Raw genomic sequence first — 55,440 nt, forward strand, 5'->3', positions numbered from 1 at the left:
TCGGGCATTCCCCCCCAACACAAACATGCTGAGCGGCGAAAACGTGAACGCCAGACAAACGATGAGGGCTGCGATCAACGTATTGTGTGGCGACCGACGGAAGAGAAATGCGGAATCTTCGCGAAGTCGCTGCACGGGCTTCGTTTCGCTTAACTGTTGCAGCGTATCCCGGAAGTGGGGTGCCAACATGAGCATCCAGACCGGCCCGTACCACGCTACCATCCGCACTCGTAACACAACGGCCATCGTGAATACTGCGAAGACCACAACGTCGGTCGCACGCATTACTGCCCGACTGTTCCGCAGAACGACAAGAGTGATCACCCAAGACGCCCCCACTGTGATGCCTTCCAAAGAAACCATCTCCAGGGAGAACCATTCCATGATGTCTTTGAGATTCGGATTCTGCGGGAACAACAGGGTGTGCATCAGCAGATCGAAGCCATACGGATTCACGCAAGTCGCGAGAACAGCCAGTTCCGTCAAGATCACCCAACGTCGAAACGCCCGATCGCCGAGGGTCGCCCAACCGTTCCAGGTGGCGAACAAAACTTCAATGCCTCGACCGACTGCATAACAACCCAGAAGAACCAACCCCACGACAAACGAACCATGCAAGTTCGCCCAGAGCGTCATCACGAGTGGGACCGCCAGCCAGATGAACCACGGGGTTAGGCCGTCGTCTGTTTCTGCGGTATTTCGACGACGACGCGGAGCAGCGGACACGATGCACGCCATCAGAATCGCAAAACATAATCCGCCGAACATTTCCGGACGGATCACAGCATGTCGACCCCAGTTGACTCCCCATACAAGGAACGACGCCAAACACGCCCAGCCGAATCGCCCCATTTGCTGTCGAAAAGCGAGTGCGTAAACGGCGTAAGTGAGTGTCGTGACAATCGCAAAGAGAGCCGAATATCCTTCGGCACCCCCGCCTCGTCCGGCCAGCGCCAGCATGATTTGGCCACCCCATGCGGTCGCCGTTAGTTCAACGCCTTCGGCGAGCGGCACGAAGGGTTCTGCAGTTGGAAGTTCCTGGTGGTCGAGAATCCAATTGCCATACGCGACATGTCCCCACACATCGGAATAGAACAATCGCATGTAGTTGTGATACATGAAAAACATCGCACACGCGAAGACCAAACCGACTTGCCAAACCTGCAACTGCCATTTCTCCGGCAAATGCACCTGGAGCGGCGGAAGCTGATCAGTTTCGGTCTCGACGGTCTCTTTCGGTTCCGTCGGTTGATTGATGACAGCGGTCATATCCGAATTTCTGGCGAAGGTTCAAAATCGTGCTAACCAAAAAGGCAACGCGTTAGCGCCAAGTGTTTCCGCTGGGAAACGGCTGGGGTCGCACCGCTGACGAAGTCGCGGATTGATGTCGCATCGGCTCAAACTCATTGTCAGTGAGTGTGGAATCTGCGGTTGTGACGCGATCAATGAGAAAGGTCGGACGACCGCGGACTTGGTCGTGAATCCGCACGACATACTCCCCAAGAATCGCCACCCCGAAGGCGTTCAACGCACCGAAGAACGAAGCGGTCATTAGTCCGGATGTCCACCCGGCAATCGCGTCGCCACTGAAGAATTTGTGATAGAGCGCGAACCCCGTCAGACTGAAACACACAACGCACGAGACGATTGCGATCAAATAGAACAGCGAGAGCGGAGCCGTCGAAAACGAGAAAATCGCAGTTTTCGCCAGGCGAACAAGTCCCCAGAAGGATACACGTGGGTTCTCGTCGTGACGGTCCAAGCGTTCGACCGGCACACCGGTCTGTCGCAAACCGACCCAACTTCGTAGGCCGGGGAAATAGCGATCGGTCTCGCCGAGTTGCAACAACGCTTGCACCACGCGTTTGTCGATCAGCCCGAAGTTTCCGGCGTCGAGTGGGATTGGTGTTCGCGAAATGCGGTTCAATGTGCGGTAGAACGCTCGGAACAAGAACCGTTTGACGGCGTTCTCTTTGCGTTGCACTCGGACTGCGTAAACGACATCGAACCCTTCCCGCCAACGCTCGACGAAACGCATGATAGCGGCGGGATCGTCCTGGAAGTCGGAATCCATCACGATAACCGCATCACCGCTGGCGACACTCAAACCCGCCTGCAACGCGGCTTGTTGACCGAAGTTTCGCGCTAAATGCACGGCCTGCACGCCGGGAGTTTCCCTAGCGATTTGGTCGAGTAGATCTTCACTGCCGTCGGAACTGCCGTCGTTGACGTAGATGATCTCGTACTCGCCGCCAGTTCTTTCCAAATTCTCGACAAGTGCTTCGGTCAGCCGGGGCAGAATCGAGAGTTCGTTAAACACCGGCAGCACGACCGACAGTCGCGTTTGACTGGGTTCGGGACGCGAAGGAAGCGTCAGGCTGGCGTTCTCGATCGGCATGTTTCAGCACTCCGGCAATAGACAATCCACATGGCATTCCCATCCTGAGAAGCAAGCTCCGTTCCACTTTGGCACATCCCAGAAGTGTGGAATTCACCCAGTTCGAGACGCGTGGGAACTCGGCGGCGCCGCGTTTGGGCCAGATTCGTTCCTTCAGTCGCAGACCCATGGCGATCGGCAGCGTGAACGAATTCCAATGCTGACACCACGAAAGTTCGAAGCCCGCTTGCTCTGCGTGTTGCCGAAGTGTTCGCCGGGTGTATCGCCGATGGTGGCCTAATATCTCATCCCACTTCCCGAACAACATCGGATAGGCGGGCACAGTGAGAATCACCACGCCGTCCGGCTTCAGCACACGAGCGGCATGTTCCAACACCGGCACCGGTTCGGCCATGTGTTCCAGCACATCGAGCATGACGACCGCCGATGCAGACCCGTCTTCAAGCGGCCACGGGGCGTGTAAGTCGTGTGTCTGAACGTGTTCCAAGCCGCGATTCTTCGCCATTTCGACGGACGCTTCAAGCAGATCGTAGCCATGGGCTTCATACCCAAGTTCTTGAAACTCTAGCAAGTTGCGACCGGAACCGATCCCACCTTCCACGACGATTCCATCAGGAGTCGCATGTTTCTTCAGCAACTCGACAACGAGATTCCGTTTGGCGACATGCCACCAGTAGGTGTCTTCGAGGTGAGCCATTTCCTGAAGGTGGCGCTGGTCCATGGTAACTGTTTCCATGTGGAATCATTCGGGCGTCATCGGTACGAAACTCGACGCATCAAACCGGGATTACGCAGTTTTCGTTCCGAAGTTGCGGCATGCGATTCGCATTCATTAATCGGCTGTGATGTTGCTTCGAGGACGGAAAACCACATGTCGAACGTGATTGAAGAACCCCGCCCTGCAGAATCGGCAGGTTTAGCCAAGTTCGTCCTGGCCGCCATCTTGGTGGTGGCAATTCCGCTGTTTATCCGCACGCCGTTGACGACAGACGCGATCTATTACGACTTGCAAGCCCGTCATCTCGTCGAAGGCGGTAAGTTGTATGAGGACATGTTCGAACCCAACCTGCCAGGTGTGGTTTGGTTGCATGTCGCGGTGCGGTCGATCGCCGGCGATTCCTGGGAAGCCTTGCGGGTGTTCGACCTTTTGATGTTCTCGGCGGCTGTGATTATCGCGGTTGGCTGGATCGTGCCGAAAGAAACTCCGAGACCGTCGCGTTACTACCTCGCGTCCGCGTGCTACTTGTTCTACTTTTCCCAAACGACATGGTGCCATTGTCAGCGTGATGTTTGGATGCTGGTACCTGTTCTCGGTGCGTTGGCGTTACGGATGCGGCAAGTGGATCGAATCCGCACCGATGCCACTCTCGCCTCGACAATCTTCGGTTTCGGAGTGATCGAAGGTCTGGTGTGGGGGGCTGGGGTTTGGTTGAAACCTCATGTGCTGCTGATGGCAGGTTTCGTTTGGTTTCTGAGCGGGATGATCACGCGACAATGGCGTCGGATCGCGGTGGATGCCGGCGGAATGTTGTTTGGCGGGATTGCGATCGGGGGAGTCGGTGTTGCGTGGATGCTGTCGGTCGGTTGTTGGCCCGCTTTCTGGGAAACGATGACCCAATGGAACCCCGAGTACGCAGCCAACGGCCAAGCTCATAAAACATTTATCCGCTACGCGAGATTAGCCTACTTCATGTCACCGTGGATCTGGTTGCATCTGGTCGCAGTTCCCTGCGCTTGCGTGCAGATTGCCCGGTGTTGTCGCGGCAAGCAGGTTCCGAATTCCGGAGTCGCGTTGATCGCAATCTGTTATCTTGTTTGGACCCTTCAGGCATTTCTGCTGCAACACCTTTTTCATTATGTGCATGTTGCTCCAATTCTGTTGGCCGGTGTGGTGATTCTGAACTCGACCGTGAGTTGGTCGTCATCGGTGACACGGTTCGGTTTCGTCGGATTTGCCACAATCGCGATCCTGTGCTCACCGCTTCTGAAGTCCGAGCGTCTGGCCCATTGGTGGGAGTCCATTCGGTCACCGGTTTCTTGGGAAGTCGGAGATCAACTCGCGGGGACGACAACTGATCGCCAACTCGGTGATATCGAGCGAGTGGCCCAATTCCTGGAGGGTTCACAGGTTGGACGGCAGGACGTGTGGTGTTACAACTCGGAATTGGTGGCGATATACGATCGGTTAAATCTCATTCCGCCGGCTCGATATGTCTACACGCTCGAATTGTTGGTCTTCCTGCCGAGTCGACGTCAGGAAATCATGAAGACGTACCGAGAAACACCGGCTCGATATTTGGTTGCCAATGTGACAATGTCCTTGATACCAGCGAAGAAACTTGAGTTGCTCGAAAAGCGGGCACGTCAATCGGCGAGTGGAGCGCAACCTCCGGACGCCGATTTTGGGTTGCCTTACCCGTGGAATCAGCCGGTAGTGTATACGGCTGGAAACTATTATGTGTTCGATCTCGGTGCAAAACCGCAAACGCTGGTTAGCGATCGCTCACAGGGAACACTCCAACGCAAGCAACCCGATGGAAACGAGTTTCCATCGGGTTGAGAGTTTGGTCGTCAAGACCGTCTTGCGGTCTCGAGTGTCTTCAGTGGAGCCGAAGTTTTCTTCGACTTGCGTGAGACAGAACCTACTAGATTCCTGGCCCGTCTAGTGGATTGAGCGGAGCCGGTGCGGGTGGTTCGTACATCGGTGTTTGGGGGGCCGGTGTGGTCTCGATCGAGTTGCCTTGTCCGTTCACAAGGTCTTCCAAGTTCGGAAGTTTGGCATCGAAGGGACGCTTGACCGCCTGTGGGGGAACCGGATTCGTCGTCGCAAAGCTGGCGAACATTGGCTTCAAGAAGTCCGTGCTGTACGGGGCACGTACATCGCCACCCATAGCTGCTGCGAGGGCCGCGTCACGTTCGACATGCATATGGTTGTACGGACGGAAGTAGTAGTAGCCATGGAATTTCGGATAGTACGCATAGTGCGGATACAAGTCCCCTGGGCCGACACAGTATCGCATGAGGTGGTCGTTCCAACATTCGTCTAACCAGCAACAGCCGTTGTTGCAGTCGTCGCCAGCATATCCGTACTGCCAACCGTTTGACGATTGCCCATTGCAGTACTGGCAAAATCCGTTGCCGTCACAACATTCGCAGCCATAGCCGCCGGACCGACAGCCTGCCTGGCATCCGCCAGCGGACCCACATCCGACGACACAATGACAACCATTGTGAGGCCCCTGCGGTCCACAAACCGCTTGCCCGCAGGAACTTGTTACACAGCCGGAACCGGTCACTGCACATGACGTAACTGTCGAATGGCCGGGTGTGCAATGGCTCGCTTGCTGAATGGCGGGGTGAGCGACGACGTAATTGCTGGCCCCGTTGTAGGTTGCAAAGTCGATGACTTGGGGCTGAACAGATTGAGTTGATTCCGCGGGTGCGTTGTGAAAGACACCAACATCCGCTCCCAGGGAGGCTCCCACCAGGACAAGAGGCAGTAGATACATGAGCGGGATTCCTTTCCGTGCTCAAAGTGGGTCAGGGTTTGTTTCCCTTTCGGGCACTCGACCGTGTTCCGGTCTGGCATCTCCAACGCATGCGAAGAGCCGGATGGGGTTCGCACGTCTGAGAGATTAAGCACACCACGCATACTCGTAATCTGCTCTAGAAATGAACATCGGTCAGGAGTGATCAATGAATTCGATATTACGAGACGCATACCGATAACCGGTATAAACGGAACAATAGGAACCCCTCAGCCGATCGGCTCTCCCGACACATCGGCATGCGACTTGCATCGTGATGCCATGAAACTTTCCATGAACGAAACAGGTCGATGCACGATGAATCACCTTGTTAGTCGGTTGTTCCCCATATCTTCGCTCGCCAGCGTATTTGCCGTCGTCCTCGGTCTAAACGGTTGCGGGCAGCAGGCCGCTTTGTTTGACGTTGCGAACTCGGGAGATCAGTCGGCAGCGGAGTCCGGTGTTGAGTCCATCGGTTTGGATTCCGTCATCGATCAGTTGCAAACCCTTTCACCGATTGCGGTTCCGGCAGAAGTTAAAGACGGATTGCAACAAGCGAACGATGCGCTACGCCGGTTACAGAGAATCAAACGCGACAATACGAGAGCCTTAAGAGACGCGAATCGGCAGGTTCGAGTGATGAACCCGGCACGGTCGCCTAACATCGTCCTGATTGTCACTCCGCGACTCGCTGCGAACGATTTAGGAATCTACGGGCAAGACCCGTCGGTAACGCCGAATCTCGATCGTTTGGCTGAGAATGGCGTGCGGTTCACGAGTTTTCACGCGGCTAGTCCCGATCCTTTGGCATCGCGATGGTCGCTATTGACAGGGCAATCTCCCTCCCGAGTCATTGCGGAACCAGCACCACGCTACGATCTCGAAGAACCGCATTGCACAATGGCGGAGACGCTTTGGCAAGCCGGTTATGACACGGGTTTTATCGGCGTCTGGGGAGCACCACCCAACGCGCCGCTGGATACCCCATTGAATCACGGGTTCGACGAATGGATGGGCGTGCTGCCGTTCTCGGCCGGTGCCGATCCTTCCCCAGAGAACATTTGGCTCGGCGAGGAACAACCGCTTCAGCCAATTGCTCAAGACAACACCCAACCGAAATTCACCGCCGGAGATCTGTACGTCCGTGAGGCATTGCGGTTCATGCGAGCTCAACGCGGTGGGCGTCGACCATTCTTCCTGCAATATCACCTGCCGGATTACATCAACTACCCAGCGGCGTTCTTGGACCGTATCCCGATTGCCAGGGACGGGTTAGATCAAGCGGCGCGACGTTACTCGGCCGGTTTATATTTGATGGATCAAGACGTCGGAAGGCTGCTGAGTGGATTGGAACTGCTTGGTTTGACCAACCGAACGGCCGTGTTTTTCACTGCGTTCACCGGCCCGAACCCGAACAACATTGCCGCGTTGAACGGATTGGGTAGTCTCGGCCCCTATCGTTTCGGGCAGCATCAATTGGGGCAGGGAAACTTGCAGATTCCGTTACTGGCCAGGTTTCCCGGTTTCTTCCCGCCCGAGCGTTTAGCGTTGTCGCCCGGCGTGGTTTGGGACCTGCACCCGTCATTCGCCGAATTGGCCTGGGCCATTCAACGACCACGGTTTATGGCCGGAACCTCATTGATGCCAGACATTTATGGGCGGAACGCACTCGCACAACGGATTCTCTATTGGCGGTATGAAGCTGCTCAGGCGGCATGTTGGGGGAACTGGAAAGCGGTGCGTCCGGACGGTCTATCCGAAGTGTTACTCTATGATCTTCTGAAAGATCCCGGCGAGACGACCGATATTGCTCGCGAGAATCCCGGAATTGTGGATCGTCTCACCATTGGTAACTAGCCGAGTGGGTACGCAGTCAAGCGTCAAATCGGAACGGGTCGGCATGCATCTCGTAACCGGGACGCATGCCGATGTTAATGAGCAGGCCAATTGAAAAACATGTCGCGACCAGACTGGAACCGCCGTAACTGAGGAGTGGTAACGTCAGTCCAGTGATGGGCATGAGGCCGACTGTCATGCCGGCGTTGATGATAGCCTGTGTTGCGAATTGAGTGACAATTCCCACTGCGACCAGTCTTCCGAACGGTTCGCGAGTGGCGGCCGCTACGGCGAGTCCGCGGCCGATCAGGGCAAGATACAATCCGAGCGTCAACGCACATCCGCCAAACCCCCAACGTTCGCCGATCAGACAGAATACGAAATCGGTCCGGGCAGCCGGCAAATGGTACGCGAAGGGATCGGTAACAGCCATACCGCCGACCTCACTCCCGAACGGTCCACCCAATGCCAAGACTTGTTTCGATTGATGCAGATGATAACCGTCGCCCCGCGGAGCTGGCCCCCCATCGACCTGTGTAAACAACGTGACCACACGCGATTTCTGCTCGGCACTCATGCCCATCCACAGAACCGGGATAAGACACACGCCAAGTAATACCAAGGAGATTAGATGTCGTGGCCGAGCACCGGCAGCGAACAGCATGGCAAACAGCACCGGAATAAAGACCAATGCAGTGCCCAAGTCCGGTTCACGCAGAATCAGCCCCACCGGGACCACAGCGACCGCAAACGGAACCAGTAGGCCTGGCAAGTTTCGGTAATTCCGACGGTACATCAGATACCGCGACAATGCCAAAATGAATGCCAGTTTCGCCAGTTCGGACGGTTGTAAACTCACCGGCCCCAGTGGAATCCAGCGTCGTGAACCATTCCGGGCTGGCAGGAAATAGACGGCGACGAGCAACACCAGACTCAGGAAAAACAACGGCCAAACGAGGGGTTTCAGTACCCGGTACGGAATCCAAGTGGCCGCCAGTAAAGCTGGGATCGCGAGCAGCATCCAGATCGCTTGTCTCGTGAAGTATTGCCCGCCAGAGACCAACGCATCACCACGATCAATCCCGGTCAGTCCGATGAGCATCAGCGCAAGCGGACAGACAACCAGCATCCAAGGCAGGCGTCGGTATTGTTCCTGGTGCACCACGCGTGACATGACTTCACAGTCCCTAGCGAAACATCGGCTCCTCAAAGGTGTGTGTACCGGAAACGTCCCGCTGCGCGAACAGCGATTTCCAACTGCCTGCTGCAATGGAACGTAACTTGCGATTTGGTCTACAGTTCGCCACAATCGAGAAAGTTTACGAAATCACATTTGTCTCAAAAAACTTCCTGGGCCTCGCTATGAGACGACAACTCCAGCCCTTTATTTCCGCGGTATTTTTCTCGCTCGTCTTTGGCGTTCTGAGTGGATGCCCATCGTCAAAACCTACCGATGAAACCGGTGAAACCAAACCTCCTCAAGAAGATTTGGGAGGTCCGTTGCCCGGTGAGCCGAAGGTCGCGTATCGACCGTGGACTGAAATCGTCGCCGGGATCGAGTCATCTTCGGGGGCGGTGACTGCGGTCATGTTCTGGAACGAGGACAACGAATTCAACGACGATGAAATCAACGAGTTCGTACGGATGGCGAAGATCTTCCGTGACGACAAAGTGACGTTCATGACCGTCAACGTCAACTCGGGGTTCAATGACACTGAAGACCGCGAAGCTCGAATGGCGGCGGTGCGGAAGTACGTCATCCAGCACGAGGCCAACTTCCAACACTTTCTTTCTGTGGTCCCGGAATTCGAATTGTTGATGTCGACCGGATCGGTACGTTATCCGTCGATTTTTCTGTTCGACAAGACCGGCAAACTTCGACACACCGTGAGTGTGTCACTCGACAAAAAGAAGGACAACCCGCTACCGATTCGACAAGCGGTTATTCCGAAAGTGAAAAAACTTCTCGAAGAGAAGACGGCAGCCGTGACCAAAGAAACCGACACCGAGCAACCGTCATCACAGAAGTCGGATTCCGAGAAGAACCCTGCCCCGAAACCGAGTGTGGCGAAAGGCGAAGTCAAATTGCAGACGCTCGACTGGGAGAAAACGCAAGAGATCGTGGCCCAGCATCGTGGCCAGGTCGTTGTTCTCGATCTGTGGTCAAATCATTGTCTGCCGTGTATGCAGGAGTTTCCCAACCTTGTGAAACTCCAAGCGACCTATCCTGAGAAGGTCAAATGCATCTCGTTCAACATGGACTACCAGGGCAACGGCGAGCCGGAAGAAAACCGCGAGTTGGTCATGGAGTTTCTCACTTCACAAAATGCCGTGCTTACAAATGTGATGTCTGCGGTTGCGGACGAAAAACTCTATGAGAAACTCAATCTAGGATCGCTCCCGGCGATCTATGTCTACGATCAAGACGGGAAAGTTGCGAAACGATTCGACGCCAACAGTGCCGGTGAATTTACCTATGAGAAGGACGTGATTCCTTTGGTAAAAGAGCTGCTGACGGCCAAGTAGTCTCGGCGAACAGACGACTCACGAAGACGCTTCGACCGTTGTCGCGGTCATTGTTTCCCAAGCCGGGAAATCTGATACTTCGTCCGTTTGAGGAATTCGAAATCAGATCACTGAGTTGATTCAATCATTATTCTTGCTGAAGGAGTCCGCAAGCGATGTTGGAGACGCCACCCGAAGAGAATTCGGTTCCGCTCACCGAACTGACTCGGCAACAGCGGCGAGTGCTTGGCACATTGATCGAGAAAGGGTTAACCACTCCCGATTCCTACCCGTTGACTCTGAAAGCGCTGACAACTGGGTGCAATCAGAAAAGCAATCGCGATCCCGTGACCGGCTACAGCGAAGACCAAGTTGCCGATGTGCTGGAAAAGTTACGCGAAATGGGATTGGTCGGGGAGCTTCACACAGATTCGGGACGAGCCGCACGTTATCGCCATTACATCCGTCATCGCCTGACGATCACCGAACCGCAACTGGCGATTATGGGGGAACTGCTGCTACGGGGTAAACAACGTTTGGGCGAACTGCGTGCTCGCGCCAGTCGGATGGTTCCGATCGAAACGCTCGAGCAACTCCGCGAAGAGCTAGCCAGCATGATGGAGCAAAGTTGGGTCCAGAGTAGCGGCGACCTCGAGCGGCGTGGCACATTCGTCGATCACAACTTCTATCGGGCCAAGGAAGACATGGTTCTTCAGCCCACCGATGATGCCGACGAACCGGCTAGCGAAGTATCCGTTCCGTCGCCCTCACGTCAGGCATCTCCTGGGGCATCGGTGAACGCAGAAAGTGTTCAAGAGATCGCAACGCTCAAGCAAGATCTTGCGGCTCTCCGAGAAGAAAACCAGAAGTTCAAGGACGATATCCTCTCGCTTCGGAACGAACTTGGGCGGCTGAACGACGACTTTCAACGTCTGCGTCAGGAACTTGGTGGTTGATTTTTGGCAACGTCTCGCACCGACCGCTACACGTCACGAGCGTTTCCATGAAATCCGTGCGTTTCAGTCATCAAAAACTTGAGTCTTCTTTCTTCCGCTGGTAATTTGGGAGTGTTGCGGAGGATATTGCGCCGCGAAATTCGCTCGTGTTCGCAAGACAAGAAAGAACATTCACCAGGGGGATTGGCATGAAACATTTGGGATGGATCAGTTTAAGTGTATTCGCGTTGGTTGTTTGCACCACGCCAGCAACGTTCGCACAGGAAGCCGATGCTCCAGTCGCGCCGGAAGTTGATCCCGGGCCGAGTGCGCATCCCGATCTGAGCGCTTACGGATGTTGTGGCGTTTACGGGTACCAAGGCTGCGCAAGTGCCTGCGGTTACTCGATCTACGGTTACAGCGGCTACCCTGCTTATTGGACCGCTGGATATCTTTGGGCACCATACGTCGATTACTACGCCCCGGTCTTCACGTACTCGAGTTACGCACCATTCTCACCGTTGGGCTATCCGGTCTATGCATATCCGCCTGGATACGGCGGCTGGGGTTGGGCTGGCTATGCTCCATACTACCCATACGGTTACGGTTATGGGTATGCCGGCTACGGTGCCTGCGGACTGGCTCCGGTTTATCTCGGCTGGTGATTCCCGAAAGCGACTGCAATCACGAGACCACATACGAAGCCCGTCGACTTCACCCGTTGAAGTCCGCGGGCTTTTCTGCTTTCGCAGGAAGTTGAAGCGGGATGCGTTTTAACAACGACTCCAACTCGGTATGCAGTGCTCGAAATTCGGGGATCTTAAGGGAATAAGGTTCGATGTGAGTGAGTGTCTGCAGCAACAACTCCAATGCTTCCGTTCGCGTGTGCGTATCGAGCGGTGTTCTTCCGGAATCGGATTTCACAATCGATTGGCCTAAGTCCAAGCCAATTGTTCCCCGATGATAGCTCATCCGTAATGCATCTTCGTCAGTGTGCGGAACCTGTGCGAGTAGCTCGATTGCGGCCTGATAATTCTTGACGACAGGGACGGATTCCCCAAGTTCGTCAAGGGCGTTCGCCATGTCATGATGCAACCGAGCCCGGTCCCAAATATGTTGGGGCGAAACGAGCGAACCGGTGTGCTCGTGTTGTCGCCAAAGTTCGAATGCTTTCTCGAACTGATCGACTGCCGCACTGAATTGTCGTTGCTGAGACAGAACATATCCCAACGAATGATGAGTTTGGGCGGCCGCCGTCAACAGCGATGTCGATCGTGTTCGCTCGAACAACGGCAACAGCATCTTCAGGGCTGAGTCGTAAGCGACACTCGCCTTGCGAAAATCCCCGATGTCGCGATGCAAATCTCCAAGCATGAGTTCGGTGATGACATACTCTTGGGCGTAACTATCGACCTGCGGATTTTGAACGGCGAGCATAAAGAACTCGGCCGAGGCCTTCTCGAAATCATCGATCGCTTTGCCGAACTTCTGATTTTGCACATGATCATCGCCCAGTGCGCGAAAACAGAGAGCTAATCGAAAGCGGTTTTGTTGATCGGCTGGTTCTGTATCGATGACTTGCTCGAACGCCTTCGCAGCGTGTTCGTAGGCGTTGTGAATTGCTTGCCGGTCGTCTAAGACCTGTGCCAAATTGAACCATCCCTTGCCAAGATCGCAAGTGAGTTTGAATCGCTCTTCTGATGAGATTTCCAAGCCTTGTAACGCTTGCTTTCGGATATCTTGGGCCTGTTCATAATGCTCACGCGCCGTAGACAAGCCAGATTGATCTTCGGCATCTTGCTCGATGATCGCCAAATTCATGTACGCATTGGCCAACTCACGTTTTGACTCTGCCGACGCTTTCAAATCGTGGAGGCGGGTGCGGATCGCTAGCGCTTCAAGATACAATTCTCGCGCGTGTTCGACGTCAGCGTTACGAAACTGAACGCGTCCGAGAGCCGTCACAGTGGCCCCCAAGGCCTGAAGACGATCCACGTCGTTTGGGGTCTTGTCTAACAGCGTTTCTTGCAGAGTCCGCGCCGTTTGAAGGTTCACCAAGGCAGCTGCCGGCCCCTCCACAAGTTCCGTAATTAGTCCGATTCGATAATGCGTAGCGGCATATTCATCTTCGAGTTCTCCATCTGCTTGGCGATCCTTAAGGAACTCTTCGTAGTAGTCCAACGCCTGACGCAGCAACTCGTGCTGCAGCGGCTGCATTCCTGGCTGATTTAACAACGTGTTCGTGCTGACTCGGACGAAATAATCGTCGACCGCCGCCCGAGCCCGCTGGAAATGATGTTCCGCCTCACGAGCCCGTTTCGATGCTGCCACCGCGTAATACGATGAAACCGCCGTACCAGCGATCAACAGGACAAGCAATGCAACTCCCATGGCCGCGATCGTGGGGTTCCGATGACACCAACGCCATAGTCGTTGTGGGCGACTGAGCGGTCGGGCAATGACCGGCACACCGGTCAGGAACCGTTTCAAGTCGTCTGCGAACTCCAGTGCTGAGGCGTAGCGACGGGCCGGTTCCTTCGACAAACATTTCAGGCAAACAGTCTCCAAATCGATTGGCACATCCGAGTTCAATCGTCGCGGCGGAACGGGGTTGTCGTTGACAACTTGTTTCAAGGTTTGCATTAACGAAGCGGATTGAAACGGCGGCCGGCCCGTCACAAGACAGTACAGAATTGCTCCCAGCGAATAGACATCAGAGTGCGGGCCAATTTGTTCGGGTTGCCCCAACGCCTGTTCTGGAGGCATATAGCCGGGAGTGCCAATAATCTGCCCAGTCGCAGTCGTTTCCAATCCCCCAGCATCCGTTCTCTTGGCGAGCCCGAAATCCGTAATTCGCGGTTGTTCGGCTTCATCGAGCAATACGTTGGCAGGTTTCAAGTCGCGATGGATCACGCCTCGTCGATGAGCATACTCCACCGCCTCTGCAATCAGTCGACATAGCTCGGCCGCTCGCTTTGCTGGCATTGGCTGGTCGCGGACAACGCTCGACAGGCTCTCGCCATTCACCAATTTCATCGAAAAAAACGACTGGCCCGCATGTTCGCCGACTTCATAGATCGGCACAATGTTTGGGTGATCTAGGTGAGCCGCGATCTTGGCTTCCTGATGGAATCGACGCACATCGTCGGGACCCGCAAATTGACCGGCCAAGATCATCTTTAACGCGACTTCCCGGTTCAACTTCGTCTGGATCGCCCGATAAACGATCCCCATGCCACCCCGAGCGATCTCGTTCAACAGGAGATAGTCTCCAAAATGTCGTTCGAACGGCGTTTTCGGAATCCGAATCGACTTTGCCCCGGGAGCAGTCCTGTCACTGTCGAGTTTCGTCTTATCACTAACACCGAACGGTGGATCGATCGGCAAGGTCGCCTCATCGTTCGATTCCGCATCGGGAATCGCGCTGGCTTCATTGTTCGTCCACTCAGTCAGCGGCACCTGTAATTCGACCGTCGCCGCCGCATTGTCGATGGTCAAATCGGCCCGTGCGATTTCGTCCCAGAATTGCTTGGGGAAGTTCGGAAACCGACGCCGTAATTCCTCCAAATTAGATGCCAACCCGTGGGATTGCCGAGTCTGCAGATCACCCGCGACCAAGCGTTGAATCTGGTTTGTCTCGTCATGCAAGCTCGGGCGAAGTTGCAGATAATCGTCGATGTTGCGAGGCCGTTCAGCAGAAGCCCGAATCGACTGGTCAGCCAAAGCAACTTCGACATAGGCATCGTCAGAAAGATCAGGAAACCGCTCCAAGAACTCTGTTAAACTAGGAACTTCGCCCGCGACTCGGACGGACGCCAAGAATCGTGCGACCCAGTCTGCATCGGAAGGTGTCGAGTCTGCATCGGACATGATTGATCGGTCATCGTCGCGAGAAGTTCTTGAACCGCGAACGCCAAGCGGCACAACGTTGTCATGGCGAGGTCACATGCCTAGATAGTCCGGCCCCGAGTCATTGGAGCAACAAAGTGACTCAAGCCCCAAAAGATATCGCCGAACCCGCCACCATATATGGTGTCATCTTAAAGGGGGCATGACAACACCATAGCATAGGCTCTGTCAAAACTGCCGAACCCATGCTTCCAGACGTCGCCCGCAAGACTCAAATCCCAGGACTCAAAGGGCAAGAACTGCAAAAAGTTGCTGGCCGTTGACCGAATCTTCATACGGACTATAATACCGACCCACTCAATTTCGATTGCAGTGACACCTATCGGGGCGTGGCTCAGCTTGGTAGAGCGCTGCGTTCGGGACGCAGAGGTCGCTGGTTCAAATCCAGTCGCCCCGACTTGTAAACCCTTTTTAGAAAACGACTTACGGTGGCTCCTTGGTGAGCCGCTTTTTTCGTGTTTGCGGTGCGCCACTAAACGTCGCGATGAATTCCATTTCGCGCTGCCTCCTCGTTTCGCTCAAGCTGGTTCGACGCCTCCCACAATTCGGCCGTACGACTTCTTTATCAGTGCCTGAAAGCGTCACAAGTCGGTCCGCTTGGTTCATATTCACCGATCTTCACTTTGGCGTTGGTTGCGGATACCACAAAACTCTCGTGGCATTTCTTCAATAGCAACTGGTTCGATCTTGGAGGCTAATATCCGCGTCCTTTGCGTTCCTGTAGCTGCCTTCGAGTCTCAGGCCACCGCACTCAACGAACCACGTGGACAAGTAACGCGTGAGTGCCCGGCAATTGAATATTGTAAGCGATGCTGAGCCGTGCAGTGTTCTACTTCAGATAGGCTAGCTAGGCATTTGCGTTCGAACAGGAACAGCTTCGTGATCGTGGTGCGCGCTGACCCGAGAATTGCGGTTGCGCCGTTCGTCATCCCGAACGGATCGACGAAGATTCAGTCCATTGGGATGCTCAAAACCGCGAATGCTTCAGCGACATTCCATACAAATCACCATGCCGTTGACCGGCGTTATTTCGTCGCCTCGGCGATCGAGGCGTCCAACTCATTCACGACGTCTGGGTGCCTAGACGCGATATTGTTCGTTTCGCCGAGGTCGCTATTCAGATCATAGAGTTCCAACGGCTCGTTGGGGGCAAGGCGGACGCCCTTCCATTGTCCCTTGCGGACGGCCTCCTTCTTGCCATACTTCCAATAGAGGTAGTCGTGACTTTTCTGCTCGCCCTGACCGATGAGAGTTGGTGCGAATGAGACGCCATCGGTTTTGTGGGGAAGCGGGGCGTCGGCAAGTTCGCAAGCGGTGGGAACCCAATCATAGAAGGCGAGCGGTTCCGCGCAAGTCGAACCGGCTTGAATGACCCCAGGCCACCAGGCGATGGTCGGGACGCGGATCCCACCTTCGTAGAGGTCACGTTTATAGCCGCGTAGCGGACCGTTGGCGTCGAAATACTCGTGCTTGTGCCCACCCTCCGAGTGTGGGCCATTGTCGGACGTAAACACGATGAGCGTCTTCTTTTCAATGCCCAACTCCTTGAGTAGTGCGACAAGCCGGCCCACATCGCCGTCCATGCGGGTGATCATCGCGGCCTGGCCCTTTTCGACGTCGGGCCAATTCTCGTCCTCGTAAATGCCGTAGTCGGGAACTTCCATCCCGTTCTTGTTCTGGACGCGACCACCCTCATTGTTGGCATGCGGGATCGTCCAGTGAATGTGAAGTAAGAAGGGATTCCGCGCGTTGGTGCGGACGAAGCTAAGTGCTTCATTCGTCATGACGTCGTGCGAGTAGGTCTTACGGGCGTCCAGTCGGGCGACGCGACCGCGTGCCTTCGGGTCGTCGATGAGCACGTTGCCGTCGAGCGGCACCTTCTCCACGTTACGCCATAGATGGGTCGGGTAGTAGTTGTGGGCCTCACCCTGATCAAGATAACCCATCCAGAAATCAAAGCCCTGTTGGTTCGGATGTCCGCTTGTCCCGACCTTTCCCAATGCCCACTTGCCGACGCCACCGGTCGCGTAGCCCACGGCCTTGAGTCGCTCGGCAACGGTGACGTCCTCGGGCTCCAGCACGTAGGCAGCGTTCGAGTTGATGGCCGTGTGGCCGGCATGTAACCCCGTCCAAAGCACAAGACGCGACGGCCGACAGACGGTGTTGCCTGCGTAGTAATTGGTGAGCCGCATCCCCTCGTCGGCTAGTTTGTTCAGATGTGGCGTCTGGATGCGTTGTTGTCCGAAGCAGCCCAGGTCACCGTAGCCCAAGTCATCGCACATGATGTAGATCAAATTCGGCCTCTCCGCGTAGACAGGCTGAGCGTGAGAGAAGATGATCACGAAGAGGGCGGACAAAACAAAAACAATGGATCGCATATGAGCACTCTTCGGTTGTTTGGGTTTGGTGAGTGACCTCGGCGGTCCCCTCAGCAGGGCATGGACTTTCCGTTGCGCGGGCGGACACCTAACGAAAACTGCAGGCTCAGAAGCCATGGGCTGAATACAGTCTACGGGAAATGGCGGGGGTCGCAAACCTTCGCATTTGTTTGCAGAAATACGCGGTCATCGAGGGGGCGATTCGGTAATTATTCGCGAGATCACAATCGACCGCTGGAATGCCACATATCTGGAATCGGATGGCTTCGAGGTCGTGACAATGGGCCAGCATGACGAAGACGTCGCCACCCCCGAAATCTCAACACTGCCGCTTGCGTCGCGGCCAAGAGTGATTCCGCGCGTATCGCCGGTCAGTGACAATTTAAGGGTTCCACTCGGACCCTGGTTGGTCTCTCTCGAAAGGGAGAATCGAGGCGGGCGACTCGATCCGACGCAAATCGTTGCGTGAAAGGCGGAAACGCAAATACGCCCGGTTGCCGAAATCTCGACGCCGGGCGTTAACTGGATTGTGTCTTCTTTCCGCAGAAAGAAAACGAGCTCCCTGGGAGGGACCCTCTTCGAACTCTGGACAAAGTTGTTAACAGCCTCTTTGTCGAAACGCTGGCTGACCCGCCCCCTCTCTCGCGGGATCGCCAAGAGCGGCTAGGTTTCGACTGTCGGGCAACTTGCCTGTAATGTGCCCTGCTTCCCAGCCACTGCGGGAGTTGAGTTTGCTCCATGGCGTACTTCCCCTCGGCGACTGCCAGTCGTTGCTAGGGCGACCATTCTCCGCACAATGTTCGACCAGCCAAAGCAAATGAACCCGGGTGGCCCGTTGCGTTGATCAAATAGGAAGTGTTCTGCGAAGGATCTTGTCTGGTGTGGAACACGACGGATCGCAGTGTAATCCAATTCCGAGTTGGCGCTGCTGTCGGACTGCCGTATTCTGACATAAGTAACCCATCAATATTCTCCTTTATGAATCGACCCGCGAGTCCGACCATGCCCCGGCTATCACAACTCGTTGCCTTCGTCGTGGTTTTCGCTGTTGCAAGCCGCCTGCCCGCCGAGACTCCGCCGGAGCAGCAAGCTGCCATCGAGGCGTTGCGTGGTTGGCCTTCCAATCTGCAAAAGAATCGCGATGGTACGGTGCGATTCCTGCGTTTTAGCAAGACCGGCGTGACTGACGAGCACATGCAGCACGTCACAGCCTTCAAGCAACTCGACTACCTCGCTGTCGTGACGCCGACTGTCACCGACACAGGATTCCAGCATATTGCCAGCCTGACGAATCTCGACACGTTGTTCCTGTCGGACTCGCAACTGACCGACGCGGCCATGCCGTCATTCCGGAATCTGTCCAAGCTCGAACGACTCTATCTGGACCGCACGCGTGTGACCGACCAAGGCCTCGCAAACATTGCTGATTTACAAGCACTGACGACTTTGTCTCTGGACGGAACGGTCATCACGGATGCCAGCCTGACGCATATTGCGAAGCTGCAAAACCTGGAAGTCCTCATTCTGACCGGGACCAAAGTGACGGATGCCGGCCTGAAGTTGCTGGGAGCGTTGCCCCAACTCAAAACGCTACACCTCGACGAAACGGCTGTGACCGGAGGTGGGTTGATCCATTTGTGTGAACTCGAAAAGCTGCAGGTCCTCAGTCTCTGCAAGACAGCGATCACTGCCGAATCGCTGCTTCCGCTCTCGGCCTGTAAAACGTTAAGCGTGTTGTTGCTTGACGAGACCAATCTGACGACGGAGGACGTCGCGTCTTTAAGGGAACGATTGCCAAGGTTGCATGTGCGACTCAGCCCGGCGCCTAATGCTTCAAGCAACGCATTGCAGCGACTGCTCGCCGGGGAAGAACTTCGTGGCCCGCAGTCACCGCCCGGCTCGTCTGGTCTGCAACAAGCGAAAAGCAGAACAGAACATGATACAGCGCTGCAACCGGTCACGGTCGACGTTCGTCAGCAATTGAACGATGCCAACATGACGCCCGACTTTCAAGCCCATGTGTTGCCGCTGTTGGGTCGATTGGGGTGCAATGGTCGCTCGTGCCACGGTTCGTTTCAGGGGCAAGGCGGCTTTACGCTGTCAATGTTCGGTTACGACTTTTCCGCGGATCACAAATCCCTGACTGGTGGCGACGAGCCTCGCGTCAATTTGAAGAAGCCCGACGAAAGCCTGATTATCGTCAAGCCGACTCACAGGGATGAGCACGGCGGCGGACAACGTTTTGAGCCGGATGGCTGGGAACATCGTCTGCTGCGTCGCTGGATCGCCGCTGGTGCCAATGGACTGGCCGGCGGTCCCAATCGGATTGCTCGTTTCGAGGTGACGCCCGCCGAGATTGTTTTTGCCGAGGTTGGCGAAACGAAGCAATTAAAATGCGTGGCGGTTTGGGAAAACGGCACTCGTGAAGATGTCACACCGCTGACGCGATTTCGGTCGAATGACGATGTCATTGCGGACGTCTCGATCGACGGTGTCATCACCTGCAAATCACCCGGTGATACTCAAATCATTTCCTCTTACGACAACGCCATTTTTTCTACGCAAGTTCTGCTGCCCGTCAGCGAACAAACCGGTGATCGTTTCCCGCAAGTGGTCACGCCGACGGAAATTGATCGTCTCGTCACAACGAAGTTGTCGCGTCTGGGAATCGTGCCTTCGGAGTTATGCACCGACGAGGATTTTTTGCGGCGGGTTTCGCTGGACATGATCGGCACACTGCCGACTCCGTCCGAAATCACACAGTTTCTAGCTGACACCGACCCGGACAAACGAAAACGAAAGATCGACGAACTGCTCCAGTCACCCGCGTACGCTGACTGGTGGTCGGTGAAGTTCTGCGATCTGACCGGCAGCAACGCGCAATACCTGGGCACGACCGACATGAATAGTCCGGCAGCCGTGCAATGGAGCCAGTGGATGCGGCGGCGGCTGCAAGACAACGTTGGCTGGGACAAGATCGCCGCTGGAATCATCCTCGCGGAGAGTCGTCGTCCGGGTCAGTCCTATGAAGACTTCGCGGCCGAGCAAAGTCGGTTCCTGCGTAAGAAGCAGCCGGAAGATTTCACCGCACTCGATAACCCGATGCACTACTACTGGTTCCGCAGCAACAACCAGACGCCGACCGACCGAGCGTTATCGTTTGGGTATGTTTTTCTGGGCGTGCGGTTGCAGTGTGCCCAATGCCACAAACATCCGTTCGATCAATGGTCGCAGCAGGACTTTGAGCAGTTCACAGAATTCTTTACACGGGTCAAAGCCGGCATCGCGCCCGACGGGCGTGAAGCACAGACACAGCTCAAGATGAAACTCGGTGTTCCCGCAAAACTCGATACCGCCGCCCTTCGTCGCCAGATGTACTTGCGAGTTTCCGCCGAAGGATTGCCGATTCCCTGGAATGAAATCTGGATCGACAAACCCGGCAGCCAGCCGCACACGGCGAAACTGCTGGGAAGTGAAGTCGTCAACTTGAATGATTACCATGACCCCCGCGAACCGCTGATGGCCTGGCTGCTGCAACGCGACAACCCGTATTTTGCCCGCGCGTTCGTGAATCGAATTTGGCACCATTATTTTGGTGTGGGCATTGTCGATCCGCCGGATGATTTCAACCTTGCGAACCCGCCGAGCAACAAGGCTCTGCTGGAATGGCTTAGTGAGCAGTTCGTGGCCAACGACTACGACATCAAATGGCTGCACCGCACGATTACAAACAGCAGAACCTATCAACTCAGTTGGCAACCCAACGACACTAACCGCAACGATCAGCGGAATTTCAGTCACGCTCAAATTCGTCGTATGCCAGCGGAAGTGACGATCGACGCGATTCTACAAGCGACTGCCAACACCACGAGATCAAACAACTGGGCCACTGACACCGCACAACGCAAGATCACACAGCATCCCAAATCCATTCAAGCACGGGGCATCGATTTCTCACTACTCGTTTTCGGGAAACCACTGCGAACCACCAACTGTGACTGTGAACGACAGGAGCAACCGACGTTGTTGCAATCGCTGTATGTTCGCAACGACACCGAAATGCTTGGCTGGCTGGAGCGGCCCGACGGCTGGCTGGTCGAGACCGCCAAACAACTGGGCCAACCTCTGACTCCCGAAACCACAAACGCGAAGCCTGCTGCGAAGATAAGAACATCGTCAGCGGTCGTATCGGATGCGGTCATCGACAACCTAGTGACCGAAGCTTATCAGCGAACCGTGAGTCGCAGTCCGACGACGACGGAGCTTGCCCGCGGGCGGAACCATTTGAAGTCTAGCGAACACACCGTGGAAGGCCTACGCGATCTGCTGTGGGTTTTGCTGAATACGCAAGAGTTTTTGACCAACCACTGACCAACCCAAGTCGCGATTGATGGCTTTGCTGTTCGTAAACCGGAATCATAGGAGTCGAGCATGGCAGGTTCACACAGGCAATCTGTTTCACGTCGCAGTTTGTTACAAGCCGGTGTGCTGGGAGCGGCGGGACTCACTCTGTCCGACGCCCTTCGATTCGCAGACGCTGCGCCGACACACAAAACAACCGCGGATTCCGTGTTGTTTCTGAACCTGGCCGGCGGCCCGGCACATCTCGACACGTTGGACATGAAAGACAACCTGCCAGCGGAAACACGGAGCGAGTTCCAGGCGATTTCCTCGAAACTGCCGGGACTGAAAATCTGCGAGCATCTCCCGAAGCTTGCGACCGTCATTGATCACTTCACGCTGATTCGCGGCATCAGCCATACGAGCGGCGATCATCCGCAGGGGCAAGCCTACATTGCCAGCGGCAATCGGCCGAATCCCGCGGTGAAGTATCCGTCTTATGGTTCGGTCATCATGAAGGAGTTGCCGGGCGACCCGGATCTTCCGCCGTATGTGGCCATTCCTCAGACGGAATGGTCCGCCGGTTACATGGGTGATGCATTTGCCCCGTTCAAGACAAACGCCGTTCCCAGGCCGGGACAACCGTTTTCTGTCCGCGGGATCTCACCTGCCAAGGGCCTCACGGTCGACAAGATTGACCGTCGCGAGAAACTGCTGAAAGACCTTGATACACGCATGCGTGAAGTCGACACCAACAGTCAGTTGCTGGAAGCCCTGGACACGTTCGGCCAGCGAGCCTTCAGCATGATTACGTCGTCGCGCACACAGCAGGCGTTCGATGTGAACGCAGAACCGGAAAGCATTCGCAAGTTATTTGCGGCGGACGAAGTCAGTCAGAGTTTGCTGCTAGGAGTTCGGCTGCTGGAATCGGGATGCCGATTCGTCACAGTGACCAGCCAGGGATGGGACACGCATCTGGACAATTTCACGGGACATAAAAAGTTACTGCCTCCGCTGGATGCCGGTTTGACGGCGGCGATGACGGCGCTGAAAGAAAAGGGACTGCTCGACCGAACTCTAGTTGTTGCCATGGGCGAATTTGGTCGCACTCCCAAAATCAACCAGAATATGGGTCGCGATCACTATCCACGTGCCAACTGGTGCCTGATGGCTGGCGGTGGGGTACAACCGGGGCAACTCATCGGTGCGACCGACGCCAACGGCTCGGGACCAACTGAGGATACCGACATTCATCCCGACGACCTGGGGGCGTCCATCTTTCATGCCCTAGGCATTGACCACCACAAAGAGTACTACACAAAAACCGGCCGCCCGGTGAGTTTGATTCCCAACGGACGTGTGATCAAAAGTTTGTTCGGTTAGAGAAGTGAATTTCAGGGTTTGTCGCAACACATTGCGCTTGTTAGTTATACCTCGACGTGTCTCTCAGAGTCGCAGATGTGAATCGCACGTGCAAACTTTGCGGCATGACTTCTCTATCATTCATTACTTTTGACGGAATCCGATGGACGCGGCAGGCCAGCCTTCGTTTCTTGCAACCAGCGAATCAAGTGTGACTTCAGTTGTCGGGTCAGATCTGGTTGAGCTTGGGTCAGATCTTTGGTTTCACTGATGTCTTCGACTACGTCATACAACTCAGTGGAGTCGTCATCATATCGCAGAATCAACTTATGACGCCCCTGACGAATCGCTGAGCCAGGCCGGTTGGCTTTATGAAAAGCAAAATGAGGATAGTGGAAAAACAGCGCGTCGCGACGCGGCTTCGCACTTATCAATAGCGGCCTCAACGATTCGCCATCAGGCCGTTTACCTTGTGGCAGAGAAACACATGCTGCGTCCAAGATCGTCGCTGTGAGGTCCAGGCTTATGACCGGAGTGTCGTTCACGACGCCAGCGTTCTGATAGCCGCCACGGCCCATGCTGAATCTCCGAAGAGATTTACCGGTGAGGCGACCGACTGGCACGGTTTCGACCGGTTTGAATTTCTGATGGATGCCAATGATCTGTCGGTGACGCCGATCAGGGCATCTTCGGATGAAGGGACCGGTGCCCATCATCAGGTGGAAGGCAAGCTGCGGTGTATCGTGGTGGTACCAAAAGAAGCCGCAAAAGCGAATCCCTGGTCGTGGCGAGGGCGATTCCTCGATCATGAATCACAGACGGAGATCGCTCTGCTGAAGCGCGGTTACCACATCGGATTTATTCAATCCGACGACATGAAATATTGGCAGGCGTGGTTTGAATTCGTCACCAAAAAACATGGACTTTCCCACAAGCCGGCGTTGGTCGGAATGAGCGGTGGCGGTCGCAACGCCTTCAACTGGGCCACGATGAACCCCGACCATGTTTCCTGCATCTATGCCGACAATCCGCTGATCACGCGCGAAAGCCTCATGAAACTCGATCGGTTGATCGAACGCGACGTACCGCTGCTGCACGTCTGCGGCAGTCTTGACCCGCTTTCGGTGAATCACACCTATCCGATCGAAAGTATCTACCATCAATTGGGTGGCAGGATTTCCGTCATGATCAAGGACAGCGTCGGCCATGTAAGAGTGGCCTCACGAAGATCGTCCCGGCAAACGAATTCACCGGCGACCTCGGCCATTCAAGCTGGTTGATGAACGAAGACCTCGCGTTCATTTATCGAGCGTATTCCACATACAACAATCCGTTGACGATCACTTCACCGGGCAATTGCTGGCCCACCATGCCCGCTATGGAACCAGGAGCCGATGCAACGAGCGACTCCAGAAGCCATGGACCTCTCAGGCGAAACTGAGTCCACTCTGATGATGTACGGCCTGCAGCCGGGCCCGAAGACTGGCTTTGGCTGGCAGTGCCTGGTCGGTCGACGACTGGCGGAGCGCGGCGTTCGGTTCATTGAACTGATCGACGTTGGTTCGTCAAACAACTGGGACGCGCACGGCAACATGGCTACTCACGGTCCGCTGGCGAAGAACGTCGATCAGCCGATCGCCGCTCTGATCTGCGACCTCAAACAGCGCGACATTTTCGAGGACACCCTGGTCGTCTGGTCGACTGAGTTCGGTCGGACTCCTTATCACGAACGAGTCGATCATCCCGGCCCCGAGCATCATCAGGTGTTTTCGTCATGGCTGCCCGGCGGCGGTGTGAAAAACGGCATCGCCTTCGGCGACCTCGGATGAACACGGCATCGCTGTCGCGGAAAACCGCGTTCTCGTTCACGATTTTCACGCGACCATCCTGCACCTGGTTGGCCTCGACCACGAACGCCTGACGTTCCGCCACGCCGGCAGGGGTTATCGTCTGACCGATGTGCATGGTAATATAGTCACACCCGATCCTCGCTTAGATTCCTTGAAGGGCGACTGATGATGCGCAGCGTTGACTGGACCGCACGTTCGCTGTTTCTGTTGATTCTGTCTGTTGGTCTTCTAGCCGGCTGGCAGGCCGCCAGCGCTGTGGCTCAGGATGACGCGTTGACGACGGAATTCACGCAGACGGTCCAGCCACTGCTGGAAAGCTTCTGCTTCGATTGTCACGAAGGCACGACCACCGAAGCCGACATCGATTTTGGCGAGTTTCCAACTGTGGACTCGGCTCGAAAACAGACAAAGGTCTGGGTGAAGATCCGCACGATGCTCGAAACCGGGCAAATGCCACCAAAGGATTCTCCGAAGCCGAGCGACACCGAGTTGCAGACACTTCGTAGCTGGGTGAAAGACTTTCTGCTCAGCGAGGCCAGAAAGCACGCAGGCGACCCGGGCCCCGTTATTCTGCGGCGGCTTTCAAACGACGAATACAACTACACCGTCCGTGATCTGACCGGAATCGCCGCGCTTAACCCCACCCGCCAGTTCCCGGTTGACGGAGCCTCCGGCGAGGGCTTTATCAATTCGGGAGCCGGTCAGGCGATGTCGCCATCGCTTGTGACCAAGTATCTCGATGCCGCCAAAGAAGTTTCACAGCACGCCATGCTACTTCCTGACGGGATTCGTTTTTCTCCCAAAGCGACGAGACGGGACAAAACAGACCACCTGGTCCAACAAATTCAGTCGTTTTATCGTCGATTTACGACTGAGGGCCGTACGCAATCCGTGACGCTGCATGGCCTCACATTCGATGCAAACGAGGACGGACTGCTTCCCCTGAAGCCGTACCTGGTCGCAACTCTGGAGGAACGTGACGCACTTCGGAACCGAACGGAGACGATTGAGAAAGTCGCAAAAGCTCGCGGGCTTAATACAAAATATCTGACCCGGCTCTGGGGAACGCTGACTTCGGCTGGCAACTCCAGGTCTCTGGTAATTGACCAGATTCGTGAGCGATGGCACCGAGCCAGTCCGTCGGAAGTGGATGGACTCGTGACATTCATTTCCGAACATCAGAACGCACTCTTCAAGTACAACCCTATCGGACACATCGGAAATGACGGTCGTTCCAGAATCTGGATGGAGCCTTCGAATCCGGTTGCTTCCCGCCGCGATTTTCGAGTCAACCTGCCTGAAAGTCCGGATGGAGATGTCTCGATTTTTCTCTCGGCATCAGACATCGGAGACGGGAATGAGGATGACTATGTCGTCTGGCAGAACCCTCGACTTTCGATCGAAAACGGGCCGGACATCCTGCTGCGCGACCTGGCCGGCCTGCAGGAACGGATGCGGCAGACTCAGCAACAGACGCTCCAGGGAACGGCTGAGTATCTAGCAGCCGTTTCCGAACTCGAGGCGCTCGGCACAGAGGTGTCGACAGAACAGTTTGAGCATGTGGCGACAGTAAGAAAGCTCGATGTCAGTGCTCTGAAAGCGTGGGCCAGCTACCTTGGAGTTGGACCGTCCGAGCCAGTCATCGTGTCGGGACACTTTACGGAAAAGGAAACAAACGGCGAGTACAATTTCATCCGATCCTGGGGCACCGGGGCGACACCTGTGATCTCGGCAAATTCGTCAGATATGCAGGTCCGTGTTCCCGGAATCGTTCGCCCGCACGGTATCACGGCTCACCCGTCGCCGACTCTCTTTGCAGCGATCGGCTGGCAAAGTCCGATCAATGGGATGGTGAAGATCGAAGCTCAGATTTCGGACGCTCACCCGGAATGTGGTGATGGCCAGGAGTGGTACCTTCAGCATCGCACGGCGCGAAAGTTTGGCACACTCTGGAAAGGATCATTTGAGGCCGGTGGCTCGGCAAAGATGGAGCCTAAGCAGATTACTGTTCGGAAAGACGAGCTGATTTCATTCATCCTCGGCCCGGGTCCGAGCTACTTCTGCGACCTGACCGAGATGAACCTGACGATTACCGAAGTCGCCGGTGCGAAAAGGCAATGGGATCTGGCTAATGATGTGTCGAGTGACATTCAGGCAGGCAATCCTCACGTCGACAGCCATGGTTTCGCAAAGACGTGGCACTTCTACAAGGGCGAAATGAAATCGGTGAAAAAAGAACCCGGCACAATGGTCGCTGTGCCGGCCGGTTCTCTACTTTCGAAGTGGCAACAGGAGAAGGACGCAGATAAAAGAAACCAGCTTGCCACTGCGGTTCAGAAACTGGCAACCGGTAACCCGCCATCCGTCGCCGGTTCGCCTGACGAATTGCTTTATCGGCAGCTGATGGATTTAATGCTTTCTCCGCGCAGTCTTGAATCACTGTTGAAAGAAGTCGAAGCCGATGGCCGGTTCGGGAAACATCCCGGTGGTCACACCGTGTCTTCGGCCGATCTGCTTGTGAGGGCACCCTCGCTCGTTGAGTTCAAAGTGCCCGCGAAACTCGCAGCGGGGCGTAAATTCGTCACCGGCGCACTTCTCGATGCTCGAGCCGGCAAAGAAGGAACAGTACGGATCGAAGCCGGCCTGACCCGGATCGAACCGTCATCCATCGGAGCTTCAAGTCCGGTGGTCACGAACGCGGAAAGCCATGCTCGGCAGAATATCCTGCAAGCCTTCGATGCATTTCGCGAACTGTTCCCGGCGCACCTTTGTTACGCCCGAATCGTTCCCGTCGACGAGGTCGTCACAATGACCCTCTTCTACCGCCAGGATGTGGCTCTGCAGCGTCTGATGCTGAGCGAAGCGGAGGCGGCTGATCTGAACCGGATGTGGGACGAATTGTTCTTCGTTGCCCAGGAACCATTGCGATACGAGGTGGCGTTCGAGCAGATCCGTGAATTTGCCACACAGGATGCCCCGGACAAGGTCAAAGTCTGGGACCCGCTCAAAACCGGCATCGTTAAACGAGCCGACGAGTTTCGGAAACGACTGCTGGACACCGAACCGGTTCATCTGAATGCCGTCCATGACTTCGCAGCGCGAGCGTGGCGCCGACCGTTAACGACGACCGAACAAACCGACCTGCGAATCCTCTACCAGAAACTGCGCGAGACAGAAATTCCTCACGAAGACGCGATCCGCCTGACGCTTGCCCGAGTGCTGACGTCGCCCGCGTTTCTCTATCGACGCGAAAGACAGCCGGAGGGCTCGAACGCAGCACCCGTTTCAGACATCGAACTTGCGACCCGGCTGAGCTACTTCCTGTGGTCGTCTACTCCGGACGAGGAACTTGCGACGGCCGCAGTTTCCTCAGAACTGAATTCGGACGATCAGATCCGCCAGCAGGCGAAGCGGATGCTAAACGATCCTCGGACCCGCCGACTGGCCGTTCAGTTTGCCTGCCAGTGGCTGCACCTTCGCAACTTCGATCAGAACGACGAGAAGAACGAAAAGCTCTATCCCGAGTTCGAGAAGCTGCGCGGCGACATGTACGAAGAAACGGTTCGCTTCTTCGAAGACATGTTCCGTAACGACGGATCAATCCTTGATCTGCTGAATGCCGATCACACGTTTCTGAATGAGCAGCTGGCCAGCCACTATGGGATTAAGTTTCAGAAGGTTGCTGGGCAGGAGTGGCAGAAAGTGAGCGGAGTTCGCTCGATGGGCCGCGGAGGAATCCTTGCTCAGGCGACGTTCCTGGCAAGCCAGTCAGGAGCTTCTCGAACGAGCCCGATTCTTCGAGGCAACTGGATATCCGAGACACTCCTCGGCGAGAAACTTCCAAAACCACCTGCTGGTGTGCCAGTTCTTCCCGAGGAAGTTCCAGGTGGCCTCACAGCTCGCCAACTCATCGAGAAACACAGCTCCGTCCCTGAGTGCGCAAAATGTCACGCCCGCATTGATCCATACGGCTTTGCCTTGGAGCAGTTTGATGTTCTCGGTCGAGTGCGATCTCAGAAAGTTGACACAAAGACAACGTTACTGGGTGGAGAGAACGTAGACGGTCTCGCCGGACTGCGCGAGTACCTGTTGATGCAACGTAAAGACGATGTCGTGAGACAGTTCTGCAAAAAACTGCTTGGCTTCGCTCTGGGCCGCGAGGTGCAGCTTTCTGACGAACTTCTTCTGGCGAAAATGCAGAACAATCTGGAAGATAATGACTACCGTTTCAGTGTGGCGGTTGACGCGATCGTCACCAGCCACCAGTTTCGCAGCATTCGCGGCCGACATACGGTTGATGAGTGACCTGTCTAACTCGAATGCACATAAGGATTCAAAATGTCCTGGAATGTTTCTCGACGGACAATGCTTCGAGGTCTTGGCGTGAGTATGGCGTTGCCCTGGATGGAGTCCATGCGGGTGTGGGGGGACCAGCCGGACAGCAAAGAGCCGTCGAGCAAGGCACCCACACGGATGGCGATCCTCTTTTCCGGCTGTGGCTATCATTCCACAGAGTGGTGGGCCAGAGGACAGGGCCCGGACATGCAGCTCGGAAAAGTGCTCCACCCCTTGAACGACTTCCGCGACCGAATGGTCTTCGTTAATGGCCTGTACAACGCGGAAGCTCTCAAAGGAAATATCCACAGTTCTCAGACGGGAAATCTCCTCTCAGGTGCACCGCTTGCTGCCGGCGGCACAATCAAGTCCGGCACGAGTATCGATCAGGTCGTTGCCCAGCGGATCGGGCATCAGACGAAGCTGCCGAGTCTTGTGCTGGGATGCGAGAAGGCGAATCCTTCTGTCCACAAAAACTATTCGATGTTGTACAGCTCGCACATTTCGTGGAGCAGCCCGACAACGCCGACTCCTCTGGAAGTCTACCCGGCACTCGCATTCGATCAGCTGTTCAAAGACAAATCTCAGAAGGGTGATCGCAGCGTCCTGGATGCCGTGCTCGCGGATGCAAAAGACCTGCGGCGAGGAATCAGCCGACTCGATCAGCAGAAGCTGGACGAATACCTGAATTCGGTCCGCGAAGTCGAACACCGCATCGACAAAGCCGGACAGAGAGGTGAGCTGCAGGGCTGGCGACCGACACTTACGAAACCGAATTTCCCTCGTCCGGATGACGGCTATCCGCAGGACATCGTTGAGCACATGAAGCTGATGTGCGACATCCTGGTCCTGTCTTTCCAGACGGACACGACTCGGGTCTGCACGCTGAAGCTCAATAACGATCACGGCACGCTGCGATTTCCGCACATCGGCGTTGACTACATGATTCACCATCTCCTTTCGCACAGCGACACGGACGATTGGTTGAAAGTCAACCAGTTCTTTCTCGAACAGATGGCCTACATCGCCAGACGTCTGGATTCGATTCAGGAGGGGGATCGCACGGCTCTGGATAACTCCATGATCATGCTCTGTTCCAGCATGTTGACCGGAAGCCACGACGCCAGTCGGTTGCCGGTGGTGATGTTGGGCGGTGCAGGCGGTCAAATTCAGGGCGGCCTGAATCTGGATTACAGTGGCAAATCCGATCGGCAGATGTGCCGGCTGTATCTTAGCATGATGCAGAAAATGGGGGTACATCGGAACAGGTTCGGTGATGCCGACCAACCGCTGAGCGAGATTTAAGCAGAATTTGCAATGTCCAGAGCGTCAATTAAGCTAGAGGCGTTCTAAAAGAATTCACCAATATCGGAATACTCCGCCAGCCGCACATAGCACGGACTGCCTACGGATACGCGCACACCACGTTTCTTCTGAATCAATTCGCTCATGAGTCGAGTGGATGTACTGAGTTGCTCGTGCAGGATCCGCGATGTACTGCATGAGGCGCATTCGCGATGTCCCGGACGCTCGCGAATCCAGGTCGGCGAGCTGTTTTGGGAATGCACCTTCCGGCGGCACGGGAGCGTTCTCGCCACCCGTACGTTCCCAGCGATGAACCTTGGCCTCGGTGTGAAAGCCCGTTCGTTCGTAAACGGGAAACCCGTCTGGGCTGGCGTCGAGTTTGATGCAGTCGATGTTTCGGCTGTCGAGATAGTCCAGGCTGGCCTTCATCAAGGCGGTGGCGATCCCTCGTCGCCGATAAAGGAAATGGCTGCATCACGCCGATAGTGATGGCCAAGATCTTGCTTGAGTCCTGAAGCAGGCTAACTGGGGGGCTCGAATACCAATGTGCGACCTGAACCGGACAGCGCCATTGGCTTGCTTCCTGTACAATCACATTGGTTTGAGACGGGGCCGAAAAACATTCTTCGAAGGAATGCTCGCTTTTTGCCAGCCGAATCGAATGCTCTAGGCAAGAATATCCTTCGCGACGACGCCGTGGACGTCGGTCAGGCGGAAGTCGCGACCTGCATAGCGGTAAGTAAGCCGTTCGTGGTCGAGGCCCAGTAAATGCAGAATGGTGGCGTGCCAGTCGTGGATATGGCAATTGTTTTCGACGGTTTCGTAGCCGTATTCGTCAGTCGCTCCGTAGCTGAAACCACCTTTTACGCCACCACCAGCCATCCAGGTTGTGTAGCCCTTGTTGTTGTGGTTGCGGCCATCGCCAGCGGAACCCTGTGCCTCGGGCGAGCGACCAAACTCACCACCCCAAATCACAAGTGTATCTTTCAGCATGTCGCGCTGCTTCAGATCCTGCAGCAGTGCGGCAATCGGTTTGTCACAGGCCACGGCCCGAGCCTTATGGTCCGACTTCAGGTTCGTATGTTGATCCCACGGACCGAGTGTCACTTCAACAAAGCGGACGCCGGATTCCACCATTCGACGAGCCAACAGGCACTGCAGGCCAAATGACGCGGTCTCTTCTCTATTCACACCATACATCGCCAATGTCGTGGCAGTCTCCTTCGAAGTATCCATGACAGCTGGCATCGCATCCTGCATTCGGAAGGCGAGTTCATACGCCTCGATCACACCCTCAACCTGCGGTTGGACTTTGTCTCGCTCAAGCTTTTCGCGATTGAGCATCTGCAGCAAATCCAGTTGATCGCGTTGCTGTTTTCTTGAGAGCGACTTGTTGGTGATGTCTCGAACGCTTTCTTTGTTTCCTTGCCCGCCTGATTCAACTTTGGTGCCGCCATAGATCGCGGGAAGAAAAGCACTGCCGTAGTTTCGGGAGTTTCCGGAAATTGGATTCAGAGAGATGAAACCGGGAACGCTATCGTTCTCGGTACCTAAGCCGTAGAGCGTCCAGGCTCCTAACGAAGGTCGAATGAACCGGGAAGTCCCGGTGTGCATCTGCGTCATCGCGCTGGGATGAGCTGGCTGATCACACTGCATCGACCGAATCAGGCACAGATCATCTGCATGTTCGCCAACGTTGGGGAATAGATCGCTAATCCACAGGCCGCTTTGACCACGTTGACGAAACTTCCAGGGCGAACTTAAAAGCGTGCCTCCGTAATGTCCCGGCTTGCCATGATCTCTGATGAGTTGTGGCTTGTAGTCGAACGTGTCCACATGCGAAGGACCACCCGACATACACAGGAAGATGACATGTTTAGCAGTGCCGGGGAAGTGCGACGACTTGGGAGCAAGTGGGTCTTCCTTGGCGGCTTGAGCGTTGGCCAAGCCAGCAAACGCCAGATAGCCGAAACCGGCTGAAGCACTCTTTAGGATTTCACGTCGGGAATAGAACATCTTTCGCTCCCAGATAAATTGATTTGAAATAAGTTGTGGACCAGTGCTTCGCCCATTTTCCTGTGACGAGTCGTGGGATTCGCCAGAATTCCCCAGTGACAAGGAATTCTGGCGAATCCCACTACAGTTCAACCCGTCCATTGAAAACAGTTCATGCGCTAATCGATCAAACGAAACTCCGCCGCTCCAAAGAGGGTCTGGCACATGGCGACCAGCGAGGACGATCCTCGACTTGGCCGATAGTTTTGCAGGAACTTCGTCATTGCCGATCGTTCTCGTGAAGTTGGCGTTCGTCCAAAGGCCAGTAAAAACGCTTGCTCTACTTGTTTCACAGGCTGGGAATTCGACTCCGCCAAGCGACGCGCAAATGATTCACCCTGCTGCACAACGAACGGGTTATTCATCATGTAGAGAGCCTGGTTTGGGGTGTTGGAATCGTCGCGAGTCCCCGTGATCGTGCTGGCGTCGGGAAAGTCGAACACTGTCATCGAGTGTGGCAGCGCATCACGCACGACTGGCAGATAGACGCTTCGGAACTGAGCCGATTCCATATCAAATGGGCTCTTCTCAGAACCGTTCGACTGGCCGCTCATCCCGCCGCGACCGAACATGCCTCGTCCCGGACCACGCATGCCATTCATGCCGCGCATTCCACTCGGGGAATCCTGTTGTTCCGGCGGACGCCCCGAATCAAACTGCCCATCCTGGACTCGTGTGTGTCCCGCCTCGGCGACAATCGAAGCCCGCGGACGCTCTAGATCAAGCTCGCCGCTGATACTCAGCATCGCGTCGCGGATGGCCTCGGCATCCAATCGTCTTGGATTCGCTCGCCACACCAAAGTGTTGTCCGGGTCGTATTCGTGGTTCTTTTCATTAAAGGTCGACTGCATGCGATAAACGCGGGATGTGGTAATCTCTCGAATCAACGACTTCACCGACCATCCTGACTCGACGAATTGAATCGCCAGATAGTCCAGTAGTTCCGGATGCGTCGGCATTTCTCCAGTCACGCCAAAATTCTCCGTCGATCGCACAATGCCGTGGCCGATCAAGTGCTGCCAAATTCGGTTTGCCATGACACGCGCAGTCAAGGGGTTCTCGTCACTCCCGATCCATCGTGCTAACTCCAGTCGGCCACTCTTTTCGGAATTGATGTGGACGGGATTGTCGGTCAGCACTTGCGGAAAGCCGCGTTTCACGAGTTTACCCGGCTGATCGATTTCCCCTCGCACAAGGAGGCGAGCATTCGCTGGGTTCTCGGTCTCCTGCACTCCCATGCAGAAGCTAACCGGTTGGCCTTTGTCGTTGACTGTCGCAAGTTGGCTCGAAAGTGCAGACGCTTGCCGCAGCAACACGATCGTTTGTCGTTGTGCCGCGATGCTACGCTCGCCTGCGTTGCGACGTCGCTGCGTTCTCAACTGCTGCAGTTTCGCCTCCATTGCTTCTTTGAGACGCTGCAGTCGTGCAGGCGACTAACTCATGTCGAAAGGATTTGGGTCTTCGACAGGCATCACCAACAGCGTGCTGAGTTGCCGTTCCTGAACGGTGCTGATGAATTCGCCGTAGTCGGACTGGGGACGTCCGAAGTAGGTTTTCATGTTCTTGAAGATTCCAGCCAGAGCGTAATAGTCGGTCTGCGGAATAGCGTCGAACTTGTGATCGTGGCATCGGGCACACGACACTGACATGCCGAGGAATACTTGACTCGTCGCATCAATCTGTTCGTCAACGACGTCGGCAGCGAATTGCGAGCCGTTCTCTTCGTTGACGTTCTTCGACCCAATCGCCAGAAATGTCGTCGCCACCAGATTCTCAGTCCACTCTTCATCCGTCTTCGCAGGCAGCAGATCGCCCGCGAGCTGCTCCTGAACAAAGCGATCATAAGGTTTGTCGGCGTTGAATGAGTCGATGACGTAGTCGCGATACCGCCAGGCTTGCGGATAGGTCATGTTGACCTCACGGCCTGTTGATTCCGCGTACCTCGCAACATCCAACCAGTGCCGCCCCCAGCGTTCGCCGAATTGATCCATGCTCAACAAGCGATCCACAACATATTCCACTGCCTTGTCAGGATCCGTTTTCCACGCAGCTTCAAAGTATGCAAGTTGCTCAGGTGTCGGGGGCAGGCCGATGAGATCAAACGTCAGGCGACGCAGGATCTTATAGGGCTCAGCATCGTCGGACGGAGCCAATTCGGCCTGTTCAAGCTTTGCCAAGATATAGCGATCGATCGTCGTGCGTGGCCAATCGGTCCGCTCCACGTTGTGAGGTGGTGTGTACTGTGCCTTTTGATATGCCCAGAACGACTCCTTTGCTTGCTGAATATCTTTGGCCGTGATCGTTGAGTTTACCTTGGCGACTTCATTCACACGTGGATCGGGCGCGCCCATTTCGATCCAGGTTTTGAAATCGTTAATGATCTTCTGCGACAACTTCCGCTTAGGCGGCATGGCAAAGTCTTCATGCGTGATCGCGCTGTACAGCAAGCTTTCTTCAGGTTCACCCGGTACAATCGCCGGCCCCGATTCGCCACCCAGATGCATTAGCTGTTTCGTATCCAGTTTCAGACCGCCACGAGCATTGCCCGTCTTGTTCGAGTGGCAACTGTAGCACTCGCGAATGAGCACCGGGCGAATCTTGGCCTCGAAGAAGTTTAATTCTTCGGGCGTGAGTTCGTCTGCGATGATCGTGGTGGCAGTGAATAACAAACACAGTATCGCGGTGAGGATTCTCATCGTCAGATTGGTGCCCACTGGAAAGACAGCGGATATAATATTCATGGAGTCGTTGTTCCATTTGGGAAATGCTAATCAGTCTTCAACATCATCGAGTGAGGCGTCCACAATCACCCGCACGTGGTCACTGAACTGGTCAAACACCGCCAGTTTCAACGTCAATGTATGACGGTCTTCGCTCAATGAAACGACATCGGCAGTTCGTGATTGGCTCAGTTCCAGCCCACGAGCGAAAGGACGTATCGGGCCTCTGTTGAGCGAGAAGATCTCATCGGTCGCCTTCAATGTTTCACCATTCACGATCATTCCGATCACCGGGCGGTCGAATGTGATACTGCCTTCGATCCGCCGCATCCGGCTGCCAAGCTCGATGCTGGCTGCCTCTTGTCCGGTCGGGTCCACCGGGTTGAACTGCAGGAGATATGATCGAACCCGTTGTCCGGCGGGAATGCTGGACGTGTTCAGTTCAGATTCCGTCATGTCGATCGGGCATGGCTCCTCCAGCTTGCTCGCATAACCTTCGGGCAGAACAAAAATCTCAGTATCGCTCTGAATTCGACTCAGCCCACGCGGCCATGGCGGAGCAAATCGAAAGGCACCCGTCGAACCCGCAATCCCCGACGCGGTCGGCCAGAGTTTCTCGAATGGTTGCGAGTTAAACTCCACATCGCTCATACTGCCATCGGCGGCAAGCCGCACTGTTCTACCTTCGGTAAGCAAACGCTTGCCGCTGTCCTCCCCGCTGAGGATCTCGACCTCTCCGTCAAACACCGAAACAGTCGACGTTCCGTCAGCTCGCTGATCGATTCCAAACGCTGTCCCCAGATCAACCACCTGAGCCGAAGGCGTATCGACTCGAAAACCTTCCGCACCAGGTGGAACGGTCGCGGTCAACAAACCTGATCGAAGCCGGGTTACGTCGACTGACGTCACCTCGAACTCGACCGGTCCTTCCAATGTCACGCCCACCCCGTTGTCAAACTGAAGGTGAATGATCCCCGATTCCAGCTGAAGCACACCCGCTGAAACTCGATCTCCAATGGCCAGAGGCTTGCCATGCACCCATCTCGCGTCCGCCAACTGGATGACAGAGGCAAAGGCAGCGAAGTTGGCGCCTCGCACCGATTCCGCTGCGCCGCCATTCTCGTGTGCAACGTCGTTTGCATCTCCTCCTGCGTCCGTACCAAATTGCGACCAGAAAGCGATTGCCACGATCAGGCAGGCCGCCAGTGCCGCGATCATTTTCCAGTGAGTACGTTTGGTAACCAATGTGATCGCCGTCCTGTCATTTGGTTCAACGAACGTCACATGCTCCGCGTGACTTCCTGTATCAAAGTTCGCCACCTGACCTGACGCAGCGGCGATCCCGTCCAACTGAGCAATTTCCGACTCGGACAGCGCTGCCAGATCACCCAATGCCGCGTCGACATTCATGTACTCGATGAATTCGGTGCGCAACTTATCGTCTTCACGAAGCGCAGCCTCAAGATGTCGAAGTCGCACTTCAGAGATATCGCCACGCGCATACTCGGCAATCATGACTCGCAGTTCTTCGGAGTTTGTCATGTCAAGCCCTCCGTCTGGATTGTCCTCCGAGTGCATTCCAGCAGCCGAGCCCTCATTCGATGCAGCCATTGATAGAACGCAGCGACCGTCCGACCACTGCGATCGGCCACGTTCTGAATGCTGGCACCCGGCGCATACGCTGCCAAAACTAGCTCTCGTTGATCGCCAGGCAGTTTCTCCAGACAGTCGGCCAGCGCATCACGCTGAGCAGCCAGTCGAGGTTCCTGTTGTGACGATTCCTCGGCCACGACTTCAAGAACATCCTCGGCCAGCACCAGTCGATTGCGAGCCTTGTCGCGTAACCATCCCAGAGCCTCGTATCGTGCGATTCCAAACGCCCAGGGGCGGAATCCGTCCGGATCGTGTAGTTCTTCAAATTTCCGCCAAAGCACGAGCGCAATGCCCTGCATCACATCGGCCGAATCCTGCCGTGTGGGAACAAGTCTGCGTACATAAGCGCGAATCGCCGGCTCATTCGCCGTGAAGAGCGTCAAAAACGATGCGTGCGTCTGTGATTCTTTTTCGTCCATACAAGTACACTCCACTTCCTGGAGTGATTTTACGAAGAAAATGCCAGAGTCGCAGGATCGGTGGTTGGGTACGTTCATTCGATGCAATGTTGCATCGAAGATGGCCGGCCAGCAATATCTTCCCTGTACAAAACCAATCTGGAGCGAGTCGGCGGGTTTTGCAGGCTTTCTCGTGCTGAATACACTTTTTGTAATGCAATTGCCGTCCCTTTTGATCCGTCATCTGACGACCCAAATGCGAAATCTATGGGGGTCATTGCTGTCAACCAATGCTGCTTTTTCTCGCTTGTCTGCGAGTGGTTAACAGGGAGAGAGAATGTCGCCCGACGCAACTTTATCGATGGCAACCTGTGCCGGTTTTTCTGAACGGCGTCGGCGAACAATGAACGGCTAACCATTACCCATCCGGAACCGCAAAGAAACCGGCTGGGGCTACACCAAAATCGTTCAGGCTCCCAAATCAACTCGGTGGCTTTCCTTTTCCATAGTTGAAACCGGGACGCCCACCGGAACTCACGCAATTTCAGTTGTGGCCACATTTTAGTACCGCGCGCTGTGGCAACGTCTTTGTACCACGCGTCAGCTCGCGAGAGTCGTTCCTCGCTAATTCTGGAGTCATCATCTATTTTCCAGAACTGTGAAAAAGGATGTCCAGAAATTGGGCCGGGCTGCAGAGTACATGCATTATGCCTTCTGAAGACGAAGAATTTGCGAGCCACTCGCAACAGCAATTTATTCGATTGTTTCTGCAATCGGAGCGGGAGCTCGTTAGATACGTCATGGTGTTTGTACCCAATGTGGCTGATGCCCGGGATGTAATTCAAGAAACGGCCGCAGCGCTCTGGCAGAAATTCGATCAATACGATCCACAGAAACCTTTCGTGGCTTGGGCCTGCCGTTTTGCTTTGAATGAGGCCCGCATGTTCCTGCGTAAGCAATCGAATTACCAGAAGGTGCTGCCAGACGATGTTCTGGATGAATTGCAGGTGATCCGCGAACGGTCAACCGAGAGACTTGATGACCGTCGGGTTCATCTCGCTGATTGCCTGGAGAGACTGCGGGAAGGGCAGAAGGACCTGGTTCTGGCATATTACTTTGATGGCCTGACAATTGATGAGTTGAGCCGCAAACTTGGGCGAAACACTGAAGCCATCTACAAGTCTCTGCAACGCATTCGGCGTGGTCTGCATGACTGTATCAAGGGCAAACTGGCTGCCGAGGGCAAAGCATGAATCCAGCAAGCGGCGACCTTGGCGAATTAATTGACCTGTACCTGAGTGGGCGTGCCAGCGACCAGCAGGTCGACGTTCTGACCGAGCGAATGAGATCGGATGAAGCGGCCCGCGAACTATACGTTGAGATGGCGGACACCCATGCACAGCTGGCGGTTGATGAAACTCTGCATGCGTCTTCAGTCAAAACCGAGGCATCTGCAACCAGTTCGCGTCACAAACGGCGGAGTGCCTCGAGTGTTTCTCGGACAATGGTTGGCATTCTCGTATCGCTGGCGGCGGCCTTGCTGGTCGCCCTGGGATTGGGGGTTGGCCGCTGGATGAATCCATCGCCTGGTGAGGCTGAACATCCGAGACCGAGTATGGGCGTCGCAAGCTCTGACCCGACTAGCGAAGAGTCCGATGACGGAGTGGCCGTGCTGACGCATGTCGTGGATGCACGGTGGCCCGGTGACGATCCGCCACACGCTGGAAGGATCCTATCGCCTGGCACTCTGAAGTTGGCGAGCGGGTTGATAGAAATTGAGTTCTACAACGGAGTGCAGTTGCTGGTCGAAGGTCCGGCGGATCTGGAAATTCAATCCGTGGCAAGCGTCGTTTGTCGCGAAGGCAAGTTAAGGTCGCATGTGCCTCCGAACGCAACAGGTTTCAGCGTATTGACTCCGAAGTTTGAGCTGGTGGATCTCGGTACAGAGTTTGCCGTTGATGTCTCCAGCGATGGACGTTCCGACGTTCACGTCTTTGAGGGAGAAGTCGAGCTCTACCTAGCGGACGGAAAACGAGAGCCTAGTCACAAGGAGGTCCTTCTGGGCGGTAACGCTATGCTGTGGTCAGCGGAAGGAAAGAAAACGCCTCGTGCCGCCATACCTGAATCATTCACTTCGTTCGCAGCCATTCGTGATCGAGAACAATCAGCGTCTGAAAAACGCTTTGAAAACTGGCGTAGGCGAAATGAGCAAATGCGTAATGATCCGCGAGTCGTCGCGCACTACGACTTTCAGGCAGAAGACGCCATTTTGCCTGACGGCAGTGTGTCAGAGGCTCACGGAACCATTGTCGGTTGTGAGTGGACGACAGGGCGATGGCCCGGCAAGCAAGCTTTGGAATTCAAACGTCCGGGCGACCGAGTGCGAATCGATGTCCCCGGCAAATTTGACTCTTTGACCATCGCCGCCTGGGTGAGGGTTGATGCCCTTCCATCGCGGCTTCAGTCATTGCTGTTGACCGATGGATTTGAAGTGGGACACCTTCACTGGCAAATCGGCGGCCCTCGGGGTGATCTGCGGATCAGCGCCAGGATATCCCAGGCTGATCATCGGAACGCGCGGTACGTTTCTCCCCCGGTCTTCACGCCTCGACAGCTAGGCGTTTGGAATCACGTCTGTTCGACGTACGACCGAGCGACGCAAACGGTCACTCACTCATTCAATGGAAGACGCGTGTTTTCCAAACCGTTTCGGGTCGATCAACCGATTCAAATTGGCATGGCCGAGATCGGGAACTGGGTCGTCCCCAAACGCCCGAAGAGTCTGGCAATTCGTAACTTCGTTGGTCGAATGGATGAGCTGACAATCTGGAATGCTTCGCTCGACGAGCGCGAAATCGTGGATGTCTATGAGGCTTCACGCCCTTGATAGACGGAGCTCGCGGCATCACAGAAATAGCGACAACAAGAAACTTTCAAAGAATCGAGCAGCAAGAAGCATCTGGCCGTCTCAACTGATGCAGACCCTTGGAAATCGTTTTATGAAATACAAACAGACCATCTTCGTTTGCGCCACACTTATTTCATACGGCGCAGTTACAGCGGAATCTGCGGAAAGCGAACGCCCGCCGAAACCCAATGTCGTGCTCCTCGTTTCCGACGACCTCGGATGGCAGGATGTAAAGTGCTACGACGTCGATGAGGCCTCCGCGTATGATACGCCATACTTGGATGCGTTTGCCAAGAAGTCGGTCCTGTTCAGACAAGCGTATTCGCCTGCTCCGACATGCTCGCCGTCCCGCTGCGCGATCATGAGCGGCAACCACCCGGCACGCGCCCAAAAAACGCATGTCACGGGTGGGAAACCACCAGCGGCGCGGGGGACCAAGGGCAAAATGATGGAACCCTGGTATAGCGGACGTATGCCGGAAGGCACCTTCACCCTCGCGAAAGCAATGAAGGCAAACGGCTATGCCACGGGGCATGCCGGAAAATGGCACATTGCAATCAGTCATCATGCGTTCCCGCAGCCGGGTGACGTGGGTTTCGATTACACCCGCTCGAATCGCGGAGCTCACAGCACCAAGGGGATGGAGAATCGGCTCACAGGTTTTGCCACCACTGCGGCAGATGATCCATTTCGACTGGATGAGAATGGCTTTCCCTACCACCAAAATAGCGAAGATGCGCTGAACTTTCTGCGGAACAACAAACAGGAACCCTTCTTCTTGTACTACTGCACCTGGCTGGTCCACTCGCCAGTGCTCACGCGCTCCGAAGCACTACTCAATAAGTACGCTGAACGTATGGGAGTCGAGCCGAGCCACAAGCGAAATCCTGGCAAGGGTCAGAAGAATCCATTCTACGGAGCCATGGTTGAATCCCTCGATTATTACATGGGGAAAATCTTCACCTATTTGGAAACCACACCGGACCCACGTTGGCCGGGGCACATGTTGAGCGAGAACACCTATGTCATCTTCACCTCGGACAATGGTGGCAGCACGAAGTACACCGACAACACACCATTGGATCTCGGTAAGTCTTCTGCGAAAGAAGGCGGAACTCGCGTGCCATTGCTTATTGCCGGCCCTGGAATTCCGCAAGGCGTGGAAACCGACGTTCTTGCCAATGGCCTCGATTTCTTTCCGACAATCCTGTCGCTGACCGATTCCAAATGGCCGGAAGACAAGCATTTCGACGGGTGTGATCTCGCTCCACTGCTACTCGGTGACCCGACCGACTCGTCGCTCGTCAAGCACGCAGATGGTTCGGTGCGCGAGACCATGATGTGGCACTTTCCCCATGGCAATGATATGCGGAGCACCTTGATCGCTGGAGACTACAAGTTGATCCGCAATTACAACCATTTGGTGGTCGATGGCAGGCCGCAGTTCGAGCTTTACCAACTGAGCGATTCGACCGCAGGCAAACTGCGGCGAGTCGATCTCGAAGAGGCAAAGAACCTGGCCACAACGATGTCGGAAAAGACTCGCCAGCTAAATCAAATGCTTACCGAGCTTTTGGTCGAAATGGATGCGAGCTACCCGAGTTACAGCCCGGTATGTATTACAAATCTCCCGAACAAAGAGTTGGTTCCCACAGTGACCAAGGTGCAATCAAAGGGCGGCACCGTGCGCGTTGAATATCGAGAGAACGGTGCCAAGGTGCAGCGATGCCAATTGATATACACCCTCAACCCCGGCGACGAATACGAAGAGTGGTTTCGCGTCATTATGAAGCCCGCAGGCAAGGATGTCTTCACGTCTCAACTTCCCACGGGCACCACCCATTTCTTCATTAACCTGATCGACGAAAACCAGTTTCTTGTCAGTTACCCGGAAGTCGTCGCCAGAGGGAAGTCTTTTACCGAAGCCGCACTTCATGTTCAAACAGAATCACGAAACGCGAATTGAGAAGCAGAATGAAGACCAGAATCCAAACACTACTGCTGGCGATCATCATTCCGCTGGCGTCGACTCAGACATTCGGAAGTGACACACAGGCCGCCGCGAAAAGCGGCGAACGGACGACGACCGCAAAGTTAATCAACGTGAAAAGCCATGGCGCCATCGGGGACGGCGTCGCAATGGACACGAAAGCGATCCAGGACTCCATTGACGCTTGTCATGGTGCGGGCGGTGGGATCGTTCGCGTGCCTCCGGGAGACTTCCAAATCGGAACGGTCGAGCTGAAAAGCAACGTGACGCTCTCGCTGGACTATGGAGCCAAGTTGCTGGGGAGCACGAATGAATCCGACTATCGGACCGAAGGGGTTGATGATCCCAGGGAAGGCGGGCCGCATTGTTTGATTTATGCCAGGGGCGCGAGCAACATCGCCATCGAGGGGATGGGCGTCATCGATGGTCGAGGGACGCCTGAGAATTTCCCTCGACTCAGATCAGGCGGCAGAAACCGAGGTTTTCGTCCCCGTCTGCTACGCATGGTTGACTGCGACGGCTTGACGTTCTCTGGGCTCACCTGGAAGCGACCAGCCTTCTGGGGACTGCACCTGATCGACTGTAAAAACATTCGCTTCAATGCGGTCACCGTCCGATTTCGCAACAACAATTACAACAATGACGGACTCGACATCGATGGGTGTGAGAACGTCCTCATTGAAAACTGTGACATCAGTTCCGGGGATGACGCGATTTGCCTGAAGAGCTCGAAGAACGCTTGTCGGAACATTGTCGTGCGTGGATGCAAGGTCGACAGCAACACGGCGGCATTGAAATTCGGAACGTCGTCTCGAGGTGGGTTTATCGATGTTCGTGTCACCAATTGTTATTTCTTTGACTGCCCCATGGGGGCCATCAAGCTGCAGTCGGTAGACGGCGGACACCTGGAGAACATCGAAATCTCTCGAGTCGTGATGGAAGATGTCGGTTGTCCGATATTCCTTCGGTTAGGCGATCGGGGGAATTCGTACGATAGCGACAGTAGGAAGTCACCGGTTGGAACCTTGAAGAACATTCGCATCAGCGATGTGGTTGCCGAGGTAACGATAGAGGATCGAATGAAAGCGACTCGGGCGGCGTATAAGAATCTTAAAGTGGATACGACACCCGGCGTGACCGACTCCGAAAAGTCGAAAGCAGGTCCGATCATGATCACGGGAATTCCAGGGCACTACGTTGAAAACGTCGTCTTGGAGAATGTCGAAATCTCATACCCCGGCCACGGTACAAAGGAAGATGCACAGCGTGAGGTGGCCGAAGACATTGATCGCTATCCAGAGCAGTTCTTCTTCAGCGTATTGCCCGCTTGGGGAGCCTACGTTCGGCATGCCAGGAATATCGAATTCCATAACGTCGCGTTGACTCTCCGCGACACGGACGAAAGAAGGAAGACTGTGTTGGACGATGTCGAAGGTTTTGTGGAACGTTGAACGGTTCTTTTTAACAAAAGAATTGCCGGGGAGCTCTTGGATAGGGATTCCTCCCCACAACCCCACGATGATGTACTGCGACCGCAGCTTGGAGTGATTTAGAAAAGATATGAAAATGACCATGCTTGATAGTTTTGCGCGTTCATTCTCAAGCAAGCTCGCGTATGGCCTTATGTCTATGCTGTTGCTGCACACAGCGAAAACTGCGATCGCTGAGGATTCGCAGGCACGGCCCAAGCCGAATATCGTGCATATCCTGACGGACGATTTCGGATGGCAGGATCCAGTCTGCTTTGATGTCGACGGTGATACGCCCTTCGAGACGCCAAATCTGGATAAGTTGGCCGCGAACGGTCGCAAGTTCGTTCAGGCTTATGCTCCGGCTCCCACGTGTGCGCCCTCACGGGCCGCCTATATTTCCGGGATGTATCCCGCCCATACAGGGATTTATCACGTCTTGGGCGGCAAGGTTCCCAATGCGGGAGGGGGGAAAAGCTCACCCACTTATATTACGCCGTTTTATCGTTACCGATTGCCGCTGAGCGAGATGACGATTCCGAAGGAATTGAAGAAGGCCGGATATGTGACTGCGCATGTTGGGAAATGGCATGTGGGCGGTCGCAGCAATGGCTATCCGTTTCCGGGCAACTACGGCTTTGACATGAGTTACACCGAAGACGTCGATAAGCGGGCAATCTATTATCCGGATCCGGATATCTGGGGACCTAGGAAACAGATCCGTACTCAACACAATGGTCTTGCTGAAGCCATGAAGCCGGATCGATTGTCGGCTTTTGCGACGAACAGCCCCCACGATCCCTTTCAGTTGGATCAGGACGGGCGGCCTTTCGACAAGACACTGGACGTGGCGATGAAATGGCTGAAAAAGCACCACGATCAGCCCTTCTTCCTGAACTATTGCACTTACTACGTGCACTACCCGATTCAGACTCGCAACCGCAAGCTTCTTGAGTACTACTGTAAAAAGATGGGGCAGGAGTTCCCCACGGATCCGGGCCTGTACAACGTTGGCGCCGAGGGCAAAGTCAATCCCTATTACGCGGCGATGGTCGACACTCTCGATTGGATGATCGGCAAGGTGATCACCTCGCTGGAGGAAACCGATGACCCACGCAATCCCGGTCACAAGCTGATCGACAATACGTACATCATCGTTAGCTCAGACAACGGTGGCTTGAGAGAAAGACTCCGTGAGCCCATCACAGACAACTCGCCCCTGCGAGGTGGCAAGCACTACCTCTCTGAAGGAGGCGTACGCGTCCCTTTTATTGTCAGTGGGCCAACCATTCCCAGGGACACGGTTTGCGAAACACCGATTTCACTGGTCGATCTTTACCCCACTTTTGTCGACATGGTCGGACTTGAACCGTTCAAGAATCCAAAACTAGACGGTTGTAACATCTTGCCGTTGATGGAGGGCAAGGACTCGGTGGCTCGATTTGCCGATGGAAGCGAGCGAGAGAGTATTCACTTCTACTATCCCAACGGTCCCCACTCCAGCAGCGCGATGCGCAAAGGCAACTGGAAGGTCTATCGCAATCTGGCGCCGGGCTACAACAGATCTCCGACCGTTGCTCTGTACCGACTCTACCATGACGACGGCTCTTTCGCAGATATCGGTGAACAGAACAACCTGGTCGAGTCAATGCCGGAACTGGCCAATGAGTTGTTGGCGGAAATGGATGCGTTCAACAAGAGTGCGGGAGTCACGCTGCCGTACAAGAACCCGAACTCGTCCAAACCGTTGCCCGGGCAGGATCAAGTTCCGGCGGTAGTGCAGCGAGGGCAGGACGGCTCTCAGGTTTGGGTTACCTTGGAGACCGGGATGAACAAGTCACCGATTGCCGATGCCACGCTGCTATACACGGTCAATGGGGGCCCCTTTGACTACTCCGGCGGCCGTCGTGAAATGTGGTTTCAGCTACCGGCAGAGATCAACGGAAATCGCATCGAGGCGACCGTCCCGCCCGGCACCACGCATGCCGTCTTCTGCCTCGTCGACGCCCAAGGATTCCTGGTTGATTCCGCATTGAACGCTTCAAACGATTCTGCTGCCCGCTCGAATTCAGCGGCAATGAATGACAGTTTCGCATATCGGCCAGGTTTGTTCGCGTTGATTGAGTTGGGTCGAGACTGTATGGCTGAACTGAAACGCCAGGGCAAGTCTGATGCGAGATTAAAACAAAGTCTGGCTCAGGCTGTGAAGCGATATGACGCGGAAGATGTGACCGAGAAACAGTACCACCAGGCGATCCGTGGACTGCGACACTCGATACTGAACCTGAAGGGGACGATCCCTCATGCAGACAACGAGTATTTGAACCTGTTTCGCCAAGGTGACGCTTTCTGAAGAACAGGTGCACCTTATCTGAGACTAACAATGCGGCGAGGGTAGTGTTGTTGATGCTGGGCGCAACTGCTAATCACGTGAAAGCTAAACACAAACTCGGCCAGATCGCACCCTCGATTGTCGTCATGGCTCTCGAATTCAGCATTCAGTTCGCTGCACTTGGTCAGACTCTAGCCCACTTCGTATCTGCTGAGAAACATCTCGACCGTGCGTGCGACAATCTGATTTCGTTTGCGGCGTGAGGGCGGGGGTTCGCCGTGGACTATCGCTGGCCAGAATGCAAACGTCCGCAGCAGGCCGACGAATTGCATCGCCGCGAACTCCGCGTCGGCTTCGAGTAGACAGCCTGACGCCTGGGCCTTTTTCATCCAGGTTGTCACTCGCCGGATAAAGAATCGCGGATCGACTTGCTGACCGGCATTCGGCTCGCCCAGCACGCGGGACAATCCGGCTCGGGAAAGTGCCTGCACATCTTCCGATGTGAAAAAGTCAATTTCGGATTGGGCAAGTTCCGTCAACTGATCGACAAGATCACGCGAATCGTCGAACTCGCACTTCGGAAGTTGTTCGACGCGGACCTTCAACTCCTCAAGAATCGCGTCGAAGAGAGCTTCCTTGCTGTCAAAATGGTTGTACAGCGTCCGCTTACTGACCGAAGCGGCCTCAGCGATGCCGTTCATGCTGGCAGCGAAATAGCCATACTGCTGAAACGCCTCGACAGCCGCCTGCACGATCGACGCACGTTTACGATCGGTCAGTCGCTCCCGGGGCTCTGGCTCAGAAAGTACACTTTGCGGTTTACTTTTTTCTGACATGATATAAAGTATACCGTGCGGTTTACTTTCTTCAAGTCGCACAGGCTGCCTGTGCGACCTATGCTTAGAGCAAGTTATGCGATTTCAGAAGTACCATTTTATCGTCTTGGCACCTTTGTGCATATGTGGTCTTGCAATCACCGGGTGCACTCAGAAGAACGACGAATCCGTCTCGCCCGCAAAACCTCCTAAGCCCGTTGCGATCGCTGTGTTGCGGCGATCGTCCCCGACCAACGCGCAGTTCGTCACAGGTTCCGTTGTGCCGTGGAAATCCGAGCAGATCGGATTTGAGGTTGCCGGACGCGTCGCCGAAGTCATCGAACCAAACGAGCTGGTGACGCCACAAATCGGTAGTGAGGCCGATGAACAGGCACCTGATGCGACTCCGCTGGCCCGTCTCGATGATGAAGAATTGAAAATTGCCGTCGAATCGGCACAAGCCAGCGTCGAAGTTGCGAAGCTGAACCGCGATGCCAATCTGGTGATCATTGAGCAGCAGTTACCCGCCCAGATCGAATCCGCAAAGGCCGAGGCCGAACTCGCTGACATCGAGTTGAGCCGCGCGTTGAAGCTTTCCAACCGGAATGCAATTTCACGCTCGGAACTCGACGCGGCGCGAACCAACGCGGCGACCGCGAACTCGCGATTGGCCAGTTCCAATGCCGAGTTGGCTCAGGCGAAAGTCCGCCAGCTTGCTCTTGAAGCACAGATCCTACAGGCCCAGCAACAGCTTTCTGAAGCCCAACGCAGCCTCCGAAACGCTGTGCTGTTCAGCCCGTTTCCCGGTCAGGTTTCACAGATCCACGCGGTTCCGGGCACTTATGTCAAAGAAGGCGATCCGGTGGCGACCGTGCAGATGATGGATCCAATGACCATCGAATTTGAAGTCACTGCCCACGACTCTCGCCGCTACCGTCGCGGTGACATGTTGCCGGTTCACGTCACCGATGGCAGCGGAACGTCTCGACAGCTGAGTGGCATGGTTTATCGGGTCGACACTGTGGCTGACCCGGCAGCAAGAACGTTCACGGTGACGATGCACGTGCGAAACGAGATCGACGAATCCGCGGACAACTCGCCAGACACCAACGAACCGATTGCATGGACAGATCAAATCACACCGTTAAACATTGGCCCAATGATTACCGGCGACCGGCGACAACTTGTCGTTCGCGAAGCGGTTCATACGATCGACGGCGAGACGTTTGTCTGGAAAGTGACTAATCGTCGCTGGGGAACTCCGTCCCCGCCGGGCGATCGTTTGCTTTCGGTGATTAAAGTCCCCGTGCGAATCACCAGCGACGTGATCCCCTATCTCGGGCGATGGAAGTTTGTCGCGATCGAGTTCACCGATCCCAAAATGAAGATGGATCTCGAACATGACCTGATTACCGGCAAACTAGACTTCAAGTCGGAGGGTTCAACACCGTCCGGCGACGCGGTCAATCAACGTCCGGATTTGGAAAACTGGGCCGGCTGTCAGGTCATGCTTGACGAACAACGCTGGCTTTTGCGGTCGGGCGATGTCGCGAGGATTTCGCTGACTCCCGACGAACCGACCGGTGGTTACTTCGTTCCGATGAAGGCCGTCCGCGAAGAACAAGGTCAGACCTTCATCCACGTGATTGATGAAACTGCGGGACACATGACCGCGCGACGCGTCTTTGTTGATATCGCCGAAGGTGAATCGGTCCTCGGTCAAACAGTCTTGCTGCGGATCACGTCGACTTCGCCTGAGGAGTTGCGTGAGGGAATGCTGGTCATCGTCGAAGGGACGCACTACCTGAACGACGGAGATCGCGTTGTCGTCTCGCCACTTGTAGGAGGCCAGCCATGAGAGACCTTCCCGAATTCGCAGTACGTCGCCCGACGATCACGATCACGCTGGTGCTGTTGCTGGTCGCCTGGGGCAGCCTCAGTTACTTCACCATGCCGCGTCGCGAAGACCCTGAATTCACGCTCAAAATCGCCCTTGTGACCACTCGGTGGCAAGGTGCGTCGGCGGAGCAAATCGAAAAACTGGTCACCGATCCGCTGGAAGATGCGATCGACGGGTTGGAAGAAGTCCGCTTGATACGATCAACGTCCAGCAGCGAACAGTCCGTCATCTTTGTCGAACTCGAAGACAACGTGCCAGGCGCGAGAGTGGACGACGCCTGGGACCGCGTCCGCGCCCGGATTCGTAATGTACCGATGCCCGACGAAAGCATCTCGCCGTTTTTGTTCGATGAATTTGCTGACACCAGTGTCCTGCTGTATGCCGTCCACCAACGCCCGCTCGATGGGGACTCGACCGTTGATCCGAAGTACGCCTACTCGCCGCGACAACTCGATTTGTATTCAGAACGAATTCGTGATTCGCTGCGGTTGCTGCCTGGCATTTCGCAGGTCGGTCGGTTCGGAGTTCAGGAAGAAGCCATCTACATCGAGACGGATGAAGGGAACTGGTCAACACTGGACCTGACGACGGCTCAGATTGAAGCTCTCGCCCAGTCGCAAAACATTGTTGCTCCAGGCGGAAGAATCGACGGCGAAGATGGCCGCTTTTACGTCAAGCCCAGCGGAGACGTGAGCGCAGTGGAGGCGTTTGATTCGTTGGTCGTCGGTGTCGTGGCGACTGGAAACGAATCGAGCGATGTAGGCGTCAATCAGGTTCAGCTCAAGAACATGGGATTGAACGTTCGCCGCGGCTACATCGACCCGCCGCAGCGCATTTGCCGCTACGGAACGCCGGAGTTTGAGACGCCGGCCATCATGCTTGCGGTGTCGATGAAATCCGGTGCAAACATCATTGACATTTGCGACCGTTCCAAAGAGAGCGTCGCGCAATTGCAGACCACGGGTGTGCTGCCGCCCGATCTCGCGGTGTCGATCATCTCAGATCAGTCCGACAGCGTGAAGCAACGAATACGTGAAGTCGGCGTGAACATCATTCAGGCAATTCTGGTCGTGGTCGTCCTAGTGTATCTGGTCGTGGGCTTTCGCACAGCGGCCGTCATGGCGGCCAACATTCCATTCGTTGTGATTTCATCGCTGGCGATCATCACTCTGTTCGATGTGCAACTGGAACAGATGTCACTGGCGTCGATGATTATTTCGCTAGGATTGCTGGTCGACAATGCCGTTCAGGTCTGTGATCAGAGTCGCACGAACCAGATCGCCGGCATGAACCCGCGCGAAGCGTCGGTTGCGGGTGCGAAAATGCTTGGCCCGTCGATGCTGAGCGGAACCGCAACGACGGTTGCCGCTTTCATCCCAATGTTGATCGCGATGGACGGTGCCAATCGCGAATTCATTTACAGCCTGCCGATCACGCTGTCAGTCATGCTGGCCGTCAGTTGGGTTCTGGCGATGACTTTCTGCGTCATTCTTGCCGCGTGGTTCATTCGACCGCCCAAGGACTTAAGTCGCCCAACTGCGCCACTGCCCTGGTTGATGAGCAGACTAGGAAACACATGGCGAAAGCTTCGAAGAAAAGGAAGTGAGGCGTCGAAGCAAGCCGAATCACAACGCGGTGGCTTCTACCGACTTTACGCCAGCGCCGTTGGATGGGCGCTGCGTCATCGCTTTGTCACGATTTTCGCATCCATCAGCATGTTGCTGCTGGCGACTCAGCTTCCGGTTTCGAGCGAGTTCTTTCCACTGACGCAGCGTGACCAATTTGCCGTTGAAATCTATCTGCCCGAGTCGGCTTCGATCGAACAAACCAACGAGGTTGCTCGCCGAGTCGAAGAAATGATCCGTGCCCTCAGTCCTCATGTTGATGCTGAAGGAAAGTCGCACGAACGCTTGCTCAACATGCGAACGATCATCGGTGGAGGCGGATCGCGCTGGTACCTTGCCTGGGAACCAGAGACCCTGAAACCGAACTACGCGGAGATATTAATCCACACAACCAGAGGAGAATTCACACACGACTTCGCCGAACAACTGCGTGTGGTTGCCAGACAGGGAGACGAAGCGTTAGGGCTTGCGCCGATCGCCGGCGCACGAGTTGTTCCCGTTGAATTGGCGCTTGGACCACCGGCGGATCCTGTCGTGTTACGCGTCATGGGTAACGGACTCGCTGACGCAAACGAACTCAGACGCATCGCGAATCGCGTCAAGTCGATTGTGGAAGCCGAGCCTGATACGTGGGATGTCAACGATTCGTGGGGCGTGTCCGGCCAGCAGTTGTTCGTCGACGTGGATTCCAATCGGGCCAGCCTTTCGGGGATTCGCAACGCGGAAGTTGCCTCAACGCTGGATGCTTATTATTCCGGCAAGCTACTGACGACGTATCGCGAGAGTGACCGCCAAATCCCGGTCTACTTTCGGTTGAATCCCGAAAGCCGTCAGTCGCTTGGCGATGTCAACAGCTCTCACATCGAAAGCCGCGCCGGCAAGATATCGTTGGCAGCCGTCGCGAGCGTGAAACCGCAATGGCGTCTAGAGACGATTGATCGACGCGACGGAAATCGAACGATCGAAGTCCGATCACGGATCAACTATGGCGCGTCAGGCAACGACATCACGACACGCGTCTTCAACTCCGAGCCAATGCAACAGCTGAAAGCCGAATTGCCTCCCGGATATCGCATCGAGATCGGAGGAGCTCTTGAAGAGTCGATGAAGGCTCAGTGGAAAATGTTCCGTTCGTTTGGCATGTCATTCATCGCCATCATTCTGTTGCTGATCTTTCAGTTCAACAGCCTCGCCCGCACTGCAATCATCATGGTGACGCTGCCGCTTGCGTTGGTGGGGGCACTATTCGGGCTATGGGTGACTGGCAACGCGTTCGGATTCATGCCGCAACTTGGCGTACTGGCGCTGTTCGGAATCGTTTTGAATTCAGCCATTCTGTTCGTAGAATTCGCTGACATTGTCATGAAAGAACGAACATCCGGGACCGATCAGCCACTTTCGCGCGAGGCTTATCACGCTGCCATCATCGACGCTGCACGACAACGACTGATGCCGATTTTTCTAACAACCGCGACGACCGTTGGCGGACTTGTTCCTCTTGCACTTGGCGGTGGACCACTCTGGCAAGGTCTGGCCTGGCTACTGATCTTTGGCTTGACCTTCGCCACCCTGCTGACGTTGTTCGTCATTCCCGTCCTCTATTCCTTCCTATCGCCCGCCGCTGCTCGTCTTAGCATTGCCCAGATTTAGCCTCCACAAGAGTTAAAGTTTTAACAATGACTGCCAAAAACAAAATTGGATCAAGAGGCTGGACGCCTGAGCGTCTCGGCTCACTCAAGGGAAAAACTTATGTCATCACCGGTGCCAACGCCGGTGCGGGATACGAAGCGACGCGAGTGTTCCTGTCCAAAGGTGCCAACGTCGTGATGTTGAATCGCAACGCCGACAGGTCAAACGCCGCCATCGCGACATTGAAAGATGAATTTGGCAGTGACGCCGAGGTGACCTTTATTCGCATGGACTTGGCGGCGCTAGATTCCGTGCGAGAAGCGGCGGCGGAAGTACTGAAAAAAGTCCCACGAATCGACGCGTTGATTTGCAACGCTGCCATCGCGCAGGTGCCTACGCAGCAGTTCACCGATGACGGCTTCGAAAGCCAGCTCGGCACAAACCACTAGGGTCACTTCCTCCTCTGCGGGCTGCTTTACGAGCGTATCGAGGAATCGACAGGCCGCATCGTTGTGGTCAGCAGCCTGGGCTACAAGATGGGGCTCAAAACGATCCAGTTCGACGACATGAACTGGGACAAGAACTACCACCAGAACAGAACCTATTGTCACAGCAAGTTGGCACAGATGATGTTTGCTTACGAGCTACAGGATCGTCTGGAAGCGGCAAACAAGGACGTCAAGGTCTACGTCTGCCACCCCGGTTCGTCGCGGACATCGCTCATCACCACCAGCGGCAACCTGATGACGAGGGTGATGTTTCGTCTCATGTCCGTGTCGCCGGTGGTTCAATCGGCGGAAAAGGGATCTTACCCGGAAGTGATGTGCGCGACGGAAACCGGTCTCGAGCAGCGGGCGTTTTACGGTCCCACCGGTTTCATGGAGATGATCGGTCCCGTCGGCAAGGGCACGCTGCAACCCTACGCGCACTCTAAGCCGGTCATGCAGCGGCTTTGGGACCTCTCGAAAAAGGAAACCGGTTTCGAGTGGACGATTTAACGAATCGAGAACTAAAAAACTAAAATGTGACAACTAGAAATAGGACACAACACGAAAGTGGTTCGGAATTGCATCTCGCGTACTGAGAAAACTTTACCAACAGGACTACGAAATGCAACCAAGGAACAAATCATAAACCGAAATGCTCTCTCACTGATCGTGCTACTTGTCGTCACTCCTTCGGCAATTGCTCAGGATTCAGCCACTGAGCGATTGATGCGGCAGAACGAACAGTTCCAAGAACAGATTATCGAAGTCGCCGACAACGTTCATATTGCCGTTGGCTACAGCGTGTCGAACGTTTCCATGATTGTTGGCGATGACGGAGTCGTGCTCGTTGATATCGGACCCTCAGGCTGTCACTGATCGCTACGACCGGCAGTACCCGCAAGCTTCTTAAAGCGCCAGCGTTGCTTTTCCCAGTTTGGCTCTGCAGCGATGGGGCGGATTTGACGCTCGGTGATGGGCGCTCGGCCGTTGAAAAAGGACTTTAGGAAAAGCAGCTCTTCTTGAAGATCGGGGGCGAGGTTGCAGAGGTTCATGATCTGGCTCAGACGTGCTCGTGTGACTTGGCCGGCTCGCGCCAAGTCGGCTTGCGATCGGAGGCGGCCCGATGCCAAAGCGTGGTCGAAATGGATGGCGATCGCCATCAGCCGTGACAGTCTTGGCAGTTGGCCCGTTCTGGGCCGCGGTCTGTTGTTTACACACAACTTGAGTTGGGGCCGAAAGTGATCCAGGCGGTGGCGAAGTCGAGCATTCTTCGGAGGCCGATCCAGATCGGTTGGGGACCGGCGGGTCGTTCGGGGCTGCGGTTGTTGTATCCTCCCAATTCGCTCGCCGAGGGACGGAGCGGTCCTCGGCAACGGAGTTTTTCGCGTCACGCACCAGACGGGTTTCCATTCGTGCTCGGCGAAGAGGTCCGTGCAGGGGCGGTTTGGCTGGGTGCGGTTTTGCCTCGTCAGATACAGCACCCGCCAGGCGATCACGTTGTAGAACGCCAGACAATTCTCAAGCCGAGCTTTGGTTTCCAGTTGCAACTTTTCCACGTGACAACCGGTTTTGAGCGTCCGGAAATACACTTCGATGCTCCAGCGGGCTACATAATGCTCCAGCACACGCACCAAGTCGTCGGCGTTGGCAATCGCCAGGGTTGTCACCAACAGCCAGGACACGTCGGTGCCATCTTGGGGCCCGTCGACTTCCTCGGCTAACACGACGTGGTGCCGGATCTGCGGGAGATGCCCTCGTGCATTGGGCGGCTTGACGGTGACTTCGAGCGCCCGCACCTCCAGCGTCGCTGGCCGAGCGTGGCGGAAGGGCGTCCGGCTGAGCGTGATGGCATGCCGGGTTCGCACCGGCGAGCGTCGCACGGTTTCGAGCACCTTGTGATAGGTTCGCCGACTGGCCTCGCGATGGCGTTCGGGAGTGCTGCGGTCCTCGTGAGCTCGAATCAGATAATCAGCTCGGGGCCCCGCCAAGGCCGCCGTCTGGGCTTCGACAAAAATGTCGTAGATGTCGGCTTCGCGGTCGGCGATGGAGACAATTTGAGTCTCCGGACAGGCTACGGCGATCTCACAGGCTCGCCGATAGCCTTCGAGCCAACGGAAACTTTCCTTCGCTTCGATCGGCTCATGCTTTCTGCGGACGCGTTTTTTCGGCTGACCGAACGAGTCGGCCGGGCGATCGAAATTCTGCGTGCCTACCACGCCGAGCGGCAACTGCTCGGTCGTCATCGCCAGTTGCACGTGATGATACATTCCCAACCGCCCAGGGGAATTTAAGCACCCCGCATCCCGGGGCGGATGCCTTGAATAATCCAGTTCGGTCGTGTCCTGAGCGATCAGCACCACCGGCTGAGTGCGAATCCGTTTGAGAGTTGCCTGCTGATGCGGTTGCAGAATCCGTTCGGGGGTCACGTTGGGGTTGTTGAAGAACCGATACGCCGCCTGAGTTTCCGCCCAGCCAGCCATCGCCCCGTTGATACTCGCCTGCGGATCGGCCGCCAGGGCCTCGATCACCTGCAGGCTCCGCTGGTTGAGCCGCTCATCCCCCAGATCCACCCCCCGCAACTCCTCCCCGATACCCTGAACCATGACTCCCTCCTCAGAAAAATCGCCTCCAAACTCCCTCAAGACAATTATCACCACAATCCGCATCCCAGACAGTCGAAAGTTGTGTGTAGACAACAGTCTCAATGCGGAGGCCGTGTACGTGAGGGCGATCCATCTTGCACGAGCCTCCTTTCGGTGCCGATATGCCTATCTCGC

35 protein-coding genes, 1 tRNA gene and 2 pseudogenes are annotated in these 55,440 nt (G+C 55.4%); 22 read left to right on the plus strand and 16 right to left on the minus strand.

Going from position 1 to position 55,440, the window contains the following annotated elements; translation table 11 throughout:
• From AC5DDB_RS28130 to AC5DDB_RS28140, 3 genes are all read right to left on the minus strand, one after another.
• On the minus strand, positions 1 to 1,269 hold a 1,269-nt coding region (locus tag AC5DDB_RS28130), incomplete at its 3' end, for a hypothetical protein (protein ID WP_491743098.1).
• A 52-nt stretch (positions 1,270 to 1,321) separates the two neighbouring features.
• Positions 1,322 to 2,398 carry a glycosyltransferase family 2 protein gene (locus AC5DDB_RS28135; RefSeq protein WP_491743099.1) on the minus strand — a complete coding sequence of 359 codons (1,077 nt, stop codon included), beginning with the start codon at positions 2,396 to 2,398 and terminating at the stop codon, positions 1,322 to 1,324.
• Positions 2,313 to 3,119, minus strand: coding sequence for a class I SAM-dependent methyltransferase (locus tag AC5DDB_RS28140; RefSeq protein ID WP_491743100.1), 807 nt, complete (start codon positions 3,117 to 3,119; stop codon positions 2,313 to 2,315). Before AC5DDB_RS28140 ends, AC5DDB_RS28135 begins: the two co-directional genes overlap by 86 nt.
• A gap of 150 nt (positions 3,120 to 3,269) precedes the next feature.
• Here AC5DDB_RS28140 and AC5DDB_RS28145 point away from each other — a divergent pair, with 150 nt between their 5' ends.
• Positions 3,270 to 4,958 (plus strand): hypothetical protein, encoded by a 1,689-nt coding sequence (locus tag AC5DDB_RS28145; RefSeq protein ID WP_491743101.1) that lies wholly within the window; start codon positions 3,270 to 3,272, stop codon positions 4,956 to 4,958.
• 85 nt (positions 4,959 to 5,043) lie between these two features.
• On the opposite strand, the gene AC5DDB_RS28150 is transcribed toward AC5DDB_RS28145, so the two are convergent.
• Positions 5,044 to 5,907, minus strand: a complete 864-nt coding sequence (locus AC5DDB_RS28150; protein WP_491743102.1) for a hypothetical protein — start codon at positions 5,905 to 5,907, stop codon at positions 5,044 to 5,046.
• A gap of 336 nt (positions 5,908 to 6,243) precedes the next feature.
• Here AC5DDB_RS28150 and AC5DDB_RS28155 point away from each other — a divergent pair, with 336 nt between their 5' ends.
• Entirely contained in the window at positions 6,244 to 7,782 is a 1,539-nt protein-coding gene (locus AC5DDB_RS28155) for a sulfatase-like hydrolase/transferase (RefSeq protein ID WP_491743103.1), read from the plus strand.
• Between the two features lie 16 nt (positions 7,783 to 7,798).
• Here the strand turns inward: AC5DDB_RS28155 and AC5DDB_RS28160 are convergent, their stop codons facing one another.
• Positions 7,799 to 8,935, minus strand: coding sequence for an FtsW/RodA/SpoVE family cell cycle protein (locus AC5DDB_RS28160; protein ID WP_491743104.1), 1,137 nt, complete (start codon positions 8,933 to 8,935; stop codon positions 7,799 to 7,801).
• Between the two features lie 188 nt (positions 8,936 to 9,123).
• Between AC5DDB_RS28160 and AC5DDB_RS28165 the strand changes: the two genes are divergently transcribed.
• The 3 genes from AC5DDB_RS28165 (at position 9,124) to AC5DDB_RS28175 (ending at position 11,866) form a co-directional block, all read left to right on the plus strand.
• Entirely contained in the window at positions 9,124 to 10,287 is a 1,164-nt protein-coding gene (locus AC5DDB_RS28165; RefSeq protein WP_491743105.1) for a hypothetical protein, read from the plus strand.
• Between the two features lie 155 nt (positions 10,288 to 10,442).
• Positions 10,443 to 11,222 (plus strand): DUF480 domain-containing protein, encoded by a 780-nt coding sequence (locus tag AC5DDB_RS28170; protein ID WP_491743106.1) that lies wholly within the window; start codon positions 10,443 to 10,445, stop codon positions 11,220 to 11,222.
• 188 nt (positions 11,223 to 11,410) lie between these two features.
• Positions 11,411 to 11,866, plus strand: a complete 456-nt coding sequence (locus AC5DDB_RS28175; protein WP_491743107.1) for a hypothetical protein — start codon at positions 11,411 to 11,413, stop codon at positions 11,864 to 11,866.
• 49 nt (positions 11,867 to 11,915) lie between these two features.
• On the opposite strand, the gene AC5DDB_RS28180 is transcribed toward AC5DDB_RS28175, so the two are convergent.
• On the minus strand, positions 11,916 to 15,071 hold the full coding sequence (locus AC5DDB_RS28180; RefSeq protein ID WP_491743108.1) for a protein kinase domain-containing protein: 3,156 nt from the start codon (positions 15,069 to 15,071) through the stop codon (positions 11,916 to 11,918).
• Positions 15,072 to 15,433: 362 nt separating this feature from the next.
• Between AC5DDB_RS28180 and AC5DDB_RS28185 the strand changes: the two genes are divergently transcribed.
• A tRNA-Pro gene (locus AC5DDB_RS28185) sits at positions 15,434 to 15,507 on the plus strand.
• 628 nt (positions 15,508 to 16,135) lie between these two features.
• Here the strand turns inward: AC5DDB_RS28185 and AC5DDB_RS28190 are convergent.
• The gene (locus AC5DDB_RS28190) at positions 16,136 to 17,488 is read right to left on the minus strand and encodes an arylsulfatase (protein ID WP_491743109.1); all 1,353 of its coding nucleotides are present in this window, start codon (positions 17,486 to 17,488) and stop codon (positions 16,136 to 16,138) included.
• 1,002 nt (positions 17,489 to 18,490) lie between these two features.
• Here AC5DDB_RS28190 and AC5DDB_RS28195 point away from each other — a divergent pair.
• The gene (locus AC5DDB_RS28195; RefSeq protein ID WP_491743110.1) at positions 18,491 to 21,859 is read left to right on the plus strand and encodes a DUF1549 domain-containing protein; all 3,369 of its coding nucleotides are present in this window, start codon (positions 18,491 to 18,493) and stop codon (positions 21,857 to 21,859) included.
• A gap of 60 nt (positions 21,860 to 21,919) precedes the next feature.
• Positions 21,920 to 23,212, plus strand: coding sequence for a DUF1501 domain-containing protein (locus AC5DDB_RS28200; protein WP_491743111.1), 1,293 nt, complete (start codon positions 21,920 to 21,922; stop codon positions 23,210 to 23,212).
• A 116-nt stretch (positions 23,213 to 23,328) separates the two neighbouring features.
• Here AC5DDB_RS28200 and AC5DDB_RS28205 read toward each other — a convergent pair whose 3' ends face one another.
• Positions 23,329 to 23,769: a sulfatase/phosphatase domain-containing protein gene (locus AC5DDB_RS28205; protein ID WP_491743112.1), complete on the minus strand. Its 441-nt coding sequence runs from the start codon at positions 23,767 to 23,769 to the stop codon at positions 23,329 to 23,331.
• A 69-nt stretch (positions 23,770 to 23,838) separates the two neighbouring features.
• On the opposite strand from AC5DDB_RS28205, the gene AC5DDB_RS28210 reads away from it, so the two are divergent.
• From AC5DDB_RS28210 to AC5DDB_RS28230, 5 genes are all read left to right on the plus strand, one after another.
• Positions 23,839 to 24,471 (plus strand): alpha/beta hydrolase family protein, encoded by a 633-nt coding sequence (locus AC5DDB_RS28210; RefSeq protein WP_491743113.1) that lies wholly within the window; start codon positions 23,839 to 23,841, stop codon positions 24,469 to 24,471.
• A gap of 114 nt (positions 24,472 to 24,585) precedes the next feature.
• Positions 24,586 to 25,020, plus strand: coding sequence for a DUF1501 domain-containing protein (locus tag AC5DDB_RS28215; protein WP_491743114.1), 435 nt, complete (start codon positions 24,586 to 24,588; stop codon positions 25,018 to 25,020).
• 7 nt (positions 25,021 to 25,027) lie between these two features.
• Positions 25,028 to 25,207, plus strand: coding sequence for a DUF1501 domain-containing protein (locus AC5DDB_RS28220; RefSeq protein ID WP_491743132.1), 180 nt, complete (start codon positions 25,028 to 25,030; stop codon positions 25,205 to 25,207).
• Entirely contained in the window at positions 25,207 to 29,346 is a 4,140-nt protein-coding gene (locus AC5DDB_RS28225) for a DUF1592 domain-containing protein (protein WP_491743115.1), read from the plus strand. Before AC5DDB_RS28220 ends, AC5DDB_RS28225 begins: the two co-directional genes overlap by 1 nt.
• 33 nt (positions 29,347 to 29,379) lie before the next feature.
• Positions 29,380 to 30,681: a DUF1552 domain-containing protein gene (locus tag AC5DDB_RS28230; RefSeq protein ID WP_491743116.1), complete on the plus strand. Its 1,302-nt coding sequence runs from the start codon at positions 29,380 to 29,382 to the stop codon at positions 30,679 to 30,681.
• A 54-nt stretch (positions 30,682 to 30,735) separates the two neighbouring features.
• On the opposite strand, the pseudogene AC5DDB_RS28235 reads toward AC5DDB_RS28230, so the two are convergent.
• From AC5DDB_RS28235 to AC5DDB_RS28260, 6 genes and pseudogenes are all read right to left on the minus strand, one after another.
• Positions 30,736 to 31,128 (minus strand): annotated as a pseudogene (locus tag AC5DDB_RS28235) (hypothetical protein); the annotation flags it as partial.
• A 219-nt stretch (positions 31,129 to 31,347) separates the two neighbouring features.
• Positions 31,348 to 32,697, minus strand: a complete 1,350-nt coding sequence (locus AC5DDB_RS28240) for a DUF1501 domain-containing protein (protein WP_491743117.1) — start codon at positions 32,695 to 32,697, stop codon at positions 31,348 to 31,350.
• Between the two features lie 158 nt (positions 32,698 to 32,855).
• The gene (locus tag AC5DDB_RS28245; RefSeq protein WP_491743118.1) at positions 32,856 to 34,136 is read right to left on the minus strand and encodes a DUF1553 domain-containing protein; all 1,281 of its coding nucleotides are present in this window, start codon (positions 34,134 to 34,136) and stop codon (positions 32,856 to 32,858) included.
• A gap of 33 nt (positions 34,137 to 34,169) precedes the next feature.
• Entirely contained in the window at positions 34,170 to 35,477 is a 1,308-nt protein-coding gene (locus AC5DDB_RS28250; protein WP_491743119.1) for a DUF1549 domain-containing protein, read from the minus strand.
• A 30-nt stretch (positions 35,478 to 35,507) separates the two neighbouring features.
• On the minus strand, positions 35,508 to 36,998 hold the full coding sequence (locus AC5DDB_RS28255; RefSeq protein ID WP_491743120.1) for a FecR domain-containing protein: 1,491 nt from the start codon (positions 36,996 to 36,998) through the stop codon (positions 35,508 to 35,510).
• A complete protein-coding gene (locus AC5DDB_RS28260; RefSeq protein WP_491743121.1) occupies positions 36,995 to 37,528 on the minus strand; it encodes a sigma-70 family RNA polymerase sigma factor in 534 nt (177 codons plus the stop codon). The genes AC5DDB_RS28255 and AC5DDB_RS28260 overlap by 4 nt, the downstream gene beginning before the upstream one ends.
• A 686-nt stretch (positions 37,529 to 38,214) precedes the next feature.
• On the opposite strand from AC5DDB_RS28260, the gene AC5DDB_RS28265 reads away from it, so the two are divergent.
• From AC5DDB_RS28265 to AC5DDB_RS28285, 5 genes are all read left to right on the plus strand, one after another.
• Positions 38,215 to 38,760 carry a sigma-70 family RNA polymerase sigma factor gene (locus AC5DDB_RS28265; RefSeq protein ID WP_491743122.1) on the plus strand — a complete coding sequence of 182 codons (546 nt, stop codon included), beginning with the start codon at positions 38,215 to 38,217 and terminating at the stop codon, positions 38,758 to 38,760.
• Positions 38,757 to 40,394: a LamG-like jellyroll fold domain-containing protein gene (locus tag AC5DDB_RS28270; protein WP_491743123.1), complete on the plus strand. Its 1,638-nt coding sequence runs from the start codon at positions 38,757 to 38,759 to the stop codon at positions 40,392 to 40,394. The genes AC5DDB_RS28265 and AC5DDB_RS28270 overlap by 4 nt, the downstream gene beginning before the upstream one ends.
• The gene (locus tag AC5DDB_RS28275; RefSeq protein ID WP_491743124.1) at positions 40,339 to 42,381 is read left to right on the plus strand and encodes a sulfatase; all 2,043 of its coding nucleotides are present in this window, start codon (positions 40,339 to 40,341) and stop codon (positions 42,379 to 42,381) included. The genes AC5DDB_RS28270 and AC5DDB_RS28275 overlap by 56 nt, the downstream gene beginning before the upstream one ends.
• Before the next feature lie 8 nt (positions 42,382 to 42,389).
• Positions 42,390 to 43,856, plus strand: coding sequence for a glycoside hydrolase family 28 protein (locus AC5DDB_RS28280; protein WP_491743125.1), 1,467 nt, complete (start codon positions 42,390 to 42,392; stop codon positions 43,854 to 43,856).
• A gap of 115 nt (positions 43,857 to 43,971) precedes the next feature.
• Positions 43,972 to 46,227 (plus strand): sulfatase, encoded by a 2,256-nt coding sequence (locus AC5DDB_RS28285; RefSeq protein WP_491743126.1) that lies wholly within the window; start codon positions 43,972 to 43,974, stop codon positions 46,225 to 46,227.
• Positions 46,228 to 46,397: 170 nt separating this feature from the next.
• On the opposite strand, the gene AC5DDB_RS28290 is transcribed toward AC5DDB_RS28285, so the two are convergent.
• Complete coding sequence (locus AC5DDB_RS28290) at positions 46,398 to 47,042, minus strand: TetR/AcrR family transcriptional regulator (protein WP_491743127.1); 645 nt, start codon at positions 47,040 to 47,042, stop codon at positions 46,398 to 46,400.
• A gap of 76 nt (positions 47,043 to 47,118) precedes the next feature.
• Here AC5DDB_RS28290 and AC5DDB_RS28295 point away from each other — a divergent pair, with 76 nt between their 5' ends.
• From AC5DDB_RS28295 to AC5DDB_RS28310, 4 genes and pseudogenes are all read left to right on the plus strand, one after another.
• A complete protein-coding gene (locus AC5DDB_RS28295; RefSeq protein WP_491743128.1) occupies positions 47,119 to 48,879 on the plus strand; it encodes an efflux RND transporter periplasmic adaptor subunit in 1,761 nt (586 codons plus the stop codon).
• The gene (locus AC5DDB_RS28300) at positions 48,876 to 52,196 is read left to right on the plus strand and encodes an efflux RND transporter permease subunit (protein ID WP_491743129.1); all 3,321 of its coding nucleotides are present in this window, start codon (positions 48,876 to 48,878) and stop codon (positions 52,194 to 52,196) included. The genes AC5DDB_RS28295 and AC5DDB_RS28300 overlap by 4 nt, the downstream gene beginning before the upstream one ends.
• Positions 52,197 to 52,222: 26 nt before the next feature.
• Positions 52,223 to 53,173: pseudogene (locus AC5DDB_RS28305) on the plus strand (SDR family oxidoreductase).
• Positions 53,174 to 53,389: 216 nt separating this feature from the next.
• A complete protein-coding gene (locus AC5DDB_RS28310; RefSeq protein ID WP_491743130.1) occupies positions 53,390 to 53,539 on the plus strand; it encodes a hypothetical protein in 150 nt (49 codons plus the stop codon).
• Here the strand turns inward: AC5DDB_RS28310 and AC5DDB_RS28315 are convergent.
• On the minus strand, positions 53,533 to 55,266 hold the full coding sequence (locus tag AC5DDB_RS28315; RefSeq protein WP_491743131.1) for an IS4 family transposase: 1,734 nt from the start codon (positions 55,264 to 55,266) through the stop codon (positions 53,533 to 53,535). The two genes, AC5DDB_RS28310 and AC5DDB_RS28315, sit on opposite strands and share 7 nt — an antisense overlap.
• Positions 55,267 to 55,440 lie beyond the last annotated feature (174 nt).

The sequence above is a fragment of the Thalassoroseus sp. genome, assembly GCF_984380535.1.

What these genes read in the sequence shown, in the direction of transcription:
- AC5DDB_RS28230 (WP_491743116.1), top strand. Translation starts at nt 29,380, where the DNA reads ATGTCCTGGAATGTTTCTCGACGGACAATGCTTCGAGGTCTTGGCGTG.
- AC5DDB_RS28200 (WP_491743111.1), top strand. Translation starts at nt 21,920, where the DNA reads ATGGCAGGTTCACACAGGCAATCTGTTTCACGTCGCAGTTTGTTACAA.
- AC5DDB_RS28315 (WP_491743131.1), bottom strand. Translation starts at nt 55,266, where the DNA reads ATGGTTCAGGGTATCGGGGAGGAGTTGCGGGGGGTGGATCTGGGGGAT.
- AC5DDB_RS28205 (WP_491743112.1), bottom strand. Translation starts at nt 23,769, where the DNA reads ATGGGCCGTGGCGGCTATCAGAACGCTGGCGTCGTGAACGACACTCCG.
- AC5DDB_RS28275 (WP_491743124.1), top strand. Translation starts at nt 40,339, where the DNA reads ATGCTTCGCTCGACGAGCGCGAAATCGTGGATGTCTATGAGGCTTCAC.
- AC5DDB_RS28165 (WP_491743105.1), top strand. Translation starts at nt 9,124, where the DNA reads ATGAGACGACAACTCCAGCCCTTTATTTCCGCGGTATTTTTCTCGCTC.
- AC5DDB_RS28140 (WP_491743100.1), bottom strand. Translation starts at nt 3,119, where the DNA reads ATGGACCAGCGCCACCTTCAGGAAATGGCTCACCTCGAAGACACCTAC.
- AC5DDB_RS28260 (WP_491743121.1), bottom strand. Translation starts at nt 37,528, where the DNA reads ATGGACGAAAAAGAATCACAGACGCACGCATCGTTTTTGACGCTCTTC.
- AC5DDB_RS28245 (WP_491743118.1), bottom strand. Translation starts at nt 34,136, where the DNA reads ATGGAGGCGAAACTGCAGCAGTTGAGAACGCAGCGACGTCGCAACGCA.
- AC5DDB_RS28150 (WP_491743102.1), bottom strand. Translation starts at nt 5,907, where the DNA reads ATGTATCTACTGCCTCTTGTCCTGGTGGGAGCCTCCCTGGGAGCGGAT.
- AC5DDB_RS28225 (WP_491743115.1), top strand. Translation starts at nt 25,207, where the DNA reads ATGATGCGCAGCGTTGACTGGACCGCACGTTCGCTGTTTCTGTTGATT.
- AC5DDB_RS28215 (WP_491743114.1), top strand. Translation starts at nt 24,586, where the DNA reads ATGCAACGAGCGACTCCAGAAGCCATGGACCTCTCAGGCGAAACTGAG.
- AC5DDB_RS28145 (WP_491743101.1), top strand. Translation starts at nt 3,270, where the DNA reads ATGTCGAACGTGATTGAAGAACCCCGCCCTGCAGAATCGGCAGGTTTA.
- AC5DDB_RS28160 (WP_491743104.1), bottom strand. Translation starts at nt 8,935, where the DNA reads ATGTCACGCGTGGTGCACCAGGAACAATACCGACGCCTGCCTTGGATG.
- AC5DDB_RS28195 (WP_491743110.1), top strand. Translation starts at nt 18,491, where the DNA reads ATGCCCCGGCTATCACAACTCGTTGCCTTCGTCGTGGTTTTCGCTGTT.
- AC5DDB_RS28270 (WP_491743123.1), top strand. Translation starts at nt 38,757, where the DNA reads ATGAATCCAGCAAGCGGCGACCTTGGCGAATTAATTGACCTGTACCTG.
- AC5DDB_RS28135 (WP_491743099.1), bottom strand. Translation starts at nt 2,398, where the DNA reads ATGCCGATCGAGAACGCCAGCCTGACGCTTCCTTCGCGTCCCGAACCC.
- AC5DDB_RS28310 (WP_491743130.1), top strand. Translation starts at nt 53,390, where the DNA reads ATGCGGCAGAACGAACAGTTCCAAGAACAGATTATCGAAGTCGCCGAC.
- AC5DDB_RS28170 (WP_491743106.1), top strand. Translation starts at nt 10,443, where the DNA reads ATGTTGGAGACGCCACCCGAAGAGAATTCGGTTCCGCTCACCGAACTG.
- AC5DDB_RS28290 (WP_491743127.1), bottom strand. Translation starts at nt 47,042, where the DNA reads ATGTCAGAAAAAAGTAAACCGCAAAGTGTACTTTCTGAGCCAGAGCCC.
- AC5DDB_RS28255 (WP_491743120.1), bottom strand. Translation starts at nt 36,998, where the DNA reads ATGACAAACTCCGAAGAACTGCGAGTCATGATTGCCGAGTATGCGCGT.
- AC5DDB_RS28240 (WP_491743117.1), bottom strand. Translation starts at nt 32,697, where the DNA reads ATGTTCTATTCCCGACGTGAAATCCTAAAGAGTGCTTCAGCCGGTTTC.
- AC5DDB_RS28190 (WP_491743109.1), bottom strand. Translation starts at nt 17,488, where the DNA reads ATGCGATCCATTGTTTTTGTTTTGTCCGCCCTCTTCGTGATCATCTTC.
- AC5DDB_RS28180 (WP_491743108.1), bottom strand. Translation starts at nt 15,071, where the DNA reads ATGTCCGATGCAGACTCGACACCTTCCGATGCAGACTGGGTCGCACGA.
- AC5DDB_RS28300 (WP_491743129.1), top strand. Translation starts at nt 48,876, where the DNA reads ATGAGAGACCTTCCCGAATTCGCAGTACGTCGCCCGACGATCACGATC.
- AC5DDB_RS28175 (WP_491743107.1), top strand. Translation starts at nt 11,411, where the DNA reads ATGAAACATTTGGGATGGATCAGTTTAAGTGTATTCGCGTTGGTTGTT.
- AC5DDB_RS28265 (WP_491743122.1), top strand. Translation starts at nt 38,215, where the DNA reads ATGCCTTCTGAAGACGAAGAATTTGCGAGCCACTCGCAACAGCAATTT.
- AC5DDB_RS28250 (WP_491743119.1), bottom strand. Translation starts at nt 35,477, where the DNA reads ATGAATATTATATCCGCTGTCTTTCCAGTGGGCACCAATCTGACGATG.
- AC5DDB_RS28295 (WP_491743128.1), top strand. Translation starts at nt 47,119, where the DNA reads ATGCGATTTCAGAAGTACCATTTTATCGTCTTGGCACCTTTGTGCATA.
- AC5DDB_RS28210 (WP_491743113.1), top strand. Translation starts at nt 23,839, where the DNA reads ATGGATGCCAATGATCTGTCGGTGACGCCGATCAGGGCATCTTCGGAT.
- AC5DDB_RS28280 (WP_491743125.1), top strand. Translation starts at nt 42,390, where the DNA reads ATGAAGACCAGAATCCAAACACTACTGCTGGCGATCATCATTCCGCTG.
- AC5DDB_RS28155 (WP_491743103.1), top strand. Translation starts at nt 6,244, where the DNA reads ATGAATCACCTTGTTAGTCGGTTGTTCCCCATATCTTCGCTCGCCAGC.
- AC5DDB_RS28285 (WP_491743126.1), top strand. Translation starts at nt 43,972, where the DNA reads ATGACCATGCTTGATAGTTTTGCGCGTTCATTCTCAAGCAAGCTCGCG.